Source organism: Acetobacter lovaniensis (assembly GCF_014207635.1).
Classification (GTDB): Bacteria; Pseudomonadota; Alphaproteobacteria; order Acetobacterales; family Acetobacteraceae; genus Acetobacter; species Acetobacter lovaniensis.
The window spans coordinates 1-56,837 of record NZ_JACHIE010000007.1 but is presented as its reverse complement, the minus strand read 5'-3'; the positions used below and the strand labels follow the sequence as shown (position 1 = coordinate 56,837).

The following is a 56,837-nucleotide window of genomic DNA, read 5'->3' as shown; positions in this document are numbered from 1 at the left end:
CATTCGCCCCTACCCGTCGGCTGCCGATATCTGGCGCATGATCACGCGCACGGCTTACGTGCAGCTCAACTTTTCTCCCCTGCTGCTGGTTCTGACCGTTCTGGCCATGCTGGTGGTCTGGGTTGCCCCCATCACGCTGGCTCTTTACGCCCACGGGGCCGCACAATGGATTGGAACCGGGGTGTGGCTTGCCTCCACCCTGTCCTTTTTACCCACGCTCAGGCGTTTTCGGCTTTCTCCCCTCTGGGCGCTGGCTTTGCCCCTGATTGCCGCTTTTTATACCGCCGCCACCCTTGGTTCTGCTCTCAACCACCACCGTGGTCACGGTGTAGTGTGGAAGAACCGGGCCTATACCGGGGTCATTCCCAACAACGGGCGAGCCAGCCCCCCCGAAGCAGGACAGAACATCCAGATCCCGGGCCGGTAGAATTTTGCCGCCACCTGCCCTCCGGCATTAAGGGATAGGCATGGCAGGCGGCCTCATGTAAACACCAAGCTGCCCTTGGGGTCCCTTTTTTTGAACACGGCACGGCATGACTGACGATACACGCATCTGGGGAAAAGCTGACGTTTCATCCGGCAAGGGTGCGTCTGACGAGAATTTTCCTGTCGGTTCCTTCCTTCTCAGCCGCAAACTGCGCCCGCATGTGCATGCCTATTACGACTATGCCCGTGTTATCGATGACATAGCAGACTGCGAAACCCTCCTCCCCGAAGACAAGATCACCCGGCTGAACGCCATGGAGGAGGTGCTCCTTGGCCAGCGCAGTGCCATTAACCGCGCCGATGCGCTCAGCGCCGCACGGCTGCGGGCCTCGCTCATACAGACCAATGTGCCGTTCGAAACCGCAACAGACCTGCTGATCGCCTTCCGCGATGATTCACGCGGCCATGAATACCGCACATGGGATGATCTGCTGCACTACTGCAAATATTCCGCCAACCCGGTCGGGCGCTACCTGATCTGCCTGCACGGGGAAGACACCGCGGCCTTTGACCCGTCGGACGCTCTTTGCACCTCCTTGCAGATTCTGAACCACCTGCAGGATTGCGCCAAGGACCTGAAACGGCTCCAGCGCTGCTACATGCCCACCGAACTGATGCAACGTGCGGGCACCTCCGCCCAGGACCTTCTGGCAGGCCAGACCAGCCCTGCCATGCGCAGGGTGTTCAACACCCTGTTAGACGGAGTGGACGCCCTTAACCGACAGGCCAGCACCCTGCCTGCCCATATCAGGGACCGGCGTTTCCGTATGGAATGCGCGGCCATTGTGGACCTTGCCCACCGCCTGACACAGCGCCTGCGCCGTGAAGACCCGCTGGCCGGACGGGTGGCCCTGCGCCGGACAGACGCCATGCATGCAGCCATTGCGGCCCTGCGGGCGTGGGCATGACCTTCCCGAACGGTGAAAGTTCTGTAAAAAGGGACCGGTTCTCTTCAATCTTGACGAATAACAGGTGAAAAGCGCGTGACAGCCGTAAACATCCAGATGCACGATAAACCGACCCCGCTCGGATGCGATCCGGCTGATCTTGCCTGGGTGGAAAGCACCGTCAAACAGGCAGGCACCTCCTTTGCCGCTGGTATGCGCATCCTTCCGCCCATGCGGCGGTACGGCATGTACGCCATTTACGCCTTCTGCCGCGTTGTGGACGATATTGCAGATGGCACGGCCCCACTGGCCGAACGCACCAAAGGTCTGGAAGACTGGCACCAGCGCATTGCCGAACTTTTTGCGGAACGGGCTGTCCTCCCGACCGAACCGCTGGACCGGGTTCTGCTGGCCACCATCAACTTTTTCTCTCTTCAGCAGGCTGATTTTGATGCCGTGATTGATGGCATGCTGATGGACACGCAGACCGCCATTGTTGCCCCGGACGAAAAAACGCTGGACCTGTATTGCGACCGCGTAGCCTCCGCCGTGGGCCGTCTGTCTGTTCGCATTTTTGGCGACAGTTCAGAAAATGGTGACCTCGTGGCCTTCCATCTCGGCCGGGCCTTGCAGATCACCAACATCCTGCGTGACATTCCCGAAGATGCAATCCGTGGGCGGCTGTACCTGCCTGCTGATCTGCTGGAACGCTTTGATGTACCCAAAGACCCGATCAAGGCCCTGTCCGCTCCGGGGCTGGAACTGGTCGCCCGCATTATGGCCGCCCGTGCGCAGGACCACTTCCGCACGGCCTTTGCCACCATGAAAATCTGCCAGCCCCGCTCCATGCTCCCGGCCCGCATTATGGGGGCAAGCTACGAGTCCATTCTCAAGGCGCTGTGCAAGCGTGGCTGGGGCGCAGACGTGCTGCGCAAACGCCCCCATACCTCCCTTCTTGGCAAAGCCCGGTGGTTTGCCCTTTCCTACACGTCCTGAGATAACGGCAAAACGCGGCATGTCTGGTATTCTGCATATTATTGGCGGTGGTATGGCTGGTCTTGCCGCCGCGGTGGAAGTCGCGGGCACCGGCACGCGTGTGATCGTGCATGAAGCCGGGCGGACATGCGGCGGGCGCGCCCGCTCCTACCATGACCGGCATCTGGACTGCCGCATAGATAATGGCAACCACCTGCTCCTGTCCGCCAATAGCACGATGTTCCGCTACCTTGGCATCACGGGAGCACTGGATACGCTCAGCGGACCGGGCAAACCGGTTTTCCCGTTTGTTGATCTGGCCGAGGATGCCCGCTGGACGCTGGATTTGTCCCGCGGGCGTCTGCCGTTATGGGTTTTCCAGCCCCACCGCCGCGTGCCGGACATGCGCCTGCCCGAGTTGCAGAGCCTCTACCGCCTGATCCGCGCAGACGACCAGACAACCGTAGCCGACTGCCTGCTGCCCGGTGCCTTTACCCGCAGGCTGCTTGAACCTTTTTCCATTTCCGCCCTGAATACCCTGAGCGATACAGGTAGCGCGGCACTGCTTGGCGCTGTGGTGCGGGAATCGCTCTCGCTCGGGGGGCATGCCTGCGTGCCGTGGTTTGCGCGTGACGGTCTTTCCGAGTCTCTCGTGGACCCTGCCGTTGCCTATCTGGAGTCCATGAACGCCGAGATCCGCACACAAACCCGCATCACGGGGATGGATGTCGCCAAAGGCCGGGTCACTACGCTCCATACCGCGCAGGACAGCATTACCCTGTCCGGGCATGATAAGGTGATTGTCGCCACCACCGCACCGGTCGCCGAAGGGCTGCTGAGCCAGCACATGGCCGGGCTGATAACACCCAATGCGTTTGAGAGTATTCTTAACCTGCATTTCCGTCTGGCAGAGGCCCCGCGCCCAGTTGGTTCTTTTGCCCAATGCGGATTTATGGGGGTTATTGGCGGCGTGACGGAATGGGTGTTCCTGCGTGGGAATATCCTGTCTGTGACCGTCAGTGCGGCCAACCGCTACGCCAAGCATGACCACGAGGAACTGGCCCGTATCATCTGGTCCGAACTCCGCAGCGCCTGTGATGCGGTCTTGGAGCAACCCCTCCCCCCCGCACCGGATGCCCAGCGTATTGTATGGGAAAAGCGCGCAACCTTTGCCGCCACCCCGGAACAGAACCGTCGCAGACCAGGTTCGGCCACTCCTCTGATCAATCTGGCACTGGCAGGGGACTGGACCAATACCGGCCTGCCCGCGACTCTGGAAGGCGCTATGCGCTCGGGCCTACGCGCAGTCCATGCACTGGGCCTTAAGACGCCATCCTGAACGCACACGGGCTGCGGCCGTTAGTCTGCCCCCACGGCCCGTTACGAAATTGCGGGGGAAAGTATCACCTTGATCCGTATACCCTGTGGTTAAGCGCAGGCCAGTCGCCAGACTGTTTGAGGCGGCTACACGTGCCATCTGTACTGGCTCAAAAACCTACCCGCTGGCTGGAGCCCATCACACTGCTCCTCCGATTGTCTTTTCGTGTCCATCAAGGCTTAGGTTCTGATCCATGACACAACCAACTCCTCCGCACCACGCCCCGACACACCCTGGCATTCTGGTCGGGCTTAAGGCGGAAGCACAGCTTATCCGGAAAGTCTTCCCCCGTGCGGCCATTGCCGCAAGTGGCGCTACAAGTGCTGGTGCGCAGCACGAGGCCAACCGGCTCGCTGCGTGTGGAACAGACTGCCTGTTATCCTTTGGGCTTGCAGCGGGACTGGACCCGGCCCTGCCCCCTGGAACCATTGTTATTCCCGGCGCCGTTCAGGCATGGGGCAATGTCTGGCCCAGTGACCCGACCTTGCGCCATATTCTGGGTGGGGAGCAAACAGGGGTTATCAGTGGACCTCTCCTCCACAGCGATCAGGTCGTGTTGCAGTCCCAGCACAAGGCCGAACTGTTTGCCAGCACACAATGTGCCGCACTGGATATGGAAAGTGGCTTTTTGGCCCGTGCGGCCCATGAAGCAGGTCTGCCCTTTGCCGTGCTGCGTGTTGTGTGTGACCCGGCGACACGCTCCCTCCCCCCCATTACGGCCTGTGTTCTGTCCCCCGATGGTGGGTTGCAAATCGGCCTGCTGCTGCGCTCCCTGCTCCGCCACCCTTCCCAGATTGGTGGATTGATCTCTCTGGGGCGGGATGCCGGGCTGGCGCGCAAAGCCATGCTGCGCTTTCTGCACGGGCAGACCACCCGCCCCGCATTCCAGCAGCTTGCCGCCCGCACCACGCAAGGTTGACGCAACCAACAGGCCCAGGCACATCCGGGCCCGCAACTCTACGCAGCACCCTGCCCTTGCATGCAGGATACAGGGGTCGGGGCTAAGCATCGCGCCCCGATGCTTAGCCCCGACCCACAACAAAAAACCGCCCGGCAAATAACCGGGCGGTTTTTTTAAGCATACGAACCAGAGTGCGTTACTGCGAGAAAGCTCTTGCCAGAATATTCTGCGTTTCAAGCGACACTGGCAGGGTAGAGTTGGTAAGGGCCACACCCTTCCACCCCGCACCAAGGGCAGTGTAAAGGTTCACCGCATCGCGCAGGCGTTCAAGGCGGGCCAGAGCTTCCATGTTCTGCGCGTTCAGTGTGGTACGTTCGGTTGTCAGCACTTCCAGAAAGCCAACCAACCCTGCGCCGTACAGTTTACGGGCACGGTCACTCGCAGTTGCGCTATCTTCCGCCGCTTTGTGCAATTGCTCGGCATATTCAATATCATCATGCCAGGCCGCCATGGAGTCTTCGACCTCCTTGAAGGCCGTCAGAACTGTCTGCCGGTATGTCAGGCGTGCTGCCTCGGCTGAAGCCTGCGTTGCGCGGACTTCTGCCGTCATCTTCCCACCATGCATCAGCGGCAGGCTGGCCATAAGCAGGAACTGCCAGCTCATCGCATTGACCTGAAACGCCTGATACATGGCAGACGCGTTGGGGTTGAAGGTCAGTGGCACCACAAAGTGTGGGTACAGATTGGCGACTGCAACGCCAATCTGGGCCGTAGCGACTGCGTAACGTCGCTCCGCCATGCGCACATCCGGGCGGTTGGCAATGACAACAGAAGGCAGAACCGCCGGGAACTCCGGTACAACAGGAAGCGGGCGCTGCTGCTTCAGTTCGTCTTCCAGTTCACCCGGCATTTTACCCAGCAGCACCGCAATGGCATGCGTAACCTGAGAAACACGGGTTTTAAGCGGTTCACGTGCTGCGATCTGGGCATCCAGTTCCGCCTGAGCCTGCGCGATCTGCAAGGTATTCCCCACCCCTTCCAGATACAGCTTGTTGGTCAGGTCCACGGCATCCTTGGCAACGCGGATGTTGTCCGTGGCAATCTGGATCTGCAACTGCGTTACGCGCAGCAGCATGTAATCCGACGCCAGTTCGGACAAAAGCCCCATGAGCACCGCACGGCGAGCCTCAATCGTGGCTTCAACCGCGTGTTCACGGGCCTGCACATCACGCCGGATACGCCCGAACATGTCCAGCTCCCACGATGCGGTAGCACCATAGGTCAGCATGGAGGCTTCCGGCCTGTTCATTGGATTACCCGGGCGGATTGGCCAGTTATCAATGTTCAGGGAGTAGCGGACATCCCCGCCCCCCATGTTGGCATCCATCTGCGGGTACCACTGCGCGGCGGAACGGTCACGCATGGCGCGTTCGGCCAGAATACGCTGCCCCGCAATCTGGAGGTCATAGTTCCCCTTTATGGCGTCTTCCACAAGGCGGGAGAGCAGGGGGTCCTTGAACAGGGCCCACCATTCGACCATTTCCTTGTTTGTGCGCTCAATCTCTTCAGGAGTGGCAACATGTTCCTCCGCTGCCTCCTTGAACTGGGCAGGCAGCTTCATACGGTCAGGCTGATAATTGGGCCCAACGGTACAGGCGGAGAGAAACATGCCTGTTGCGGCACATAACCCAAAGCGACGGCGAGCCTTCATGCGCTTCATCCTTGGCCCACGCTCAGAGATGATCTTGCAGCCAGGTGGTCAACGTACCCCTGCGCCCGGTTGGCTCCGGCCCCACACTGACCGTGGCTGTCATACCTGCTGCGAGGGTGACGCTATCAGGCACATGGTCAAGATGGATACGCACCGGAATACGCTGGGCCAGACGCACCCATGTAAAGATCGGGTTCACATCCTGCAGGCCCAGCTTGTCCGGCGTGCCGTTGGTATCGTTAATACCACGCGCAATGCTGACAACATGCCCGGCGAGGATTGGCTTGTACCCCATGAGCTTGACGCGGGCGACATCACCCACATGCACGCCCCACATCTTGGTTTCTTCAAAATACCCGTAAACCCAGTAGGAGTCGGCGTCGATCACCGCCATACGCGCCTGACTGGCGGCTGCGTAATCGCCCACCCGCAGGTTCAGGTTGGTCACATAACCATTGACGGGGGAATACAGAACCGAGCGCTGCAGGTTCAGTTTGGCCACGTCCAGCGCGGCGCGGGCGGCATCAACCGCGGCAATCTGGGTTGCCACGTTGGAGTTGAACACTTCCTGCTCTTCGGCCGACACAATGCCACCCAGGCCCATACGGCGCTTGGCGTCATTGCGTTTGAGCTTCAGGTCTTCCAATGCGCCATCCAGCCGGGCCTGCGCCTCGCGGATAGCCAGACGGAAGCGGACCGGATCAAGCACAAAGAGCGGATCGCCCTTGTGGACAAACTGGTTATCCACCACCGGAATCTGCACCACGGTGCCAGAGACTTCGGGAGCCACATCGACCACGTAAACACGCACGCGCCCGTCACGGGTCCAGGGGGCGATCATGTAGACGTTCCAGAGAGTGATCCCCAGAACAATCGCAAGAGAGACGACCGCCAGGGTCAGAACAACTCGTATCAGGGTGCGCAGAAGGGGCATTGCAGAGACTCAAAAGCCTTTTCAGGTCAGACGTAGAGGATCAGCAGACAGAGAATGCAGACGTAAAGCGAAACTTCAAACAGTGCGATGTGCCAGAACCAGCCTAAAAGGCCACTCCACCACAACGCAAACCGGATACACATGGTCAGTGGGAGTGCTGCCAGCGCATACACAACAATAGGCGCCATGAAGACGCCAAAGAGATTAAATTCCGTCAGCATGACACCGTCCTGGACACCAGCATTACCGTGCGTCCCTTTTTTCAGCATCGGCACTCTCTTTATGGGCCTGAGCCGCCTGCTCTACCCGGTCCAGAATGCCACAGCACTGTTCCAGCTCCGGGTCGGACACACCCGCCATAAGCCGGGCGGTAACCTGATCCGCCACACGACTGACCAGAGCCGCCACCTGCCTGCCCTCGGACGTAATGCTGACAAGCTTGGAACGTCTGTCTTCCTCATCCGTCTCACGCACGACGTAGCCACGTTTTTCCAGCACATCCAGAAGCCGCACCAGTGAAGGGGCCTCAAGTGACAGGGAACGGGCCAGATCGGTCTGACGCATGGATGAGGATGAAAAATTGAGATAATAAATGGGCCGCCACGTGGCGTCTGTCAGGCCGAATACCCGCAGATCGGCATCAATTTCCCGCCGCCACATGGACGCAAGTCGAGCCAGCCGGTAACCAAAGGACCGGCGGGTCTCGTTGTCCACAACAGGATTATGCTCAAGTTCCATTCACTGCTCACACTAGCGAGTATGCAAAAAATTTGCACACTCACAAAAGACTGACGCCATCATTTACAGAAACAATCCAGCGCGCCAATGCAAATTTGGAATGGAACCTATGGCTTAACCTAGACTGGACAGATTCAGTCCTTTTTACCGCGCACAATATCCCACACCTTGCGGGTGCCACCGCGGCCAACGGCGGTGGCAACGGTGGCCGTAACCGCAGCCATGGTTACGGAGTCGCGCATCTGGGTCATGCAGCGGTCACGCATGATCCGGGCTTCCACTTCCTCCGTTGTCAGGTAGGAGCGGCGGCCAAACAGAACGCACACAAGGGCGGCCAGCACATCCAGCCCGAAAACGGTAAAGGATGCGCCAACCGGCCCGAAGTGGCCAACAAACACAAGAAGAATCCAGAGCAGACCATGCCCCGTGATCAGGGCAAAAAGGCCAAACACCGCAGCCATGATCAAAAAAGCGGCCTGACGACCGTAACGGATGGCCATCTGCTGCATCAGGGAAGACTGGGCAGATAGGGCGGATTTACCAAGATCAAAGATGCGCATGGGCTCTGGAGCTACCTTCGTTCAGATGACGCGCAAAACGTCAGCGAGACATGCGCCCGATGATAAACCCTACCACGCCGGAAATGGCAATGGACAACCAGGACGAACGACTGCCTGTACGCTTTGCAAGATCGTTCCGCGTATGATCCGCCAGTTCGCGGGCATTGGCAACTGCCTGTTCTGTCAGATCACCCGCTTTGCCGCCTGCGCGACCCAGTGCGGGAACAATATGTTGTGTAACCAGACGCTCGATATGGGCTTTAACGGCCTCCAGTTCTTCACGCGCGGTTTCGGCTGCGGCCTCGCCAGCCAGCTTAACGTCTTTGATTTTATCTGATGACATGAAACAAACCTCGTTGACTTTACCGTTTTAAATTACAACACCTTATATAACCCATAAAAAAGGACATAGTTGCATGCCGCCAGCGCATGGCTCACTCCCGGCTTTGGCGCTTACGGATTTTACTGTCCTGCCCAAAGCCTCCCCCTTTGCCTTACGCCTGAGTTCCGGCTGCTGCATGGCCCTGCTGGGAATCGGCTCCGCCACAGATGACCTGAACGCACTGACCGAGGCTCTGGCGGGACGTCGCCCGGCATCGGGGCAGGTATGTCTACACGGGGTGGATGTCAGCCATCGGTCGCAAGGACACCGTGGGATCGCTACGGTAGGGGGGCATGCACCTCTGTTTGACCATCTGAGTGTGAGCGACAACATCCTGTTTCCCCTCCGCGCCACGGGCCTGCTCTCCCCCGCCGAGATCAGCCGCAGGCGTGACGAGGTTCTGGCCCTGACAGGGCTGGATGCAGTGCGCTCGTGCTTTCCCCCTGCACTTTCCACCGAGCAGGTTTTTCGCGTGGCACTGGCGCGCGCGCTGATTACCTCTCCCGATCTGCTCGTACTCAACCAGCCTTTGAAGGGTATGCCCGCGCAGGCCGCAAAACGCTCTCTGGCGTTTCTGGAACGACTCCGCCAGGCCATTGGCCTGACATCCCTGTTCCTCACCTCGGACCGGACCGAGGCCTTCATGGCCGCCAACACCATTGGTGTGCTTGACCAGGGGCATTTGCTACAGGTGGCGGATGCGCCCACCCTGCTCAACCGCCCTGCCACGCCTGCCGTGGCGCTGGCATTGGGAGACGCCAACATCCTGACCGGCAAGGTTTTGCGCCTTGAAGATGATGTGGCCGAGCTCCGGCTACCATCAGGCGAAACAGTCGAGGCAATGGCCGATGGGGATCTGGCAGAGCATGATCTGGCGAGCATCTGTATTCTACCCGACCGGCTTTCCGTTCTCTTTCCACGACAGATGGAGGCTGATAACAGTGCCGAAGCAGGCGACCTGCCCTGCACTCTTGTCTCCGCCCACCATCTTGGCCACACCATTATCCTGCGCATGCGCCTGCGGGACGGAACGGAAATAACCGTTAACCGCCCCCCCGTGCATACACCGCGCGAGCTAAGCGCAGGCCGCCCCGCCCTGCTGGCCTGGCAAACACGGAACGCAACAGCCTTTCCGATGGATAAAAAAACCAGCTAGATTTAGGCTGCCAAAACTGGCCAACACTAACGACGCATGAGGTTTACCCTGTTCTCTCTCCCTTTCCTGAACACATCCGACAGGCAGGCAGTCTCCTCCCAGGAACAGGGGCAGGTTCCTTCTCCTAGCGTCTTATCGCGCCGTCGCGCATTGCTGGCCGGGCTGGGCTGTCTGGCTCCGCTAGTCCCCGCCTCTGCCATGACCCGACGCCCCACCGCACCGACCAGCGCCGCAAAACACCTGCATATTCTGACCTTTTCAGGAAAAATTGCCGGGATACAGAGCAAAATCCTCTTCAAACCTTACGAGCAGCTCACCCACCAGACCATTATCCCGCACGGATGGAATGGACAGATCAACGATCTGGAACACGTTATAAAACAGACACACCACCCTCTGGCAGCGGCCATGATGGAAAGCAGCAGCCTGCGCATCGGCTGCAACCTCAAGCTTCTGTCACGCCACCAGACGGATAGTTCCCTGAGTAATTGTGGCCAGCCTTCCGCCGCCATAGATTACGCCATGGCATGGGACCGCGCCCGGTTTGACACAGAACCCGGCTGGCCCGATTTGTGGGATGTTGCGCGCCACCCCGGTCGCCGCAGCCTCCGCCGTGACCCACGCCTGACGCTGGAAATCGCCCTGCTGGCCGATGGCGTACCGGCCAATGCGCTCTACACTGTTCTGGCCACACCCAAAGGGGTTGACCGCGCTTTTCTCAAACTTGAACAGGTTAGGCCCTATATTGCCTGGTGGTCCACACCAGAAGAGGCCGGACATATCCTGACTTCGGGAGGCGCTCTTATGGGATGCGTTCCCACAGGGGAAATTCTAGGTTCATCCGAGCCAGATCGCCAGCGTTTTGGCCTGCACTGGCAACAGCGCTTTCTGGTCCAATATGGCTGGGGTGTGCTGACATCAGCAGCACGCAACCCCGCTGCTCTGGCTTTTGTATCCTGGCTGGAACAGGCGGCACAACAACAGGCATTTGCCAATGCCTGGCCCTCCCTCCCCTCCCTAACGGAACTGAACGCCCTTGCCCCACACCTTGAGCATATTCCACCCGCCATTACGGTAGATGACACCTTCTGGGAAGCCAATCTGGGGGCACTGGATGAGCGCTTCCAGCAATGGATGCACCACGCATGATTCCATATTACTGGGGTCTTGCTGATGTACACGCAGCATGCTTCCACGGCGTGCTGATCGTAATAACAGGTCTGGTGGTTACAGCCCTGCTCTTGGGGCTGAGTATTGTCCTGCGTATTGAGCAATGGCTTTATGCCACCACGCTTTTTCTCCTGCTTCCTTGTGTCGGCCTGTCCGTAATGCTGCCCTTTTTGCTATCCGCACAAACCACACCATTCTTGCAGGGGATTTGTCTTCTTCCCCTGCTTTTGTTTCCGTTATCCCTGCCCATCAGAACCCTGCAGAGGGACTGGTCTGCAACAGCACGGGAACTCGGCGCAGACAGGCAAGCAAGGCTCCGTCTTTTCTGGTGGCCACTCCTGAAAAATTCTGCCTGTGCTAGTCTTTTTCTCTCAATTTTCTTTAGCATCGTACAATGACATCCTCACCCTCTGCCCCCTTCTGGAAAACGACTCCCCTTGTGGACATGACAACCGAACAATGGGAGTCTCTATGCGATGGCTGTGGTCGGTGCTGCCTGCACAAACTTCGTGATGATGACACGGAAGAACTTCATTATACATCTGTCGCCTGCAGACTTCTGGACGTAAAAACATGCCAGTGCACGGACTATCCCAACCGCCACCGTAAAGTGCAGGATTGCGTGACCTTAACCCCCGCCATGATCCCTGATCTGGACTGGCTCCCTCCAGACTGTGCTTACAAGCGACTGTCTGACGGACACGACCTGCCCGCATGGCACCCACTGATCACAGGCGACCCCAGCACGGTTATCACCTCCGGCGCATCCGCCGCCGGACGCTGCATTAGCGAAAGACGCGCAGGAGCACTGGAGGATTACATTGTTGACTGGCCAGCAGAGCCTGCAGCAACTCCCGACGGAAATTAACATTTCTGCTCAGGAGCCTTTACAGGTCATCTGGAAACACTCCTTACGGGCAAGGCACCTAACCCTGCGCATTGCGCCGCACGAGCAACAGCTTGTTGTGACCATCCCGCAAGGCTGCACCTCCGCCCAGGCACTTTCATTTGTCCAGAAAAATCATGCATGGATTAGTGAGCGTTTAAAGAAACTGGAAAAAGCACCGTTCTTTTCAGCCAATAACATAATTCTGATTGAAGGAAAGCCATACCGGATTGTCCACTCCCCAGAACAACTGGGGGGCGCATGGCTGGAAAACGACCACCTTATGGTCAGTGGAGATGTAGCGTTCATTAACAGGCGCGTGACCGATTTTCTCCGCAGCCATGCCGCGACCGTATTGAAAAGAGAAGTGCAGGCAATGGCCCATTACACAGGCCTGCGCCCGACCCGGGTGGACATCCGAGACACATCCAGCCGCTGGGGAAGTTGCTCATCAACAGGGCGGATCATGCTATCCTGGCGCGTAATCATGGCCCCGGAACTGGTACGGCACTACCTGATTGCCCATGAACTGAGCCACCTCCTGCACATGAACCACGGTCCACTCTTCTGGCAATGCGTGAACAGAATCACACCACATAAAACACAAGCTGAAACATGGCTCCGACAGAAAGGACCACTCCTTTTGCAAGCTAGATAAACCGAAGATTTGCGCAATAGCTGAAGCATGCTAAAGAACAGCCGCATAGGCCATACAAAGCATATGCGAACTTGGCGGAATGGTAGACGCAGGAGACTTAAAATCTCCAGCCCGTATGGGCGTGCGGGTTCGAGTCCCGCAGTTCGCACCACTAACCTATTGAAAATATTGAATAAAGTACCTGCTTGGCAGGACAAAAGGACCGTGTCCCGTTCACCTTCCCATAATGGGAACCGACATGCTCCGTCTGCTTGGCTCACACTACCACTTCCGCCGTGCCATTCCCCACACCCTTCGCCCCCTGCTGGGCCGCACAGAAATCTCGCTCTCTCTCCAGACCAACAGCAAACGGGTTGCACGCGAACGCGCAGCCGGGCTTTATGCCAGAACAGGACTGTTCTTTAGTAAAGCCAAAGCCATGTACGAAGACGCCTCTCCAGAAGAACTGAGAAAGCTTCTTGCCCACTATGAGGACCTCATACGCGATACAGACCGTATGATTGCTATTGAAGAAAAGAAAGTGAGACTCGAACGCACTTATGAAAAGGCAAGGTTCTACCTCGACAAGGCGCACAGCCTGAAGCAACTGCAAGAGTTTATTAAGATATCCAATGACGGCATAGACAGGCTGATGGCAGGCTTCAAAAAACTGCACGCCACGGCCTCCAAGGACTATCTACGCAACGCCACAGAAAAAACCATGCTGCGCGAGCAGATTGCCAACCTGAGCAGCATCGTGGTGTCTATCAAAAACTCAGCGCAGGAAACGGAGGCCGCCTTCATGCCTGTGCAGGCGGAGCCCTCCGCCCGCACAGCTCCCAACAAAGCCACACCCAACGCTAAGAAGACGACAGCGCCGACCATCACGGAAATGGCTGAGCAGTTCATTTACCGTGATAAAACCAAAAGCCCCGGCATTATTCGCGATACCGGCAAGACCATCGGTCTTTTTGTAGAAGCCTTTGGCGACAAGCCTGTTGACCAGATTACCGGCGGGGTGGCTGGGGAGTTCCGGGATATGCTCTTCGCCCTGCCCTCTACGCATGGCAAACATAAGAACTCTCCTGGCATTCATGACGCAATTGTGCGCGCCAAGGAGCAAGAGCTGGAAACCCTCAGCGGTAAGACGGTCAAAAACCATTTCTCACGCCTCTCCGCCCTCTGGGGGCACCTGGTACAACGCGAAATCGTGACCCGTAATCCCTGGGCCGGGTGGAGCTATGATGTCACCCAGAAGATTGACCGTCGGGACTGGACAGACCTCGAACTGGCCCAGCTTTCCACAGCACGCTGGACAAGCACCACAACATCCTTACGCAGTTATGTCGGGATGATTACCATCGCCCTGTATACCGGCATGCGCCTTGGGGAACTCTGCAACCTGCGCACGCAGGATATTGTGACCGTCAATGGCATTCGCTGCTTCCATGTCCGCCCTCACCCGGAGGATAACTGGTCACCCAAAACAGTAGCTGGAACACGGCTTATCCCTATCCATAGCCATCTTTTGCAATGGGGTGTGCTCGACCTTGTGCAGGAGGGAGAACATTACCTGTTCCCAGACCTGAACTCCTCCGCCCGAGGCCGCGGAACGGACTTTGCCCAAGCCTTTTCAAAATTCAAGAAACGCCTTGGCCTGCCAGAAAGTGTCACCTTCCATTCTTTCCGGCATACAGTTTCGACCAAACTGCGAAACCAAGGTGGCAATATCAGAGAACTCTGGATTGATACCTTGCTGGGCCATGAAGCCAGCCATCGGTCTCAGGGTACCACAACCTACACAAGCGGCATTGCTGTACAGAACCTGCAACAGGTCGTAGAGGCTCTGAACTATCCCACCTTTCATATTCCGCTGCCTGAATAAGCTTAACCCAGCCACAAAGAGCAACATGAAGGAATTGCCCCCTCAAACCGCACCAAAGGAAGTGGAGCGGAAAAAATCTGTTGACGACACCCGTTTATGAGAGCATCTACACCACATGAAAGACAATGGTGTGAAAAAACTACCCCTCTCAGCGCAGGTAACAATCATAGCAGGCCACCCCTTTAGAGGGCGGATTGAGCCTGTTGCGGGTGCTGAGACACTAGTTGTGCAAATGCGCGATACTGCGCCCGATGGGGTCAACTGGGCCTCTTGCGTGCGCACTACCGTGCCGGGGCGGCGTGAACCAGACTGGTTGCAAACGGGGGATGTTCTCTTTCCGGCCCGTGGCAACGTGTCTCGTGCTGTTTTAATTGATGAGCAGATTGGCACCCTTAAGGCCGTTGCTGCCCCCCATTTCTTTCTGCTGCGCACCAAGAAAGCCAGCCTGTTGCCCGCTTATTTGGCATGGTGGCTGAACCAAGACCCCGTACAGCGCCACCTAGAGCAAAATGCCCAGAGTTCTACCCTTGTGCGTAACATTGCCCGCACAGTGCTGGAAACAACGCCCCTTGCGTTACCCCCCCTTGCCGAACAGCAGAAGCTTGCGGGCGTGGCGTTAGCCATGCACCAAGAAGAAACCCTTCTGATGCGCCTTCGCCAAAGCAATCAACACATTATGACCGGACTAGCCAGAGACCTTCTGGCACGCTGATTTGAAAGCAGGACAACAGTGATGACCGAAAAAATTTCACAAGATACCGTTAACAGAACCCTATGGAGCGCGTGCGATACCTTTCGTGGCACCGTCAGCCCTGACACCTACCGCGATTACGTGCTGACCCTGCTGTTCCTGAAATACATCTCCGATGTGTGGCAGGACCATTATGATGCTTACAAAAAGGAATATGGGGACAATCCGGACCTGATTGAAGCCATGCTTCAGCAGGAACGCTTTGTTCTGCCAAAAGGTGCTGATTTCTATACCCTCTATAAAGAACGCAATGCCCCCGGCAATGGCGAGCGGATTGACAAGGCGCTGCACGCCATTGAAGAGGCCAATGGCACCAAGCTGAAGGACGCAGGCAAGAGCGTCTTCCAGGACATCAGCTTCAATTCTGACAAGCTGGGTGATGAAAAGCAGAAAAACACCATTCTGCGGCATCTGCTGGAAGATTTTGCCAAGCCTGACCTGAACCTGCGCCCCTCACGCGTTGGCAATCTGGATGTGATTGGCAACGGCTATGAATTCCTGATCAAGAACTTTGCCGCCAGTGGCGGACAGAAGGCGGGCGAGTTCTACACCCCGCCGGAAGTGAGTGAACTGCTGGCCCGTATTCTAAGCCCTCAGCCGGGTGAGAGCATTTGTGACCCGGCCTGTGGTTCGGCCTCCCTGCTCATGAAGTGCGGCAAGCAGGTGACGCAAAACCATAACGGCAGCAAGGACTACGCCCTGTATGGGCAGGAAGCCATTGGCTCCACATGGTCGTTTGCCAAGATGAACATGTTCCTGCATGGTGAGGACAATCATCGCATTGAATGGGGCGACACCATCCGCAACCCCAAGCTGCTGGATGACAAGAACCACCTGATGCGCTTTGATGTGGTGACAGCCAACCCGCCCTTCAGCCTCGACAAATGGGGGCATGACGAGGCTGAGCAGGACGTGCATCACCGCTTTGCCCGGGGCGTGCCGCCCAAGACCAAGGGTGATTACGCCTTTATCCTGCACATGATTGCCACGCTGAAGGATCGCACGGGCCGCATGGGTGTTGTGGTGCCGCATGGCGTGCTGTTCCGGGGCAGTTCGGAAGGCAAAATCCGCCAGAAGCTGATTGAGGAAAACCTGCTGGATGCGGTGATCGGCCTGCCGGAAAAGCTGTTCTTTGGCACGGGCATTCCGGCCGCCATCCTGATCTTCCGCAAGGACCGCAAGACGAAGGACGTGCTGTTCATTGACGCCAGCCGCGAGTTCAAGGCGGGCAAGAACCAGAACGTACTGACCGAAGAGAACATCACGAAGATTGTGGACACCTACCGCGCCCGCAAGGACGTGGACAAATACGCCCACCTCGCCACGCCGGACGAGATCAGGGAGAACAACTACAACCTGAACATTCCGCGTTATGTCGATACATTTGAGGAAGAAGAGGAGATTGACCTGAACGCCGTGCGCAAGGAACGGGCGGAGATCAAGGCGGAACTGTCAAAGCTGGAAGCCCAGATGGACGCTTATCTGAAGGAGCTGGGTTATGCTTCCTGAGGGGTGGAAAGAAGAAAGACTTGGTGATCTATGCGAGAAGATCAGCGATGGTATACATACAACACCTAATTACGATGAAAATTCTGACGTTTTCTTTGTAAACGGCAATAATATACAAACTGATGGCCTGAACTTTTTTGAAAATACAAAAAAGGTTTCTCAGCGTGATTATGAAAAATACAAAAAAGACATTGGATCAAATACCATTCTTATGTCTATAAACGGCACAATTGGAAATACATGTTTATATAACAATGAGCGTGTTGTTCTTGGTAAAAGCGCCTGCTACCTTAATATAAAGAAGAGCATAGATCTTATTTTTATTCTTCACTCCCTAAGATCGTCACATCTACAAAACTACTTTCTGTCAGAGTTAACAGGCACAACAATACGAAATTTATCTTTAAAAACCATCAAAAGTTCAAACATCCTCCTTCCCCCTCTCCCCGAACAGAAGAAGATCGCGGCGATCCTCTCGACGTGGGATCGTGCGATTGAGGGGACGGAGGAGCTTCTGGCCAACAGCCAGCAGCAGAAAAAAGCCCTCATGCAGCAACTCCTCACAGGCAAAAAGCGCCTCCCGGGGTTCACGGGGGAGTGGGAGACGTTACCTTTCAAGAAAACTGCGCAACTCACCAAAGGTTCACAGCTCAATCGTCTTGACTGTGTGAGTGATGGAACATTTCCAGTAATTAACGGCGGGATTACTCCATCAGGATATACGAATGAGGCCAATCGCCCAGCAGGTACGATCACTATCAGCGAAGGAGGAAATTCGTGTGGATATGTTGATTACCAAAAAGAAAAATTTTGGTGCGGCGGACATTGTTATTCTGTAGAACAACCCAAGATATTCATCGAATTTCTTTATCAAACTCTAAAATTTTCACAGCCCACAATCATGAGACTTAGGGTTGGATCAGGACTTCCCAATATTCAAAAAAAATCTCTGGAATCACTTCTGATACATCATCCAATAGATACGAATGAACAGAAAGCCATAGCTGCTGTCCTGAGCTCAGCAGACGAAGAAATCACCGCCCTTGAATCCGACCTTTTGCGCCTGCGTCAGGAGAAGAAAGCCCTGATGCAGCAACTTCTCACGGGCAAGCGCCGCGTGACGGTCGATTAAGGTATTTCAGAAACAGGATATTTGAAAACATGGTTTCCGTCCCGAAGTTTCAGGAAGAATACAGCGCCAAACTACCAGCATTGGCCCTGCTCAGCACCCTCGGCTGGCGGTTTCTGCCGCCATCCGAGGCGCTGGCGTTGCGGGGCGGCAAACAGGACGCCGTGGTGCTGGACTCTCTCCTGCGGGCGGAACTGAAAAAACGCCGCTTTACGTTTGAAGGACAGGAACACGCCCTGTCCGATCAGGGCATTGATGCGCTGGTCTCCCACGTCACGCATCCGGATTTCGTCTCCGGCCTGCGCGATGCCAATGACAAGATGACCACGCATCTGCTGTTCGGCATTGCCATTACCGAGTTCATTAACGGCCGCAAGGCCAACCCGACCATCGCCCTCATCGACTGGCAGAACCCGGAAAATAACAGCTTTACCTTTACCGAAGAATTCAGCGTCCTCCGCACGGATCTGACACAGACGCGCAGGCCGGATATCGTGTGTTTCGTCAACGGCATACCGCTGGCGGTGATCGAGGCCAAGCGTCCTGATGGCCAGCCGGGCAAAGGCCCGACCGTGGACGCCGGAATTTCCCAGAGCATCCGCAATCAGAACAAAGATGAAATCCCCCAGCTTTTTGCCTACAGCCAGCTGCTGCTGTCCATCACCGGGCATGACGGGCGCTATGGCACCTGCGGCACACCCAAAAAATTCTGGGCAAGCTGGAAGGAAGAGGACATTCCTGAAAGCCGGATGGAGACGCTCAAGAACACGCCGCTTTCGGGTGCGCAAAAAGACGCGCTGTTTGCCGATCGAAAGCCCCCGGCCCGGATATGGTTCGAGGACTGGGCCTCCCGCCCGCTGCATGTCACGGATCAGGACCGGCTGCTGATCGGCCTGCTCTCGCCCGATCGCCTGCTGGACATGGCGCGGTTCTTCACGCTGGTCGACCGCAAGGCAGGCAAGATCGTCGCCCGCTATCAGCAGGTCTTTGGCATCAAGCGCCTGCTGGAACGCATCAAGTCCCGCCGCAGCGATGGCGGGCGTGAGGGCGGCGTGGTCTGGCACACCACGGGGTCGGGCAAGTCCTTCACCATGGTGTTCCTCAGCCGCGCCCTCATTCTGGATGATGATCTCAAGCAATGTCGCATTATTGTCGTGACAGACCGCAAGGATCTGGAACGCCAGTTGAGCACCACCTTCTCCACAGGAGGTGAACTGGCGGACAAGAAGGACAAGGAAGAGGCGCTGGCCACCTCAGGCCGCCGTCTGGCGCAGCAGATCGGGCACGGCCAGGAACGCATCATCTTCTCGCTCATCAACAAATTCCACACCGCCACCACCCTGCCCGAATGCCATAACGACAGCGCGGACATTATCGTGCTGGTAGATGAAGGCCATCGCAGTCAGGGCGGTGAAAACCATGCCCGCATGAAGCACGCCCTGCCCAACGCCGCCTTCATCGCCTTTACCGGCACACCGCTGCTCAAAGGGAGTGAGACCACCAACCGTTTTGGCAAGATCATCCACTCCTACACCATGCAGCAGGCCGTCGCGGACGGGACGGTGACGCCCCTGCTCTATGAAGAGCGCAAGCCCGATCTGGACGTGAATGACCGGGCCATTGATGCGTGGTTCGAGCGTATCACACAGGGGCTGACCGAGGAGCAGGTCACGGACCTCAAGAAGCGCTTCGCCCGCGCCAATCAGGTTTACAAGGCGGATGACCGCATCCGGCTGATCGCCATGGATCTGGCAACGCATTTCGACAGCAACATCGACAGCGGCCTCAAGGGCATGCTGGCCTGTGACAGCAAGCTCTCCGCCATCCGCTACAAGCAGTATCTGGACGAGGTCGGGCTGTTCGAAAGCGCCATCGTCATGAGCCCGCCCGATACGCGCGAAGGCCATACGGAAGTGGATGAACGCAGGCAGCCCGAGATCCAGGCCTGGTGGAAGGAGAATGTCGGCAGCCAGAGCGAGGATGACTACACGCGCGGCGTCATCGAGCGCTTCGAGAATGACCCGGATCTCAGGCTGATCATCGTGGTCGACAAGCTGCTGACCGGGTTTGATGAGCCGAAGAACGCGGTGCTGTATATCGACAAGCCGCTCAAGCAGCACAATCTGCTTCAGGCCATTGCGCGGGTGAACCGGCTACATGACCAGAAGAAGCACGGGCTGCTGATCGACTATCGCGGCATTCTGGCGGAACTGGACACCACACTGGCCAAATACGACGAACTGGCGGCCGAGAATGTCGGCGGGTATGACCCGAAGGACATTGCCGGGCTGTATAGCCAGATGAGCACGGAATACCGCGAACTCCCCGCCCTGCACAAAGCGCTCTGGGCCATTTTTGAGGGCGTGAAGAACAGGAGTGACCTCCAGCAGCTGCGTGCCGTGCTCATGCCCCGCATGGTGGAGGAACACGGCCAGATGGTGGACGTGAACCTCAAGCGCCGGGATGATTTCTATGAGGCGCTGACGAAGTTTGCCGCCTGCCTGAAAGTGGCGCTGCAATCCGTGGCGTTTTTTGAAGACACCAGCTTTACGGAAAAGGACCGCGCCACCTACAAGGAGACGCTGAAGCAACTCACCAGCCTGCGCCAGATGGTGCTGCAAGATACAGGTGAGACCGTAGACTTTGACCACTATGCCGAACAGGTTAAAAAACTGCTCGACCGGCATGTGGCAGGCGTAAAAGTGCATGAGTCTGGCGGCCTGTATGCTGTTGGCAAAATGGGCCAAAAACTAGAAGACGAAAAACCAGAAAACTGGACAGAAGAAAAAACCCGTAACGAGACAGACCTTATTCGCACCCGCATTACAAAGGTTATTGACCATGAGATGCAGGATGACCCCTATGCCAAAGAGGCCTTCTCCGCCCTGCTGCGCAAGGTTATTGAAGAAGCAGAAAGCCTGTTTGACCACCCTTTAAAGCAACTCATGCTGTTTAAGGAGTTTGAGGAACAGGTTACAGAACGCAAACTCGATACTATTCCGGCAATTTTTGAAGGCCACCGCCATGCACAGGCTTACTATGGGGTGTTCCTCAAAACCTTTGCAGCAATTTTTAACCATAAACAAACAGAAGAAGAGCAGCAAAGCTGGATTGATCTGGCCTTTCAAATTGACAGCATTGTCAGCAAAGCCGTGCGGGAAAACTCTCTGAGCCGTCCGGACATGGAAAAAACTGTTACACTGGCGCTCATCTCCCTTCTTTTTCCTGTTGGGCAAAAAATAGGATTTGGTCTGGATAAAATTACCGAAATTACCACACAGGTTATTCAGATTATGCGGGCAGGCCCTGCTGATACCTTACGCGGCTGAGCATGGCAGAGCGCATTTTAACCTATGGGGGAGACACTATCCGTGTGGAGTTGTTGCCACGCCCCCGCCTTGGCTCAACACTACGCCTTAAAGTCTACCCAGACCTGAGCGTGCAGGCTTTTGTACCTGAGGGAACCTCTGACACTGCTCTAGAGCAGGCGTTACACCAGAAAACCCGCTGGATATGGCAAAAACTGCGTGACTTCCGTGCTGTGCAGGAACAGGCCACACCACGCGCTTATGTGAGTGGCGAGAGCCATTTCTATCTCGGGCGGCGGCATCTACTTAAAGTGCACCATCAGCCTAACACCCCAGAAACCGTGCGTATGCTGCGTGGGCGGCTAGACGTTTGCGTACAGGAGCGCCACCCCTTACGTATTCAAAAGCTATTAGAGCTTTGGTATTTTAAGCGGGCACAACAGGTGTTTCAGGCACGGCTGCAAGCCTTACTGCCCTCCACATTGTGGGTTACACAGGCCCCGGCCCTCAAGCTTCAGATTATGCAAACCCAATGGGGTAATTGTTCACCGGGCGGCACCATTACACTCAACCCCCATCTGGTCAAAGCGCCAAGAGACTGCATTGACTATGTGCTTTTGCATGAACTGTGCCACCTCAAAGAACGCAACCATAGCCCTGCCTTCTGGGCACTCCTTGAACGCGTTATGCCCGACTGGGAGCGACATAAGGTACGGCTAGACAATATGGCAGAACTGCTCCTCACACGCTGATGCGGCAGATATGGGGGGGGGAAACAGACAGTCGGCTATCGGGATGGAGTTACCGAAAACAGCCTTTCGCAGTGTTCACATTCATGGCAGGGAGTAGAGCTATTCAGGTGATTTCGCCTACTTCACGACAAGTATCACGTCGGCGGCTAAATATTTTCTATAGTTCAAATGCAAGTTCCTTCCATTGGAAGGAACTTGCGGGAAAAATAGGGTATCAGCGAGCAAGCGGATAATCCGTATAGCCTTCTGCACCCTGCGAGTACCAGGTGCGGATATCGTCCTTGTTCTGGGGCAGATTGTCTTCCAGACGACGCACGAGGTCCGGATTGGCGAGGAAAGGCCGACCAAACGAAATGGCGTCCGCAACACCGGTAGCGACTGTCTCGATCGCTTCTTCCCGTGTGTAGTCCTGATTCAGAACCAGCGGCTTCCTGAAGACTTCGCGGATCGGACCATGCAGCTTGGGCTGGTCGGTCTTGCCGAACGTGCCGTTCGGTCCGGGCTCGCGCAGTTCAAGGAAAGCGATATCGAGGTCATTCAGCAGCTTTGCGGCCGGCACAAAAACCTGCTCTGGATGACTGTCGATGCAGCCCACCGTATCGCCATTGGGGGACAGCCTTACTGACGTTTTGTGCGCGCCAATCGTTGCGATCACGCGTTCGGTGACTTCACGCAGGAAGCGGATGCGGTTTTCCGGCGAACCGCCATATTCGTCGGAACGATGATTGGTGCCGTCCCGCAGAAATTCGTCGATCAGATAACCGTTGGCGGCATGAATCTGCACACCGTCAAAGCCTGCCTGAAGGGCATTGCGAGCAGCATTTTCGTAGTCGTTCAGGATGCGGGCAATGTCCTCCTTGGTGAGAGGGCGGGCGACTTCGGGAGCCTGCTTGCCATCGTAAGTATGGAGGGCTTCAGGCGCTTTTGTCGCCGAGCAGGACACAGGTTGCTGGCCCGTCACGCTGGAATGAACCATCCGACCCATATGCCAGAGCTGGGCCACAATCTTTCCGCCCTTGGCGTGAACTGCGGCGGTGATGGGCTTCCAGGCTTCCACCTGTTCCTGCGACCACAGGCCCGGCGCATACGGCCAGCCAAGACCTTCGCGGCTGATCCCGGTCGCTTCTGAGATGATCAGACCGGCTCCGGCCCGTTGCGCGTAATATTCGGCCATGATGGGGGTGGGCACATGATCACGGGTGCTCCGACCGCGTGTCAGCGGCGCCATGAGAATTCTGTTTTTGGCGTAAATGCTTCCCAGTTCAATCGGCTCAAACAGGCTGGTCATGACAGATCCTTCTTAAAAGACGCAGTTCCTATGAATTTGGGAAGCCTCACGAGGAATACAACAGAAGACTTACCACCTCGTCTGACTTGAGGTGAGCACTGCCTGTCTGCTTAATTGGTGAAGCCGACAGGCAGATTTGAGGGGACAGCGGAACATCTGTTGTACAACGGAAGCCGAAAAAAGCTGACGTTGTTGGCAATCCAGCATCACGATGCTGCCCAATCATGAAAATCAGATAGGTTCCCGATCGCAATCACTGACTGAGTGAGGAACCCCGCGGCAGCATGCGTCCAAGCACTTTGTCTTTCAGGACAAACTGATGAAAAAGCGCCGCCGCGCCATGGCCTGTCGCAAGACCCATAATCAACCAGGCGTTCCAGTAATGTAGCGTCTGAAACCACGTCACGGTTTCCGCCGGGAACCGCGCGAACGGGGATGGAATCAGGAGGCCGAAAAAACTCATCGTCTGCCCGGCACCCCATCGCCAGAGATAGCCCAGCAAGATTTCCGCCAGAAGCAGCACATAGAGCGTGTACTCTGCTCCAAGGGCGAATACCCGGTCCACAGGCACGAGAAGGTCCGACAGATGCCGGCCTTTCGTCAGACGCCAGACAATGCGGAACACCATAATTGCGGTCAGCAGGATGCCGGCTGTCAGATGCGCGACCACCATCAGATGATGGACGGATTTTGTTGGCCAATTCCAGGTTTCGCCAAGAGCAAACTGAAGCAGCACCAGAAAGGCCGTCATCCAGTGAAGGATGATCGTCGGCCTGTCGTAACGCAGCAGGCTATCTGTGATGTCCGGCGTTGAATAAGGCATATACGTCTCGGCAAAAAAGAACCCTGAATCCACTTCCGTATCATGCTTACCTGACAGGATTCTGAACAGAACAGATTTTCCTAAAACATAAATAATATTGAAAATAACTCGCAATATCAGAATGAAATATCTGTTGTCGCGGCAAATGATGCATCTTAACCTTTATTTGTATTCACCAGAAGCAGCAGGTCATCTTATGTCGCGTCTCCATCCTTTGGCCGAACGTCATGCCGTCGAGAAACTGGGATGGCTGCGTGCGGCTGTTCTCGGCGCCAATGACGGAACGCTGTCGACCGGCAGCCTCATCGTCGGCGTTGCCAGTTCTCATGCGACACGCGGCAGCATTCTCGTCGCGGGACTGTCCGCGCTTGTCGCGGGCGCCCTGTCCATGGCGGCGGGCGAGTATGTCTCGGTCAGTTCCCAGGCCGATTCCGAACACGCTGACATCGCCCGCGAAAAACAGGAGCTGGCCACGGACTGGGAGGGGGAGGTCGCCGAACTGGCCGGGATCTATCAGAAAAGAGGACTGGATGGAGACCTCTCACACGAGGTCGCCGTCGCCCTTATGAAACATGATGCGCTCGGTGCTCATGCCAGGGATGAACTGGGTCTGTCCGAAGCCACGGCGGCACGACCCATACAGGCGGCATTCGCCTCGGCAACCGCCTTTTCGTCCGGAGCCTTGCTGCCCGTACTGGCAGCTGTTCTGACCCCTGTCGCGTGGGTATCCTGGGGCGTGTCCCTGACCTCGGTCGTGGTTCTCGCCATTTTGGGCGTCGTCGGCGCGCTTGCCGGCGGCGCGGCGCCTCTGCGGCCAGCACTGCGTGTGACGTTCTGGGGTATTGTTGCGATGATCGTCACGGGCGGAATCGGCCGCCTGTTCGGCGTGTGACACCGTATTCCAGGTTTTGAACGAGGCATGTCCTCGGTAGTGTTGACTTCATCTAATATATCCGTGATCGTCGATTTATGGATACAGAATCTGCCCTCGCTGCCCTGAGCGCTCTGTCGCAGTCCACGCGAATGGAGATCTTCCGCCTGCTGGTGCGCCACGAACCGGACGGACTACCCGCTGGAGACGTCGCGCGGCATCTCGATGTCTCGCAGAACACGATCTCGGCCCATCTTGCCACCCTGACCCGTGCCGGCCTGCTGACCTCGCAGCGCTACAGCCGGCTGATCGTCTATCGTGCGCGCCTTCCGCGCTTGCGCGACCTGATGCTCTTCCTCGTAAGAGACTGCTGTGCGGGCAGCCCCGAACTCTGCGCGCCCCTGGTCGCGAACCTGTCCTCCTGCTGCCCATCCCGGGAATCCTGCCCATGACCATCACGATCTACCACAACCCGGCCTGCGGCACGTCGCGCAACGTGCTGGCACTGATCCGCAACAGCGGCGAGGAGCCCCGGATCATCGAATATCTGAAAACGCCGCCGAGCCGGGCCGAACTGGTCGATCTGATCGCCCGTATGGGGCTTCCGGTGCGCTCGGTCCTGCGGGAAAAGGGCACGCCCTTTCACGAGCTCGGCCTCGATAATCCGACCCTGACGGACGATACGCTGATCGACGCCATGATCGCACACCCGATCCTGATGAACCGGCCGATCGTCGTCACCCCCCTCGGTGTTGCGCTCTGCCGTCCGTCCGAGGCGGCTCTGGAAATCCTGCCCAACCCGCAGCGGGGCGCTTTCGTCAAAGAGGACGGCGAGAAGATCGTCGATGAATCCGGAAAGCGGATCTCCTGATGCTGGCTCTTCTGCTTTTCGTTGTCACGCTGGTTTTTGTCATCTGGCAGCCTCGGGGGCTGGGCATCGGCTGGAGCGCAATGGCAGGTGCCGCCGTGGCCCTGGCGTCTGGAGTGATCCACTGGCACGACATTCCTGTCGTCTGGCACATCGTCTGGGACGCGACCTTCACCTTTATCGCGCTGATCGTCATCTCGCTATTGCTGGATGAGGCCGGGTTCTTCCATTGGGCCGCCCTGCACGTCGTGCGCTGGGGCAAAGGACGAGGCCGGACGCTATTCCCGCTGATCGTGGTGCTGGGAGCGGCCATTGCAGCGGTTTTCGCCAATGACGGCGCGGCCCTGCTGCTCACGCCCATTGTCATCGCCATCCTCACTCAACTCCGCCTGAGCCATACCGCAGCCCTAGCTTTCATCATTGCGACTGGCTTCGTCGCAGATACTACCAGTCTACCGCTAGTCATCTCCAATCTGGTGAACATCGTCAGTGCCAATTTCTTTGGCATTGCGTTCGATCGCTATGCCGCAATCATGATCCCTGTCGATCTGGTAGCACTTGGTGCAACGCTAACCGTCCTGTGGCTGTGGTACCGGCGGCAAGTGCCTGCAACCTATCCCGTCACCAAACTACCAGAACCTGCCCTGGCCATTCGCGACCATCATGTATTTCGGGCGGCATTTCCGCTGCTGGCCCTGGTTCTGGCGGCCTATTTCCTGACCGCGCCGTTTCATATCCCGGTCTGTGTCGTAGCCTGCCTGGCCGCCGGAATCCTCTTGCTCGTCGCCGGATATGGCCGGGTCATCCCTGTTCGCAAGGTGCTGCGGGGTGCCCCATGGCAGATCGTGATCTTCTCGCTGGGCATGTATCTGGTGGTCTATGGCCTGCGCAATTCCGGGCTGACCGACTACCTCGCAACCGCACTGGTATGGCTGGGCCATCAAGGGACATTCACGGCCACCATCGGCACCGGCTTTCTGGCGGCTGCTCTGTCCTCCATCATGAACAATATGCCGAGTGTGCTGGTCGGGGCACTGGCGATCCAGCAGGCTCACGACATCACGCCGCTGACACGCGACCTGATGATCTATGCCAACGTCATCGGCTGCGACCTCGGGCCAAAATTTACGCCGATTGGCAGTCTTGCCACACTGCTGTGGCTGCATGTGCTGGCATCCAAGAACCATCGGGTCACATGGGGGCAGTACATGAAAGTCGGACTGGCAATCACTCCGCCCGTTCTGCTGGCGACACTCGGGGCGCTGGCTCTGTGGCTGCCTTGGATCAGCCGCCCATAATGCACGAATGGACCATAATGACCGAATCTGACTTGCCAGCCCTCCACCCCGAATATCTTGAACAGGTCGATCTCGCGCGGCTGGAACCGCAACCGCGTGTGGACCATCCGCCGCGTATCCTACTGCTCTATGGCTCTTTACGTTCCCGATCCTTCAGCCATCTGTTGGTTCTTGAGGCGGAACGCATCCTGAAGGTGCTGGGGGCCGAGACACGGGTGTTTGACCCGACCGACCTGCCGGTAGCGGATTCTGTGTCCGCGACCCATCCGAAAGTGCAGGAACTACGGGAACTCTCGATCTGGTCGGAAGGTCAAGTCTGGTGCAGCCCCGAACGGCACGGGAACATTACCGCCGTGTTCAAGAACCAGATCGACTGGCTGCCATTGTCCGAAGGATCGATCCGTCCGACTCAAGGCCGCACGCTGGCGGTCATGCAGGTTTCGGGCGGATCGCAGAGCTTCAATTCCGTCAATGCCCTACGGGTGCTGGGCCGGTGGATGCGGATGTTCACCGTCCCCAATCAGTCCAGCGTGCCGATGGCCTATACCCAGTTCGGTGACGATGACCGGATGAAGCCATCCCCCCTCTATGACCGGATGGTAGATGTCATGGAGGAGCTGATGAAGTTCACATGGCTGCTGCGCGACCGGGCCGACTACCTCGTTGATCGCTACAGCGAACGCAAGGCGGAATTCCGTCTCCCGGAAAGTCTGTGAGCCGGGCAATGGCGGAACAGTTCGATGTTGTGATCGTGGGAGGCGGTCAGGCGGCCCTCGCCGCGTCGTATTTTCTACGACGGACCGGACTGCGTTACGTCATTCTTGATAACGGGACGCAGGCGGGTGGTGCATGGGTGCATGGCTGGGACTCCCTGCATCTGTTTTCACCCGCGTCCTACAGTTCGCTGCCCGGCTGGCCGATGCCAGACATGCCGGATGGCGGCTATCCGACCCGTGACGAGGTGTTGGACTATCTGCACCGCTACGAGGCGCGCTATGCGCCGCCGATCCGCCGTCCGGTCATGGTCGAGTGTGTGGAGCGCGCGAACGGAAAACTTCTGACTGTCAGAACCAGCGCGGGTGATCTTCTTGGCCGTGCGGTTATCGGGGCGACCGGTACGTGGTCAGCCCCCTTTGTTCCCGATGTCGCGGGGCGTGACCTCTTCGGCGGGACGCAGATCCATTCCGCGCACTATCAGATCCCCGCACCTTTTGCCGGTCGGCGCGTGCTCGTGGTCGGTGGCGGTAACTCCGGGGCGCAGATCCTGGCGGAAGTGTCACTGCTCGCGAACGCAACGTGGGTGACGCTGCAGGATCCGGTATTCCTGCCCGACGATGTGGATGGACGGGTTCTGTTCGAACGGGCGACCGCACGAGTCCTGGGCAACGCCGGCGCCATGCCGACAGGAGGCTTTGGCGATATCGTCATGGTGCCGCCCGTACGGGCCGCCCGGGAGCGCGGTGTCTTCCACGCGGTGCGCCCGTTCGTGCGCATGACGGCTACGGGCGTCGTCTGGCCCGGCGGACAGGAAGAAGCCATTGACGCGATCATCTGGTGTACAGGCTTCCGTCCCGCGCTCTCTGCATTTGCACCACTCGACGTGATCGAGCCGGACGGGCTGATCCACGTGAACGGGCAGCAGGCCGTCAGGGAGCCACGCCTGTGGCTGCTGGGGTATGGCTTCTGGTGCGGTCCCGCATCCGCAACCCTCCTGGGAGCGGGCCGTGTCGCGCGATCCATGGTCCGGCAACTCACGGACTGGCTTGCATCACCGACACAGGATGTCCGCTTACCAAAACCTTGAGCGACTCTCTTTACGACCGAGAAGAGGCGTTAGCCGACCATAACCATGAAGATGTTTGACAGCAAAACCAGTTCATGCCCCCGAAAGGCCAGAGAGCCTACAGACCACCTAAATACGAGACCGTCTTCTGCTGCTGCATTTTTAGCACAGCGTGAACTGGCACACGCGGCTCGCCTCTTAGACTCATCATTGCCTCCGTCCACGCACCCTCCTGCATCGCCTGCCGCGTTACCGGATTGGCTGACACCAGGCACTGCTTTAAAAGCCTGCGTTCTTTCAAGGCTGCCTGCACTTCTGGTGATGCAAAATGCTCCTGCACGTCCTGCTGCCGTAAAGAGGCTACCTCCGCGCACGCCTTTGAAATCCGCCCTCTCGCTTCGACTGCTGTTATGGGAGGCACCTCTATGGACAACCCAAAGAGTGCCCTCAGCATTCGGGCAATAAGGGCTGCCAGCAGCCGCTCCAGCATCTCTCCCAACGTGCTGTTTTCCAGTCGTCGCACCATGTTTTGGTAGGGTAAGGCAATTAATTCCGCCCGACACTCAGACCGTTTCCACCTTGGCCGAATACGTTTTATTAACGCTTCAAGCCTCTGTGCGTATTCAGGAGGCACAACCACGGGCCGAGGCTTGACTGCCTTCATCTCCCGTACCGTCAAACGCGGTGGAGATAAGGAAACAGACCTATTGGCATCCGACAATAAGGCGACGAGCTCTTTTTTCTTCAGCCCTAGCACACGATGCAAAGCAAGATGAGCGCCTCCATTTTGACCAATCAACCAGACGTCAGGCTTCTCTCCCTCTCGCAGAAGATACCCCTCTTCAGCTACCCGTTCGATAAAAGAAAGTAAGACCCTTCCCTCTTCCTGCCAACGTTTGCGCAAGTGCGTTCGCAGGACTGGTAACACTGATTTCCCAGCTTTGCGCTTCGTGACCTGATGGGCCTTGTCCGTAAATGTTGACTGTGGCGTATGGCCTTCTCCCCAGAAAGCCTGCTTGAGGTCTGTGGCAGCCCGCTGCATATGGGGATTAGAAGAGGCTTCCAGCGCCCTGATGACTGCATCATTATGCTTGCCTGATGTCAGAGGGTGACCAAAGGCCAGTTCCGTAAATCGGGCCACCTTTTCGTTCCTGATACGGATAAAGCGAGAGTCCAGACTGCGCCCGTTAGCGAGGGTTTCAGCAAACACCACATGCCAGTGCCTGTCATAGCTTAGACCATCAGCCCGCTTTTTCTGGTGCTCTACAATCATCAGAGGTGGGTCAGCCCCAAATTCACTTTGGTAGAGTGTCACTATCTTCTGGAATGTCTCAGGAGATGTCGCCTGTTCCGGGCTGAGAATAACGTGACGCAAGCCATACCGCCGTTTAGCGTGGCGTGCATCTTTGACCGCCTCGGCAAGGGCAAACTCTCTACCCTGCACTATTCGGACCTCTTCATTCTCGTCCGTCCGCATGAGGTGGCGGAACAGATGCCGGTGCGTGCTTTCTGCCGTGATACGGGAGGCCTTGATAATCACGCCCGTATCTCCCGCAAAAGAGCACGAGTATGAGCGGTAGCGTCATCGACGGCCAGGAGGGTTTGTCCAACATCGGCACTCCGGCCCCCGTTTAAAACATGAGCTATCTGATTCAGGTTATTGCCAATGGCCGAGAGCTGATGCGCCACCTCCTGCAAGGCAACAACAAGGGCGTCATGTCGCCCTCTGGTTGCAATAGCAGCCAGCATCACAGACCGCAGCCATGACGAACAGGTGACACCAGCGGCACATGCCGCACGCTTTAAAACAGCATGTTCCGCATCGGACAGGCGGATACGCATATCATGGCACCGGCCATGGGTTTTTGGGGATTGTCTGACAGACATGGCAAGGCACTCCTTCACCACAGAAAAGGGGGTTCACGGGGGAAAGCAACGCTTCCCCCTGACCAGATTGCAAACCATCGCGACACAACGTGTCCGCTGGTTTGCACGGCTGGCTTTAAGGTAACCAACTTTTCTGCAAGTGACCGGGCTGGGAATGTGATGCCCTCACTGTGTGGCAGGCTCTAGTGCTGGAAAAGGCCTTTTAGCTCTTGATGAGTTCTCAACAGCTCACCTTTAAAAGGTATTTTCAGAAGACTGTTAAACGAGGGACGTCAGAGAAAAGGAACCCTCAGTGAACGCGTCTTTAGCAAATATTTTCTAAGGGTATTTGAATAACAATATGGTCTTTCTGAATCAGGTCACGAAAAACGTCATCGGTTATTGCCCAGTCCAGCACATCGACTTTCCAAGGCAGCAGAGATGAAGAAAAAGCCTCTTCCAAACCGACGCGCACCAGTAAAGGCAGTGGCTCTTCGCCAATAATCACAAGGTCCAAATCTGAATATGGCTTGGCAGTTCCTTTTGCTCTGGAACCAAACACCCAAACCTCTTTATCTGGCACAAACTCTTTGAGAAGAGTTGTGACTGTGAGTTTCTCTTTTGAGGAAAGAGCCAAAGCAGATGTCATGCGGTGCGTTCTTTTAAGACCTGCAACAAGAATGCAGCCTCTTCTATAAAATCAGGAATACCCGCCACAACCTGCCGTGCCGTTATCTCGTTATAGGTATGGCTCGTTAAATTGCGCATCTTCCGATACACACTCCATTCAGCCCAAGACCCTTTTAGGAGACCAGCTTCATTGGCGGAGCGAATAAGGTCTGGAAATCCCATCCGGTCATATTCTTCTGGTGAGGCGGAATTCTGTTCCAAAAACCGTTTCAGGGTTTTGTGGCTAAGTTCATAGGTAAACTCAAAGCGTTGTATCAGGCCATCGCGTAACTGCTCATCCGTTGGTTCAGCCTCATGCCGCACCCAACCTTCTTTCAAACGGTCAAGAGCCCTTTCCAATGGCGTGAGATACAACATGCTGCTCTTTACCTTCTGCTACGCTTCATACCTTCATGTAGTCATACCGTATTCCCACACTACGCAACACCGCGAATGCGGCCCCTTGCCCGGCTTGACCTTCCCATAATGTTCAACCAAAATGCCTACCAGAAATTCAACCCCGAAGGTGACGACAGAGCACTTTGTTCGTCTTTTCAAGAGGTTAACTGCGGGACTGTGCAGGACTATGAAGGTTCGAGTCCCGCAGTTCGCACCACAAGCTGTTGAAAAACAGAGGTATTTTGTCCGAGAGGGAATTTTCCCATAATGGGAAAACTTCATGCTCCGCGCCATCCCGTCCCGACGCACAGGACAGCCTCGTTATCACTTCCGCCGCATCGTCCCGGCACTGCTCCGTCCCCTGTTGGGCAAGACCGAGATTTCCCTTGTCCTCCATACCTCTGATAAACTGGTCGCCCGTGAACGTGCAGCCGCCCTGTATGCCAGGACGGGACAGCTTTTCAGAGCAGGCAAGATGCAACACCCCACCAAAGACGACCTTCTGGCCCTCTATCGCGACCTGATCCAAAGCTACGAGGCCGCTCTGAAGGCTCAGGAAGAGAGTGCCGAGAAAGTGCTCGAAGCCGAGCGCGCCCAGCATCTCATTGAAAAAGCCGATCTGGTCACCAAGCAGTCCACCTTCCTCAATACGGTCCTGCCTCACATGGAAGGCCTTCTGAAGGGACTGGGACAACTCAGGCACACCCTCGAAAAACGAGAAATCTGGTCTGTCACCGAAAAACAGGGCTTACAAAACCAGATCACCACGTTCTGTAACTTGATCCAGACCCACCTGCCTCACAATGAAGACAAAACCGATGGGCAGAAATCCTCGTCCAAACAACCGCGCAGCATGAAACTGTCGACGGCGGCGGACAAATTTGTCTTCTCAGTGCCATCCAAAAGTGCTGGCACTATCAAGGGAACTGGCAAGACCGTAGCCCTCTTCACCGAAGCCTTCGGGGATATCCCGGTTCATCAGATCACAGGCGACATTGTTGGAGAATTTTACGACCTGCTGTCTGGCCTGCCGACCACCCATGGTAAAGGAAAGATCACCCTCCCCCTTCGAGACGCTGTCAGAGAGGCGGAGGAAGATGGAGCGGAACTCGTCTCCGGCAAGACCGTCAAAAATCATTTCTCGCGCATGTCCCCAATATGGAATGCATTAGTTTTACGAGACCTCGCCCCCAAAAACCCTTGGGCCAACTGGTCTTTCGATTTAACACAAAAGACCAATCGCCGGGCCTGGTCAGAAGACGAACTGAGAACACTCCTGACGTCAAAATGGCTGGGACGTGTTTTCCCCGAACGCACCTATCGGGGCATTGTGCGCATTGCTCTTTATACCGGCATGCGTCTGGGCGAGATCTGCAATCTGAGGAATGAGGATATCGAAGTCCTGAACGGTATTCCCTGTTTCCACATCCGGCCCCATACGGTTGAGATCGACGGCAAAATTCGGGAATGGTCTCCCAAGACATCGGCTGGCACCCGTATCGTGCCCATTCACAGCAAACTTCTGGAAAAAGGGATCCTTGAGGAATTCAGAAACGCCGGCCCCTATTTCTTCAGCGAACTGCCTATCTCCAATTTCGGGGTGCGGGGCGCCAATTTTGAACTGATCTTTTCCAAACATAAACGGCGCCTGAACCTGCCAACGCAGGTCACCTTTCACTCCTTCCGCCATCTGGTTTCAACCGTGCTCAGAAATCAGGACAATCACATTCGAGAGCTTTGGATTGATGACCTGTTAGGCCATGAAGCCACTCATAAAAGTCAGGGCACGACCCAATACACATCGGCTATTTATCTGCAAAATCTCCAGCGGGTTGTGGAGGCCATTACCTATCCCGATGACATTGCAAACTGGTGAACACCTAGCCGGCCTGCGCTGGCTTTAGGGACCGGATGAAGGACACTGGTGCTGTTTCTTATCACCAGCCCTTTCTCGCCATGCGACCATTGGTCGCTTTGAAAGGAAACCTAGGCGACCAACGGTCGCATCACCCTCCCTTCATCAACGACCATTGGTCGCATGGTCAAACCCTCAAGTGCGACCATTGGTCGCTTTGGAAGGAAACCCAGGCGACCAACGGTCGCACCATCCTCCCTTCATCAACGACCCTTGGTCGCATGGCCAAACCCTCAAATGCGACCATTGGTCGCTTTGAGAGGAAACCTAGGCGACCAATGGTCGCATAAAACGCCCCTCACAGTGTCCGCAAAAAGATGCGCTGTTGCCCAACCGGACACCTCTTCCCAATCAATTTATGACGTTAAATCAGTCCCTTAATTCAAAGCCCAACAGCGTGAAGTCGGCACGTTCTGATCTGTCTGGAGATTGGGTGCGGTTAACACACACAACACAGTTTGCTTACGCCCCTCTACTGTTAAAAGAACCCCTTGCCCAGAATAATCCGTCGCGCTGATGACCTTGAAACCCTTGTTCAATAACTCGGTCAAAGACAACGCAAGTGGTTTCAACGTCGTGGGAACCGCCAACGGACTATAGGGGGATTTCACACCCGACTGCGGCAGCCAGTCCCCCGATGACTGGGCAAAACCACAAACCGGCCCTAAAAGACCAAGGGCTATCATCAACATAAAACCGGCTTTGCGCATGAGACTTCCTCCTTCTAATGCTGTCACAGCCTGTAACGGATTGCCCCCTGTTTATCACACCAGGCGTTAAGGGAGCGCTTCTGTGCAACACACCTCGCTGGAAGATCAGGCACGCACCTTGGAAGCCACAGGTGCTTACCGGGTTTTACGTCGTATCGCGCCCCTTCCGCTTGAGACGCACGTACCGCGCGACCAGACCCGTGTGGGCCTTTTTCTGGATCTTGAAACCACCGGCCTCGACCCGGCCTGTCATGAAATCATCGAATTCGGGATGGTGCCCTTTGTCTATACGCTGGATGGGCGCGTTCTCGGCACCTTACCGCCCTTCAATCGTCTGAGAGAGCCTTCCCACCCCATCCCTTCCGACATTACAGCCCTTACCGGCATCACACAGGAGATGGTTGCAGGTAAAACCATCGCCCCTGAAGAGGTCGCCCAGTTCGCGGCCCAGGCAGCCCTCATCGTCGCCCATAACGCCCGCTTTGACAGGCTATTTGCCGAACGCTTCTGGGAGGGATTTTCAACACTGCCCTGGGCCTGTTCCATGGAAGATGTGCCCTGGCAGGCAGAAGGCTATGAAGGGCGCAGCCTTGGTTATCTCGTCATGCAGGCCGGGTGGTTTTTTGAGGGACACCGGACCGCTGATGATTGTCTGGCTGGTGTTACCTTACTCAGCACATGTCTGCCTAAAACACAGACCCCAGCCCTCTCCGTCCTGCTTCAGGAAGCGCGGCAACCCCGCTGGCAGATCTGGGCGGAGAATGCCCCCTTTGACCTTAAAGATAAGCTCAAGGCGCGTGGCTACCGCTGGAATGACGGCACAGATGGTCGCCCCAAAGCGTGGTTTACCGAAGTGCCGCAGGCGCAAAAAGAAGACGAACAGCATTTCCTGAAAACAGAAATCTATCTTCGTGAGGTCGCCCTGCTCACCCGTGAAATTACCGCATGGGATCGTTTCTCAGCCCGTGCCTGAAACACGCCCCTTTCCTTTCCCCACTTCCCTTATTCCTCGGCATGGCAACAGCAGACAGGCGGCAATCGCCCTCTCTATCGACATTTTAAGGCCTACATAAGTTTTCGGAGAGCAGACGTCGTTCTTCCAACGTTTCTTCTCTAAGCCGCAGTATTTCAGATCCACGATATAGGGAGAGTCGGGATTACAGTGTTATTTTCATTTTCGCCTCTTGAAGACTCTGAAGGGAAATCCAGATACAGATTGCTGGCTGCCGAAAGGGGTCGGCGTGCAGTCAGAAGCTGCATTAATCTTGTGTCCATGTTGCTCAAAGGAGAATATGGCTATGAGAGCCACTGTTGACTTTGCACCCCTGTTCCGTTCAAGCATCGGCTTTGACAGAATGCTGAACGCTCTTGATCTCGCCAACCGGATTCCGACGGTCGATAATTGGCCGCCTTACGACATCCTCAAGACCGGTGAGGATGATTACCGGATCGACATGGCAGTTGCCGGTCTTGCCGAGAATGACCTTACGATCACGCAGGAGCGTAATACTCTGGTCGTGACAGGGCGAAAGGCGCCCGAGCCTCAAGACGCGATCGAGTATCTCCATCGCGGCATTGCAGGCAGAGAGTTCGAATGTCGCTTCGCTCTGGCCGAGCATATGAAAGTCACCGACGCCCGCTTCGAGAACGGGCTCCTGTCCATCACCCTGAGGCGTGAGATACCGGAAGCGCTGAAACCGCGCCGTATCGCAATCACGTCGTCCACGACGCCTGCAGGGCAAGTTGTGCCTCAGATTGAGGCGCAGAAAGAGGCTGCCTGATGGCGTGACAAAAACTCTTCCCCGGTCGGCTGAACGACCAGGGGAAGTCTCGAAAGATCATGAGCATGAAAAGAATGAGAGGAGTTTTGTCGTGCCTGGCCCTGATTGCGCCTCTGCTGTGCCAATCGGGTGCATATGCTGATGGTGTTACCCGGAAGACCCAGACATCATTCGATGCAAGAACGGCACCGTCGACTTCTGCAACGCAAAAAAGCGAGCCGCGCACTCGTTATGTGGACGGCACAGGCGATATGCTGATTGACCGGCTGAATGAAAGCCAGTTGGATCAGAACTATAATGGGCCGGTTTATTATCCCGGACAGCCCATCCCGCCCTTCCGGGCGATCGACACAGAGCATCTGAGCCGATCAGGCCAGGAGACAACAAAGAATACGCCTTCGTCGCACGTCATGTAATATGAACCTTAGGAGAAGGTGGCACTTTCTCGTGCCGCCTTCTCCTTGACAGTTCAGGCCGAGGGATATTTAGCCTTGCGGCAGGACAGGGCAGTGTCTTCGAGACGTGCCTGTTCCCGGGCATCTCGCGCGACGCGTGCATCCTGATCGCGAACCAACCAGTAGACGATACCCAGAGCCAGAACAGCGGCTGAAAGAGCGAACAATTCTGCGGCGGTTAACTCATGCAGATCCAGCAGGATGAATTTGCGGGCAATCGCTAACAGGGCGATCAGAACTATGGTCCGCACCCGGATGACGTTCTCATGTTGGGCAAGAACGACCAACAAGGAATGCTTGAATTCAAGGGCGATGATGACAGTAAAGATCGCACCGAAAATCGTCTGAAAAACTGTCTGGTTGATAGGATCGACCCCGACGTCGACAACCAGATGCCAGACCGCCCGGATCAGATGCATCGTCGCAACGGCGCTGACCAGCATAATGAGCGCGATCAGGGTCAAGATGATCGCCTGTTCAAAGCGCTCATAGAATGTCAGGCCGCTGAACAGTCTGATGAGGCGGGACCAGTCCCTGCTGTGCCAGGAACGTTTCAGAGAAATATCATCCATAACCGTTTTCCCATCCAATAACTGAATTATACTGTTTCACGCCTTCTGTTGGGCTTTCCCACAACGGAGCGTATCGCCATGCAGGACACGACACAGATCAAAAGCGTTCACCGTCCGTTTGAACAGCATCGCTTCGTTCCTGCGGGAAGGGACTGCTTTTTACAGGACACTCCCGGCATGCTCGTTCACGGAACCTACCTTCCGCGTATCCACGGCGGGGGTCAAGGTCATGGCCTCAGGCTTTTGACTCTCGGGCTTTCCAACGGTCAGTGATGATACAAGCGTCGAGCAGGCCTTGCCTCCGGTGCTCGACACATAAACGATCGGCGCCGACTGACCGTTCGAGGTCATCATAATTGTCTGCGTACAGGATGCGCTGGGCCCACCGATACTGACAGCTTCGACACGCTGCTCGGACATGACCTGCTTCGGCAGCCCGTGCTCAATAGCCGGAACGGCGCGTAACGTGCTGACCAGTCGTGCTGTCAGTTCCCGGTCGGCAGCCTCCATGACAGCGATATCGTGTGTCATCATGCGATCAAGGGCGTCAAACATCGCGATATCGGATATCGAGGGGGTGGCGGGAATATTCTGGACTGGCACCAGAATGCCAACCTGATGCCCTTGCGCATCAATGACGTGCAAATTACCCTGTGCTTGCGCTGGCATGGCAGCCACCCCGAAAGCCAATGTGGCGACAACAGCGCCAGCGTGAATCATCCGCGAAAAATGCATTTTGGAATCCTCCGTATCTGATAAGCAGTGTCGGACGATGCAAGGAATATGGCGCGCAAAAAGCCCGTTAGCAAGACGGGAATGATGGTGAAAAACGCGCACATGAATGTCGACTGAGTCAGTATTTCACCTTACAGACGACGTTCCATTCAGCCCCACAACTACCTATCGTCTTAATGGAAACATAGCGGACAGACTGCAGTCGCCTCATCCCCGTCATCCGCTCGGTCATAGCCCGTTCCGCAAAGCAGACCTGGCCATGACGAGCAGCGAGAGAGTGGAAATGATCTGATCAGGCGGGAAGAACTACGCTTTTCCCACCATCGGCCATTGTGATTGCCCCGACCATGAAGCTGGCCTCGTCAGATGCGAGAAAGGCTATTACCCTTGCGATCTCCTCTGGCTGAGCCGCACGTCCGATGGGGGCGTGTTTGCCATAGTCTGCAAGGGCTGCTTGGCCGTCTGCATGAATATGGTTGAGAATATTGGTCACGGTATCTCCAGCGCCCACGGCATTCACCCGGATCCCATGACCGATTGCTTCCACTGCAAGGGTCCGGGTGAACTGTGCGAGAGCCCCTTTTGATGCGGCATAAGCTGCGATCGATGGAAATGTCTGAAAGCAGGCATAGGAGCCGACATTGACGATAGCTCCGCTACCGTTCGGGATCATCGCACGCATCGCCTCACGTGAGTGCAGGAATACGCCCCTGATATTGACGGCGAAGATGCGGTCCCAGTCCTCAAGAGTCATGTGCACCACCAGTTTGTTGATGATGATGCCCGCATTATTTACGAGAATATCCAGCTGACCGAACTTCTCGACCGCCGTTGCCACGGCCAGTCGGGCAGCGCCTTCTTCTGTCACGTCCCCGACGAGCGGGACGATGCCAGGCCGGGCCAGAGTGCTGACACTGGGATCGTGGTCTTCCGCAATAACCGATGCCCCACGCGCATGAAGTAGTTCCACAGTTGCGCGACCGATCCCGCTTGCAGCGCCGGTAACAATCGCGACTTTGCCTGCAAAATTTCCTGATGTGTTTTCCGGATCCATACAAACCTCCTGTGATGTCGAGGACATTATCTGGAGTGACCGGGCCATAAGTTTAATACCGGATATTCGGGATGGGTTATACGGCTGGGCAGGTACAATCTGTCACGGCTTCTTTGCACCGCGCACGGCGGCAATAAAGGTCTTCACCGCAGTCGACCGATGACGGTGTGGGGGATAGTAAAGCGCAAAGCCAGGAAAAGCGGCGGAATACTCCGTCAGCAGGGGAACAAGATGGCCGGCCTCAATGAGCGGCTGGACCTCGCTCTCAACCCATAATGCAATGCCCGCACCAGCAACGGCGGCATCAAGTGCGGCCCGCTGATCATTGAAGGTCAGCGGGCCGGATACGGCTACGGAGAACCAGACGCCATTTTCGCAGAATTCCCAGTTGTACAAGGCAGCGTGCCCCGGCCAGCGAAAGCCGATGCAGAGATGATCGCGGAGTTCACGCGGATGGAGTGGTACCCCGTGCTGATTAAGGTAGGACGGGGCGGCAACGGCAATCTGCCGCAAACCGGGCTGAAGCGGAAACGCAATAGCATCCTGATCCAGCATCTCTCCAAGCCGTATGCCTACGTCGAACCGTTCGTGTACGATGTCCAAGCCAGCATCATCAATCTGCACCTCTACGCTGATCCGGGGGAAACGTCGGACAAAGTCAGGCAAGAGCGATTTTAGAAAGAGCTCATAACCAAGACGTTGGGCGTGAACCCTCACGGGTCCCGCGATTTCGCCACCCATCGCACCGGCCTCGCTTATAGCGGCCCCGATTTCTTCGAACGCCACGCCGAACCGCGCCGCCAGACGTTCACCGGCGGGCGTGGGGCTGACACTGCGTGTCGTTCGGTTCAGGAGCTGGACGCCAACAAAGTTTTCCAGTCGGCGGATCGTTTCACTGAGCGTTGAACGCGATACACAAAGTTCTCTCGCAGCGGCGACAAAACTGCCGCGATCGATAATACAGCACAGTGCGCGAAGATCAGAATAGTAGCGGTCAGACATACCTTTCTTTAGCACAAATCGACCAGTTTATGGTGCCAAGGGCGATTGATCGTCCCAACCCAGAGGATCCGTCAGTTGGGAGTGTGGCGGATTGACGGGATACGCCTCATGGCAGACATTCGGGAATCAGAAAGGGATTGCTATGACGGGACATAAAACTGCATAGCCTTCAGATTGTAACGCGCGTGATGAAATCCTGTAAGAAGGGAAGAACACTCTCAGGCATGTCTTCAAGTAGCGTGTGTTTAGCGAAGGGCAGGTTAAGTAACCTGGCACCTTTGACCTGCTCAGTAAGGTCAAAGGCCTGTTGCCGAGACACCAGCATATCATCGTCACCATGCACTACGAGCAGAGGGCACCGGATGTTTTTTACAGACGCGCCGGGATAGGCATCTTCATCGCAGCCGAGCCACATCTGCGTCGCCGCCGTGAATAGCTTGCCGAAATCCGGGTCGGGATTTTCCGCGTTGTAGACCGATATTTGACTCCCGAACATCGCACGCCATTTTTCAAGAGTGATCGTCTGATAAATCTGCCGGGCCGGATCATTTTCCGGCAACACCCAATGCGCGCCGACCGCTATGACGAACTCCGGTTGTACGGCACGCGATGCAGCCAGCCGCAAAGCGACAATGCCACCGTCACTATGTCCAATTATACCGGATTTTTGCAGCCCCATCGTGGTAAGAACCACGGTAAAATCATCCTGAAGCTGTCGATATGTCAGAGGGGCGGTCCCGATACCGGATCGACCATGCCCACGCGTATCAATAGCAATCAGCCTGTAATCTTCTGAGAGATGCTTTGCGAGTGGGATGAAATCGAGACGGCTCTGCAAGCCTCCATGAAGCAGGACTATAACTCTTCCTTTTGGGTTCCCGGCTTCAGAGACGAACAAATTTGTATCGCCAACGGATACAAACTTCCCTGTGTCAAACATTCAGTGGCTTTCCTACGGTTGAATTGCTCTGGATCTTACAGTGAGATTATCAACGGCAACGTTACATTCTCAAGGTTTCACGCTGCCCAAACCAGACGAAGGTTTTCACATCGTTCAACATACAGTTTAGATGAATAAGAACGTCTGCTATTTTACGTTCAAGCGCAGATAGCGGACTTTCGCTTCCCCCCCCATATCTGCCATCAAACGCTTTGATCATGAACATGGGCTGGGCCTGACTTGCCAGCAGCCCATCGATCAGCGCAATGCCCAATGGCTGCGCAGTTCCATCCCATAACCGCCGATATTATTGGCCCACAGAGAGTGATGATTGGAGCACGAGATCACAGAAAGAGAAACATGACTGACCTCTCACCCTCTGTGACCTCATGTTCAAATTGAACGCCCCCTTTCCATCCTGCGCCGAATATTCAGAACCGTTTCTGGCGATACACCGGTAATCCCCCCATAAAAAGAGTGGCTTTTGAATGAGAATTTTCTCAGCGTATGGAATGAGGAGATTCTGATGAAGAGTGATCGCTTTACTGACGCGCAGATCATGGGTGTGGTCCGTCAGGCTGAAGGTGGCGTCCCGGTTCCAGAGCTGTGCCGGGAGCATGGGATCAGCAATGCCACGTTTTACCGGTGGCGCGCGAAATATGGCGGCATGGATGCGTCTATGATCAGTCAGATGAAGGCTCTGGAAGAGGAGAACCGTCGGCTGAAGCGTATGTATGCGGATCTGAGCATGCAGACGGATATCCTGAAGGAAGCCTTTGGAAAAAAATGAAGAGGCCAGTCCAGCGCCGGGAACTGGCCGTAGAGGCTGTGGCGCATCACGGGGTCAGCATTGCGCTGGCCTGTCGGATTTTTGGGATATCGGAAACCTGCTTTCGCTATCGTCCGCGACTGGCAGCGGAGAACGACCGGATTGCCGCTCTTCTGGTGGGACTGACCCAGGCTCACAGGAGATGGGGATTTGGCCTGTGTTTCCTGTATCTACGTAATGTGCAGGGACAGCCCTGGAACCATAAGCGGGTTTATCGGATCTATCGGGAGCTGGAACTTAACCTGCGGATTAAACCCCGCAGACGTCTGGTTCGCGAAAAGCCTGAAAAACTTTCGGTTCCGACCCTTCCCAACACGGTCTGGTCCATGGATTTTATGGCAGACAGGCTTTTGGATGGACGCGCTTTTCGTCTCCTGAACATTCTGGATGACTTTAATCGTGAAGGACTGGCGATTGAGGTTGATTTTTCCTTGCCGGCCTGTCGGGTTGTCCGCTGTCTGGAACAGGTTATGGAGTGGCGCGGCAGGCCAGGGGCTATCAGAATGGATAATGGCCCTGAATATATCAGTCATACGTTGGTTTCATGGGCCGCAAAACAAGGAATTACCTTGATCTATACGCAACCGGGCAATCCGCAACAGAACGCCTATATCGAACGCTACAACAGAACAGTCCGGCAGGAATGGCTGGAGCAGTCTCTGTTTGAAAGCATTCAGGACGTACAGGAGGTCGCAACACAATGGCTCTGGACATATAACCATGACAGACCCAACATGGGGAACGGCGGGTTCACACCCGCTCAGAAACTAAAAGCAATTGCCTGAATTCTCAGTCAGAACCCCACTAAAAGTGGGGGGATTACCCACCGACCAGACTGGCAATCTCACGCAACGTCATTTTCTGACTGTCCGGGGAGGCAAGGATGGCCTCAATCTCCTTCCTGCGCCCTGTGGCCGTATTGTGTCTGGGCTTGGGCGGACATGTCGTTTGCACAGGATCGGGGGGTTCCGGAGCCTCAGTCTCCCTGATGTGCGTTTTCAGTTCTTCAGTCTCACTGATATGGGTCTGCCGAACAGCCGCCAGATCACGCAGGATCGCTTCCAGATTTATCGCCTCCGACATCTGGCGGCCTTTCCTTGTGTCCATCTGAAAACTGACCCGCTTCATCAGATCATCAATCGTGTTGATGGGGAGTTCAAATTGAACAAGGTCAGCGAGAATCACCATACGCTTCAAAACAGCCTCTGGCATGACATCCTCGTCCTGACTGGCTTGTCTGTAGGCACGCCTTACAAACTGGCGATCATCCCGCAGCGTGATCCAGTGGTTCAGTTCCGCAAGAGCGTCATCAATCGTCTTTGAGAGTGGAAGAGCGCTCCGCAACGCCTCCAACGCGCTTGAGGACCAGTCATATCCTGCACGCCACCCTGGCAGAGCGTAGCTTTGCACAGCTTCAACGAGAATATGCTCGTCAGGCATCACATGGAACAGCCTTCCCTCATAACGTCCTGTGATCTCATTCGCCTGATCACGCAAAGCCTGACGGTGCGCCTTAAGTGCCGCCTTTTTGGCTAAAGCCTCCTCTGCCTCCTGCCTCTGGGTTTCTTTTTCACGTTGCTGTCGTTCCCGGACCTCCCGAGCCTTATGCACATTTCCACCGGCCAGAAGGACTGGAATATCCTCCAGCACATAACCATGCCGCCCAGCAATCGCGCATGCTCTGTCCTTTGCCGCAGCGCGCTCCCCAGCTGAACCACCACGCTCGACAAGGGTCCAGATTTTTCGCAGCCGTTCAAGATCAAGCATCATGATATGGACGCCTCGCGTTCAAATTGAACACAAGCAGTTTGGTCAGCCAAAACAAAGTCATGCCTGTGGGGATTTATCAGCATCAAGGGAAGCGCGGAGAGATATAAAGTCCCCAAGCCGAACAGTGTGCGAAACACAGTCACCAGTGATACGCCGCAGAGTATCGGGGTTCTGGAACCCGTTCTGACAGACTTCGTTTTGGAAGAAGAAAGAGTCAAAAACGGTGGTTTTCGGATTGCCGTCAAGCACCCATCTTTGTCAGTCATGATGACATACCCAAAATGCGGCTTTTTGATGAGTCGATTGCTGCTGTCAGGCGCTGGATGGTTGAGACAGACACCCCCATGACCTGAGCAATCTGACCATTGGTCTGACCTGTTGTTGCCAGCATTCTGACATGGGATTTCTGCGCCGCCGTGAGCTTGGGTTTACGCCCAAGCCTCACCCCGGCCTCACGGGCGGCTGCCAGACCAGCAATGGTTCTCTCCCTGATAATCTCGCGCTCAAACTCCGAAAACCCCGCAAGAATGGTCAGAAACAACCGCCCATTAGGCGTATGCGTTTCAACACCAATATTGATAATCCTTAGCTTGATACCGCGCTCATTCAAGATCCGGATCAGACCAATGACATCCACGGTATCCCGACCAAGGCGATCGAGTTTGGCCGCAACCAGACAATCTCCTGACTGAAGAATTTTCAGAAGGCAGGAGAGACCAGGCCGGTGAAGGGCCGGCACACCCCCTGAAATCACATCCTGTGTAATCTGCTCATCAGAAAGACCTTCCTGCCGCAAAACCAAAATCTGCGGATCATTGGTCTGATGCTCTGTCGACACCCTGACATACCCATAACGTCGCATGACCCATAAACCCCCTTTTTGACCCGGAATTTCTTACATCTTCCGCATGACGCGAGAGATGTTCAAAAACCACGGATTCTGCTCACACCATTCAGTGTAGTGTGGCGTGAGAAGGATTTCATATTTCCGGAACACAGCACGCCGTCTCAAAGTGTGTTGGTAAAGGTCTGAAAATAATGTGTCGTGATTTAAAGAAATCTCGTTTTATGCACCTCTCGATTGCAGCCCTGTCCTTTTTGACTATGGGCGGGGTGAGTTTGACTTTGGCATCGGCAGACTCACCGAGAGAAGCCCAGACCCGTTACGGACTGGCCTCTGGAACCGGTCCGCTCAATACCTTGCTGATTAACGGCCAGCCCACAACGCCGAAAATTGCCGGGAATAGTGCGCTTTTCGTCCAGAAAATAGCGGAATCCGGCGACACTGATGTCGTTCTTTTAACATCCGTTGGCGGTCAGGCTTGTGACGCTCAGTATTCAATCCTGCCGGTCACGCCGAACGGAATCAAGACGCCCACACTATTCTTCGGGAATTGCTCAACTGCCAAGCCGTCCATTTTCGGGAGCAAGATCACACTGAAATTTCCGCGCAATATCGGGAAATACGTCACCACGCCGGCCGAAGTCGATGTTTACGACCTTACGACCGGAATCCTGACGAAGAACGGCAAGACCATCCCTGCTGCCTGCAAGCTGGATGATGGCGTTTGCCAAGGGTGATTTCACCTTAGTCTTTAATCTTTTTCTCCACACTTAAATCGAAATCTGCTGAGAGAATCATGAACGCTCGCTCTATACTCACCATCTCCAGAATGGCCGCTCCTGTATGTGGACTTCTCGCACTGTTCCCCTTGGCCGGGTGTGGCGAGAGTGGCCCTTCTCTGGAAGAACTTCAGTCCATAATCTCTCAAAACTATGCGGATGCTGTGGAAGGGAACCGGTCATTCGGAGACATTCTGGGTCACAATCATCCGACACCCCCGGTCGTAAAGGTCACGGAACGGACGTGTGAAGCGCGGGGTTCCTATGAGTTTCACGGTGAAAAACTGCCAATCTTCCGTTGTGATGTGACTTTCAAAGTGGGGGAAGATCAGCAGAAACAGAAGCTCGATTACGTCAAAATCGAAGGGAAATGGAGCCAATACGAAGAATAAGGCGATTTATTATCCGCCAGTGACAAAAAAGGAATTTGATTGATGCTGATCAGAGATGTTGACCTGAAATTCTACACAGCAAAAGGATACCTTGCCGTTGCTGGCGGCTTCGTTGCCATTGTTCTCATGACCTGCCTTCTTGGTGGGCTTTCAAACGGCGGGCCAGTCGGTGTTATTCTCGGCATTTTCTGCGTCGGGGGTGGCGGATGGCTTGCTCGCAAAATTGCCAGAGCGATCAGCGGTGATCCTCTGGTTTCATTTCCAAAGATGTATGGGGAGATTTTTGCTCACCCGCCTATCCAGATTAATTACCGGCTTGATGTGGATGATTACCTCACCGCCATCTGTTACGATGGTGAATTCCTCTACATTATTGAAAAGAACAAGATGGCCTCATTGAAATGGAGTGATGTCCGTCAGTGGGAATGGGCCATTATCACGCCACAAAAGCAGATCACGACCGGAGGCTCCCCAGGTCAGGCATTCCAGGGTTTTGTCAATGACTCCTTTGCCAATCTGGCGCCCACCCTCAAAGCCATGAAAAACAGTGGTATCCGGTTGACCGTCAAGAGTCTCGATCATCCGCAATGGTTCTACAATACAGGCAAGGACAAGAACGCCGAAGTCGTCTGCAGGAAATGGGAAGAAATCTTCCAGCAATTCAATGATGGCACTCTCGCGATTGCACGCTGATCAACGGTAAAGAATAAGGGGACAGTATCATGGGGCCTGAAGAATTAGCGATCATCATGAGTCCCCAGTTCATCAACGCGACATTCCGTGCGGGTGAGGACTGGTATTATGGGATGCTCGAACGCACCCAAGAGGCGAACCGTCTGGCCCAGCATCGCCATTCGTTTGAAGTCGCCAACGCTCGATATGCGGTTGTGAATCACCAGCTTCTCCATGACGCACGCGAGCAAAATGCAAAATGGAAAGCCTTTGCGAACGATCTGGTCAGGAAGCATGATGACTATGCTGTCTTGGCGAGGCGTCTTCTGGATGAAGAAATCGCCGGTCGGAAAGCGGAAACAAACGCGAAGCGCGCGGTAGAACAGCAACTGGCGGATGAGAAGTCCCGTTCGGCCGACAAGGATAACGAAATCGCGCAGCTTAAACAGGATTGGAATTGGTTTAGCAATACTCTGGATACGACACATGCGGCTCTGACCGCTGAACAGCAGAAGGTGGCGGCTCTTCAGGCAGAGAATGAAAAATTGAGGGCAACACTTTCTGCGGCAGAAAGCGATCGTCAGCGTCTTCATGAGGACAACGCGGCGTTCCTGTCTGCCGCTGATCATTTTGAACAAAAATGCAAAGACCTGAAATCTGATCTGACGCGAAGCCAACAGGTTCTACACGAGGAAGAAGCCGAGCATCTGAACCTTTCTCATGATCTTCGAGACGCCTCCCTAGTCAATGAAGCGCTTTCATCCGCTCCCCTGTTGGCCCTCTCGTTAATGGAACAGACACACGCGTTGTGGGCGGCTCAAGGCAAGCCTTCCATGATGGAGCACTCTCTTGGGTCGCATTACCGTGTCGACGGTCACCCTTTAACCGTGCGTGAGTATCTTTGGTTTGCAACGCTGATGCGGGAGATGGCAGCCCATCATGTCCCAGATCACCTCGTCAGCGCACATTGCCCTGTTGCACAGAGAGGCGATTTCCTGACCCGTCCCGTCACGATCCAAGAGAAAAGACCCGATTGATCCTCCTAACACCGGAATAAAATGAAGGAATAACCATGGCACAGACTGATCGTGCGTCCTCTCCGATGAACCTCTATGCCGGGTGGCTGACGGTTGACGGGCAGTGTTATCCCTTTGGCGCCGAAACCAAGCGGCGTTGTCTCCAGATGATTGCGACATTCATCTGCTCCATGGCTGAAATGCATGCTGAAGATCAGCGTAAATATCCTGATACCGCATTGCTCTGCCCTTATTGGTATTCAGGCGTTTATACAAATTCAGAGATACGCATGCTGGCTTCTGACGAAACTCTTGATCCAGACGCGCTCGATGACATGATGCAGCACGCGCTTGATGATTATTTCAGCAATCCGGACATTAAAATAACAGCTCTTGTTTCACCACTCCTCGTCCCAGTCGTTGGTCAGACTGTTGGTGACTCTCTGTTTATTGCGATGCTGGATAAAGACAACGACTTTGCAGGGTATGTCACAACGGACGAGGAAACCGCCGAGCACTGGCTGACAGAGTATGTCGCGCAAGTCTTTGGGCCATCTGTGGGAAAACCCGGCATGAGTGTTGATGCAGCAAAAAAATATCTTAAGGGCTCAGGGCTTATACACATCTGCCCCCTTCCTCTTTCTCCTAACCTCAAGATGGTCCTTTCCTTGGCGGCCCTGACCCCACAGGCCGCCTGAAAACAGCATCCTTATTCTCTTAAATCTGAACTTTCGATTCCGCGCGTCTGCACACGGAAAACGAGAATTTTACGGTCAGAATATCCCAGAAATCCGCCATTTTCTGAAAAATGATTTTCTCTGAACGATTTTTTTGACAGAAAAAATTTGCACGAAAAATGAGATCCAACCGCACATCTCTTAGACTCAAGGAGTGTATAACGTTTTAAGGAAGCCTATATCATGTCTAATACTTACCCAAACTGGAATGGTTACGACTTGCGCCTGTCTGTCACAACACAGCAGACCCTTCAGGCCATGCAGACGCAGGCTGCCGAAAACGCGTTCCTGAATGATCTGCTCTTCATCACCCTTGACGACAGACCTGTCCGCAAGCTTCTGGGCAATCTGGAAGCATTGCGTCCGGATCCAGAAAACACACTGCTGATCCAACCTCTCACAAGTCTCTCAGGTGCCAGTCTGGTCTCCCTCAACCACCCCCACACCGCCCTCGACTTTAAGGATGAGCAGAACATCCTGACCGTCCATGAAACCAAAATCCTCCAATGGGCTTCAAAAACCCTTGATCAGGACGGTGAAAACATCTTCATCGCCATGATCGCCGCCCGCCTGTTCATGGGCGCACGCCCTGGTGCCCTTCATACCTATCGGGCACAGGTTGATGTCGACCGGATCCTCCCGGCCCTTCCTAATACAATGACCCTTATGGCGTTTCTGGGAGAACGACCCGAGGAGGTCCCAAACTGGGAAGATCTGCTGGATGCTTTTGCCCGCGCAACAGACATCGGAGATAACAGGATCGGGCGTTTGTCGTTCCTTTTGGCCAGTATCCTGTTTTCTGTCATGGAAAACCTGCCGGATGCCTATCATGTTGCAGAGCGCTCCAAAGGTTTCCTCGACAGAACAGGGGAGATCGAAAATCGTCTTTTCAGCATTCTGGACACAATTCCCCACTGCTATTTCCAGCCCTTCATGACTCCGCCGACACATTTCACACGCCCCCCTCTGGGAAGCAGTGGCAGAATAACAACCAGCAAAGGACCAGGCCCCAAACAAGTCCGTTCTCGTTCTCCAAGGCCCCGGTGGGGATAACACCGCCCCATATTTACCACTCTGGTTCATGGCGCGGCCCTTGAGGCCGCGTTTCTTTTATCGCTTCCTTCTTCCACACCTCTTCTTGCCTTTGGTCCTGTACAGACACACGATGTGACACTCCATCTGACCTCTGTTTGGCAAAAGACCTAGAAATTTGCGGTAGAAAAGAGGGATCTTGTCTTGGTTGGGCAAATACAGCCTCTGACGCGATCGTCCGCGTCCTGATCTCATGCGCTACGGCCTCTTCAGCCGAACGCGCCTCGGCCCATGCCTGCCGGTTCACCACGAAGTCAGCCGCATTCTGTTTTCCTGAAGACTGCTGTCCTTCCAGAATAATCTGCCTGATGGCCATTTTTGGTGTCAGGGTCTGCGTTTGTTCGTCCTCCTGATCCAGCGCATCAGGCGCCTCCAACCGACCAGCGCCATCAATATCCACAACCACCCCGTCACGCCGGATCTGGTTTTTTTGATAAAGAAGCGCCATGCGCGCCGTATCGGTATAGAGTGTGCAGGCCTGACGATGCCGCGTCATGGCCACATAAAGCAGTTCCCGATCCAACCCCGCACGATTGAGGACAAAGGCCCGATCCACACTGGCCCCTTGGGCAGAATGAAGTGTTACCGCATAGGCATGTTGCACCTTAATCGGACGTTCTTCTTTGTGCCCCTTGGAATGGCGGCCGACAGGGATCAAATCTGTCCAGCGTGTCGTCACCTCAAAACCCCGGTCAAAAACAAGACAGAGAACCGGTTCTCCATCAGGGTCCCGATACGCCGCCTTCACCGTTGCCAGATCATTATTACGCACCAGATGCGCCCCGGCCTTTAGGGTTTCTCCAAAGATGAGCCGATCACCAGCAACCAAAGGCAAGGCTTCGACGACGGGGTTGCGTCCACGCGCTGTTGCCTCAACGCTAATCTCACACGCGCCAGCATGGTCCCTCTTGCTGATCAGCACAGAACGTAACGCCTGATTAAGGGCTTTTACTTCGGCATGGGTACGGGCCAGAACCAGCCGTGTATCATTGGGGTTTTCACTGACATCCTGACAGACCGCATCAACCAATGTCTGCTGCAACGCCTCGCCTTCCCCTACGATGATGCGACCATGGGCGTCATAAGACCTTACCGCCTGTTCGACCTGCCCGGCAGCCAAATCCTGACTGGCCTGTCTTTGCCACATCTCTTTCTGGCGCCTGATGGCTTCCAGTCTTTGTGTCCCCAGTGTCTCCGCCAACAACCGCATGGGAGATCCGGGAGCCACCGGTTTGAGTTGCCGTGTGTCCCCCGCCACAATGACCTTGGCTCCCGCTTTGGACGTCACCTCAAGAAGCTCCGCCATTTCCATGGTACCAACCATGCCGCCCTCATCAAGGATCACCACATCATGGCGCGCTAATGTTATGGCCTGCGCATGATCAGGATCTTTCAGACGATTCAGAAAACTCCGCAGAACAGCAGCCTGTGCCGGGGGTGTTTGCGTATCCTGCGCAATGACAGAGACCGCTTGATGGGAAGGCGCTGTTACCCAGACCCGACAGCCCGCCTCCCGTGCCACGGCTGCCGCTGTTCCCAGACTGTAGGATTTCCCAGTGCCAGCGGATCCTTCAACGACACTCACCCCATCGCGGTTCAGAGCATGGCGCACCAGATCGGCCTGTTCCTCTGAAAGGGTTTCTCTCTTTGCCACAACGCCTTCCAGTCTGTCTCGTGACACAAAGGCCCGTTCATCGCGACGAGTGGTGGCCAGACGCACAAGCGCACGTTCCGCATTGATCACCTCTGGTGTGGCGTAATGCAGGTTTCTGGTCTGGGAGAGAGCGTTCCCCGTTAACTCAATCAGATGCTCCGACCGACGGGCCGCATGGGCTTCTTCCAAGGCCTGTGCCAACGTCAGCCTGCGTCCCTGACAGTGTTCCAAGACGGTGCCGATCAGATAGCGATCTTCAAACACAGCTTCTGTCTGGGTCAGTTCCTCAAGGGCGCAGGCAAATACCGTTTGGGGATCCTGTGATGGAACCTCTTCCAAGCCTGTCGCGGCCAAAGCACACTCCCATAGAGCCTCTGGTGTCCATCCCTCCTCCCGGACTTCCTGTTCCCACCGCGTCCGCAAAACGGCCCGTGACGGCAGGTCTGATTTGGCCCCACGCGTGTTCCGGGAAATATGTTCAGCCGCTTCCCTATGATGGGCTGTCTGTATCCCTCTATGACGCGCTTCCTGTTCAATGGCCGCCCGTCTCTTTGAGAAGCGCTCTTCCACACTGGGCGCCACACCGGCCACACGGAAATTCCGACCATCCTTGAGTGTTGTCAGACCAAGGTCCCGTTCCAGCGCCTCACTCAATGCCAAACGATAGACCGCGCCCATTTCCTGTTGGTGCAAAAGCAGTTCCCGATTATCGAGCGTGCCGGTTGAGCCATCTTTACGGCGACACACATTCATCAACACCGCATGGGTATGGATCTGAGGATCCCCCGCACGACTGGTGGTGTGCAGAAATGTGCCGGCCATTAATTCGGCGGGTGTTTCTTTCTGACTGCCATTGTGACCCCTGCGTGTGACGATCAGGCCGGTTGTAAAGGCATACTCAAGTGCCGCAAAAACGGCCTTTTCTTGCGCGGCCTCAATCCGATTACGTTGGCTCTCTGTTCCCATGGCCCACAAAACCGATACCGATTTGGGGGCCGCAAATTGCAGATCATACCCCACACGACGCTGCCCTTTGCTTTGAACCAGAGCCTGCCCCGTCAGCGGATCGCATCCCCTTGCCAATGCCCTGAAATCAGATGGACTGACCTCTGCCTTTTGCTCAACAAACGGAAGGCTTTGTCCCGGAAGTTTACAAACAGTGGTCCACCAGATGCCGGGCTTTTCGCCGGTGCCATTATCCAGATAATAAGCAGCCCGATCCCGCCCTGACCAATCACCGCGTTTCCGAGGGGCACGTGCAGGGCGTGCCCCCTCCCCTGTCACAACGCTTTGCGCCGTGAGATCCTCATTCACTGCGTCAATATAATATTCGACATCCGATAAGGGCGTGCAGGTAAACATGCTTTTATGTCCTGAGAAGACTACTTGTCTGATCAGGATAGCGTCGCCTGAAGAGGATCACCTCTTCCCCTCAGGCCACATCAGGAAGACCGGCAGAAAGCTCAAAAGAATTCCACATAATGCTCGGAATCCTCCGCAAAACTATCTGAAATACCTGACGATCCTTCACAATGGATTCCGCGAAACAAACGGCTCTTTCCTGCCGGAAAATATGCACCGTCTCTTCCTAAAAGCATCGAAGATGCGTGGTGTGTTGCTAATTTCTAAAGGGAACGGGAACAATACAAAGGAAGGTATGAAACCAGACCATGTCTTCGAAGATGTGAAGGTTGCTGTGAGGGCGGATACACTCTGCGTATCAGGATCCTGTCAGGTCATGGGAAAAGAAGATGCTCTTTTATTCTATGACACCCTGTTCCCTGAAACTCTGTTGCATCACAGGAGGGATACTCATGCCTCGCAAAGACAAAATTTCTTCAGTTACAATGCTCGGCACGATTGAAGATCTGATTGCCGATCTGGAAAATGAACGCAAAGAGCGTGCTGCCAGAAAACCGGCCACAGCCTTTGGTGTCATCACACAGATTTATCCAACCCTTCTCAGGATGAAGGCCGATGGCTGGTCAGATATGGAGATTTGCACAACGCTCAAAACGCGAGGCATCACCCTCAGCCCCGGAACACTCTCTACCTACATGAAGAAAATTGGTCGGGAAAAACGAACCATAAAGCCAAAACCACCGCGCACACCCAAAGTGGATTCCGCGACACCGTCTCCTCCATCGCCCTCCATGCGCGGCTTTATCTCCCAGCCACCGCCACTTCTGGACGCCTGAGGCCATCTCGACCTCCCGGTGCCGTCTCATCACCCCTGTCACGATCTGAGTTTTTCATAAGACGACCCTACACTCTTGATTGGGAAGGCACTGAAGCCCTCCCAATCAAAAGGACATAGGTTATGAAACAGGCTGTCAAACGCCTCGTGCTGATCGTTTCTGGCAAAGGCGGCGTTGGGAAAACAACCTTTGCTCGCCTTCTGGTCGATACTTATCACACCCGAAAAATACAGGCCTCCCTCTTTGACGCTGATGGTCAGGTGGGTGGTCTAGCCCGCACCTATCAGGATCTGGGTGTCCTGTTTTACGACCTGAGGCAGGAGAGAGAACGCGACACGCTTCTCAATTCCATTGATACCGACAAAGCCGTCATTCTGCATGATCTGCCTGGTGGATCACGGTTTGAAATTTCGAAAATCATTGATATCGGCGATGGTAAAAGCGTCGAAGGGTTTCTGACCGCCCTGACGGAAAACCATGTCCGTCTTACCCTTGTGCATCTTCTGGATCATGAGATCGAGAGTGCCCAATCCGTCGGCCAGTATCTGGAAACCTTCGGCACAGATCTGGTCAACCATGTCGCCGTTCTCAATCTCCGGGAAAGCCGCGACCTGCGCAATGACTTCCCATACTGGTATGGTCATGAGGTCTCAGGGCAACGCCGTTACGGTAAAGCGCGAGAGCGCATCCTCTCTGCGGGCGGTGTGGAAATCACTATGCCCGGTCTCCACGCGGCCACCCGCGCCAAGGTCAACGCCCTGAACCTTCGATATGCTCAATGTCTGAAGCACCCGGACCTGACCATTACAGAACGGAGTGCCGTCTCTCGCTTTCTGCGCGACTTTCATAAAAGTCTGACCCCGGCAGCAACCTTTCTTGGTCTGGAATGAGGAGGCAGCCATGACGATTTTTGACGATACGGCCAAGGCCCTGAAGATGTCTCCCAAAGACCGCAAATGTGTCTGGGCCACTCTGGGGGATCTGGGCCTGAGCCCGGATGATCCGGAAGTCGTGCGCCTATTGGTCACAGAATACACTAAAACAACCCTGAACGCGCTCTCTGCCGATCTGGAACAGGCGACGACCAAAGCCCTCCGCGCTTTTGAAACCGCCCAGTCTCAGACAGAGGCAAGCGCTCAGGCCCGTCTTGCCGCCCGACAGGCTGAACTGGCCCAGACCCTGGCACAAACGATTGCCACCCGCCTCGAAGACAGTCTGGAACGACAGACATGCGTGAAAGAGCAACACCTCATGATCACACAGTGGGGCATAGGGCCGGTTTTGGTCGGGCTGGGAGTCTGGTTGGCAAAACTCTGGGAAGGCGGTTCTGCCGGCACGCATGACACACCCTCCATCTGGCTGGCGTCTTACGACCCGTGGGCGCTTTTGGCCGCTGGTCCAATGCTGTTTGTGATCCTGCGTCTTCTCATTGGCTGGACGGTTAGAAACCGCCTGATCAGAGCCCTTCTGGTGCTGCCTCCCCTTGACGAGGTGCGTCGCTGGAGGAAAGACCGCGATTGAGAACCTCACGAAACCAAAGCCCTGAGGGGAGCGCTTTACGCCTCCCCTTTTTTATTGCTCCCTTAGATGCGGCCTGCCCCTCATTCGGGCAGACAAACCTCTCCTGTGCGCAGACCGTATCCGCTTTTCTAAAAGACGAAGCCAGTCGTCCTCCAAAGGGCTGATACCCCTCTGGACGCTGATCAAATGGTATAGACGCGTATAAGACTGGAATAAGACAGAGGCGTTTTCAGATATGACGCCTCGCGTCACTCTGTTTGGCACGCATGGCCACCTCAGCCGCCATGATTTCTCGCCAGAGCGCACCTCCTAAAACCCCGTCATCAACACGATCTGTCCTCAGCCGAGGAGAGTTAGCATACATAAAACACCTCACAACGTCAGGATTATGCTGCGGCGCAAAGAGACGCGCCAAAGCGCCCGATGGCCGCCCAAACCACCCGTTCTTCTGAGCCCATCCCAAGGCCTGCAGGTGATGGCGTCGGAGAAGACCGAGGTTACGCTTTCCCTGTTCTGTTACAGGCGTCAGGGTGAAATTCTTGACCAGCGTATGGGGCTGCCAGATACCGACTGCAGTCGGTGAAGGGCGTTCCCGAGCCACAATCATATTTTCAACCGGCGCTTTTTTCTCACCCGGTCCTACGCTTTCCTTCGGTACGCTTCCCTTCGGAAAGGGAGAGCCATCCGCGCCAGACAGGATGCGCGAAGTCAATTTCTTGGTTCTGACCAACTCATGACCAGGGCTAGGGTTCATGGGCGTTGGAACAGCTTTCTTCCGGACCACCTTCTCACCCTGTGTTTTGAGCCCTTTCCGAAAGGCAGCAAAACCCTCTTTGGGAGTTATGTTCCGCATTCCATTCAGTTCTTCAAGAAACCAGATTGCCGCTTCATCACTCAGGTCAGAAAAGAGAATTTCATCTGGCTTTGTCCGCTCTGCCTTATACAATTTGGCCATGTAATCCATGGTGTCGCTATGAGAGCGGACAGGACCATCAATATAGAAACCAAGCTTAAATTTTTTCCTTACGATCTGACAAAACTCTGTCCAGATATCCTTGGGCATCGGTTTGTTTAGAGTATAGAAAAAATTCACATGTCCATTGACCTTAACGTCTTGATTGGGACAACGGGCAAAAGCAAAGTCATTCATGAGCAAATGAATTTGAAATCCAAATTGCACATAAGCACTTTTTTTATACCAATAGAGCATTCGGCTGATACGAGCGCGTAATTTCTTCATCTCTTTTTTAAGGTCACCGTAAACGCCAATATGCACTTTTGAAGTAAATGTCCCGACGCAAAGCGGTATGACAGGGACAAGACCTCTCAAAGAACTCTTGTCATCCTCGTTTTTTGGAGCACGGCGTTTTTTCGGGAAGGTGAGCGTATGAAAATACAAAAGATCGTCTGCTAACTGCCGCCGGATACCATAGGCCTGCGAAGGAATGAGCAACGTGCGACGTAGGCGAATGCCCGGCAGATGTTCAACCGCCAAGGTCACTTCGCACACACGATCTATCTCCTCTGTCCTCGTATGGGTCGCAAGACCTGCTTCTTTCATAAGACGGAGAGGACGGGCATCCATATTGCGAAGGCGTTCACGCAAGTCATGATCCATACCGGTTTTGCGTCCCGTCCACGGGGCTGCCAATTCCGCAAATGTCGCGCATCGTTTCCGAAAAGAGACCATGATCCACCTCCTGAGAGAGTTCCATTACACAGGCCTGACATATCCAAGACCTTGTGGAAGGATCATAGCGTAGGAAATTGGCGATTTCATGTTTTGTTCTTGGTTGTAATCAAGGCTATCGTCATGGTTCTGAAGACAGAACCGGGTCAAGACAAGTCAAGAATACTCTCCGACAAGTCCTGAATGCTCAGCCTCCAATCATGGACGCACGAAAAAACAGGGAATCACATAATCGTGAGCACTGTTTAACGCCTTCCAAAGCATGAGAAGGCAGTTTTGATCGTCGATCAGATTTTAACAGATGCTTACCCGCCGATACGATGACACTTCATTTGTATAAACGTATGTGATACATATGTTCATACAAACAAGGGAGGTCTTCCAGTAAGCTTCCGGTGTGAGACGCCTTGTTGAGTTTATGGTGTGGTGATGTGCTTTGTTCATGACAGAGCGATCAGAACAGAATGATGCTTGTGTCG

59 protein-coding genes and 1 tRNA gene (1 of these 60 running past the window's edge) are annotated in these 56,837 nt (G+C 55.3%); 37 read left to right on the top strand and 23 right to left on the bottom strand.

Annotation, left to right across the window (positions count from 1 at the left end):
- The 5 genes from HNR55_RS09180 to HNR55_RS09160 all read left to right on the top strand — a co-directional run.
- A protein-coding gene (locus HNR55_RS09180) for a glycosyltransferase (protein WP_166114609.1) crosses the window boundary here: on the top strand, positions 1-427 show its 3' end. The gene continues 791 nt to the left of window position 1, outside the view; the window shows 427 of its 1,218 coding nt (coding positions 792-1,218); its start codon lies off the left edge, out of view; the stop codon is at positions 425-427.
- Between the two features lie 106 nt (positions 428-533).
- Positions 534-1,394 (top strand): squalene synthase HpnC, encoded by an 861-nt coding sequence (gene hpnC / locus HNR55_RS09175; protein ID WP_166114612.1) that lies wholly within the window; start codon positions 534-536, stop codon positions 1,392-1,394.
- Positions 1,395-1,490: 96 nt separating this feature from the next.
- A complete protein-coding gene (gene hpnD, locus HNR55_RS09170) occupies positions 1,491-2,369 on the top strand; it encodes a presqualene diphosphate synthase HpnD (RefSeq protein ID WP_166114784.1) in 879 nt (292 codons plus the stop codon).
- Positions 2,370-2,388: 19 nt separating this feature from the next.
- On the top strand, positions 2,389-3,687 hold the full coding sequence (gene hpnE / locus HNR55_RS09165; protein ID WP_166114615.1) for a hydroxysqualene dehydroxylase HpnE: 1,299 nt from the start codon (positions 2,389-2,391) through the stop codon (positions 3,685-3,687).
- Positions 3,688-3,919: 232 nt separating this feature from the next.
- Positions 3,920-4,645: a phosphorylase family protein gene (locus HNR55_RS09160; protein WP_166114618.1), complete on the top strand. Its 726-nt coding sequence runs from the start codon at positions 3,920-3,922 to the stop codon at positions 4,643-4,645.
- A 178-nt stretch (positions 4,646-4,823) separates the two neighbouring features.
- Here the strand turns inward: HNR55_RS09160 and HNR55_RS09155 are convergent, their stop codons facing one another.
- From HNR55_RS09155 to HNR55_RS09130, 6 genes are all read right to left on the bottom strand, one after another.
- A complete protein-coding gene (locus HNR55_RS09155) occupies positions 4,824-6,338 on the bottom strand; it encodes an efflux transporter outer membrane subunit (protein WP_184382656.1) in 1,515 nt (504 codons plus the stop codon).
- 22 nt (positions 6,339-6,360) lie between these two features.
- Positions 6,361-7,272, bottom strand: a complete 912-nt coding sequence (locus HNR55_RS09150; RefSeq protein ID WP_166114624.1) for an efflux RND transporter periplasmic adaptor subunit — start codon at positions 7,270-7,272, stop codon at positions 6,361-6,363.
- Between the two features lie 26 nt (positions 7,273-7,298).
- A complete protein-coding gene (locus tag HNR55_RS09145) occupies positions 7,299-7,493 on the bottom strand; it encodes a DUF1656 domain-containing protein (protein ID WP_025827705.1) in 195 nt (64 codons plus the stop codon).
- 22 nt (positions 7,494-7,515) lie between these two features.
- A complete protein-coding gene (locus HNR55_RS09140; RefSeq protein ID WP_166114627.1) occupies positions 7,516-8,010 on the bottom strand; it encodes a MarR family winged helix-turn-helix transcriptional regulator in 495 nt (164 codons plus the stop codon).
- A gap of 134 nt (positions 8,011-8,144) precedes the next feature.
- Entirely contained in the window at positions 8,145-8,570 is a 426-nt protein-coding gene (locus HNR55_RS09135) for a phage holin family protein (RefSeq protein ID WP_166114630.1), read from the bottom strand.
- A gap of 40 nt (positions 8,571-8,610) precedes the next feature.
- Complete coding sequence (locus HNR55_RS09130; RefSeq protein WP_166114633.1) at positions 8,611-8,913, bottom strand: hypothetical protein; 303 nt, start codon at positions 8,911-8,913, stop codon at positions 8,611-8,613.
- A gap of 73 nt (positions 8,914-8,986) precedes the next feature.
- Between HNR55_RS09130 and HNR55_RS09125 the strand changes: the two genes are divergently transcribed.
- The 12 genes from HNR55_RS09125 to HNR55_RS09070 all read left to right on the top strand — a co-directional run bounded on the left by HNR55_RS09125 (position 8,987) and on the right by HNR55_RS09070 (position 22,135).
- A complete protein-coding gene (locus HNR55_RS09125) occupies positions 8,987-10,108 on the top strand; it encodes an ABC transporter ATP-binding protein (protein WP_166114635.1) in 1,122 nt (373 codons plus the stop codon).
- 36 nt (positions 10,109-10,144) lie between these two features.
- On the top strand, positions 10,145-11,257 hold the full coding sequence (locus HNR55_RS09120) for an extracellular solute-binding protein (RefSeq protein WP_166114638.1): 1,113 nt from the start codon (positions 10,145-10,147) through the stop codon (positions 11,255-11,257).
- Positions 11,254-11,676 carry a spermidine/putrescine ABC transporter permease gene (locus HNR55_RS09115; protein ID WP_166114641.1) on the top strand — a complete coding sequence of 141 codons (423 nt, stop codon included), beginning with the start codon at positions 11,254-11,256 and terminating at the stop codon, positions 11,674-11,676. The genes HNR55_RS09120 and HNR55_RS09115 overlap by 4 nt, the downstream gene beginning before the upstream one ends.
- Entirely contained in the window at positions 11,673-12,146 is a 474-nt protein-coding gene (locus tag HNR55_RS09110) for a YcgN family cysteine cluster protein (RefSeq protein ID WP_166114644.1), read from the top strand. The genes HNR55_RS09115 and HNR55_RS09110 overlap by 4 nt, the downstream gene beginning before the upstream one ends.
- Positions 12,103-12,822: a M48 family metallopeptidase gene (locus HNR55_RS09105; RefSeq protein ID WP_253545471.1), complete on the top strand. Its 720-nt coding sequence runs from the start codon at positions 12,103-12,105 to the stop codon at positions 12,820-12,822. Before HNR55_RS09110 ends, HNR55_RS09105 begins: the two co-directional genes overlap by 44 nt.
- A gap of 65 nt (positions 12,823-12,887) precedes the next feature.
- A tRNA-Leu gene (locus tag HNR55_RS09100) sits at positions 12,888-12,973 on the top strand.
- A gap of 87 nt (positions 12,974-13,060) precedes the next feature.
- Positions 13,061-14,686 carry a tyrosine-type recombinase/integrase gene (locus HNR55_RS09095; RefSeq protein WP_242005534.1) on the top strand — a complete coding sequence of 542 codons (1,626 nt, stop codon included), beginning with the start codon at positions 13,061-13,063 and terminating at the stop codon, positions 14,684-14,686.
- Positions 14,687-14,801: 115 nt separating this feature from the next.
- Complete coding sequence (locus HNR55_RS09090; RefSeq protein WP_166114650.1) at positions 14,802-15,398, top strand: restriction endonuclease subunit S domain-containing protein; 597 nt, start codon at positions 14,802-14,804, stop codon at positions 15,396-15,398.
- 21 nt (positions 15,399-15,419) lie between these two features.
- Entirely contained in the window at positions 15,420-16,946 is a 1,527-nt protein-coding gene (locus tag HNR55_RS09085) for a type I restriction-modification system subunit M (protein WP_166114652.1), read from the top strand.
- Positions 16,936-18,078 (top strand): restriction endonuclease subunit S, encoded by a 1,143-nt coding sequence (locus HNR55_RS16730; protein ID WP_194300241.1) that lies wholly within the window; start codon positions 16,936-16,938, stop codon positions 18,076-18,078. The genes HNR55_RS09085 and HNR55_RS16730 overlap by 11 nt, the downstream gene beginning before the upstream one ends.
- 29 nt (positions 18,079-18,107) lie before the next feature.
- On the top strand, positions 18,108-21,404 hold the full coding sequence (locus tag HNR55_RS09075; protein ID WP_166114655.1) for a type I restriction endonuclease subunit R: 3,297 nt from the start codon (positions 18,108-18,110) through the stop codon (positions 21,402-21,404).
- A gap of 2 nt (positions 21,405-21,406) precedes the next feature.
- The gene (locus tag HNR55_RS09070) at positions 21,407-22,135 is read left to right on the top strand and encodes a M48 family metallopeptidase (protein ID WP_166114658.1); all 729 of its coding nucleotides are present in this window, start codon (positions 21,407-21,409) and stop codon (positions 22,133-22,135) included.
- A gap of 214 nt (positions 22,136-22,349) precedes the next feature.
- On the opposite strand, the gene HNR55_RS09065 is transcribed toward HNR55_RS09070, so the two are convergent.
- Complete coding sequence (locus HNR55_RS09065) at positions 22,350-23,423, bottom strand: alkene reductase (protein ID WP_035367737.1); 1,074 nt, start codon at positions 23,421-23,423, stop codon at positions 22,350-22,352.
- A 253-nt stretch (positions 23,424-23,676) separates the two neighbouring features.
- Entirely contained in the window at positions 23,677-24,246 is a 570-nt protein-coding gene (locus HNR55_RS09060) for a cytochrome b (RefSeq protein WP_166114790.1), read from the bottom strand.
- A gap of 196 nt (positions 24,247-24,442) precedes the next feature.
- Here HNR55_RS09060 and HNR55_RS09055 point away from each other — a divergent pair, with 196 nt between their 5' ends.
- From HNR55_RS09055 to HNR55_RS09030, 6 genes are all read left to right on the top strand, one after another.
- A complete protein-coding gene (locus tag HNR55_RS09055; RefSeq protein WP_166114794.1) occupies positions 24,443-25,138 on the top strand; it encodes a VIT1/CCC1 transporter family protein in 696 nt (231 codons plus the stop codon).
- A gap of 77 nt (positions 25,139-25,215) precedes the next feature.
- Positions 25,216-25,569: an ArsR/SmtB family transcription factor gene (locus HNR55_RS09050; protein ID WP_166114661.1), complete on the top strand. Its 354-nt coding sequence runs from the start codon at positions 25,216-25,218 to the stop codon at positions 25,567-25,569.
- Positions 25,566-25,988 (top strand): arsenate reductase (glutaredoxin), encoded by a 423-nt coding sequence (gene arsC, locus HNR55_RS09045; protein WP_010510570.1) that lies wholly within the window; start codon positions 25,566-25,568, stop codon positions 25,986-25,988. The genes HNR55_RS09050 and arsC overlap by 4 nt, the downstream gene beginning before the upstream one ends.
- Positions 25,988-27,283 carry an arsenic transporter gene (locus tag HNR55_RS09040; protein WP_166114664.1) on the top strand — a complete coding sequence of 432 codons (1,296 nt, stop codon included), beginning with the start codon at positions 25,988-25,990 and terminating at the stop codon, positions 27,281-27,283. The genes arsC and HNR55_RS09040 overlap by 1 nt, the downstream gene beginning before the upstream one ends.
- Positions 27,284-27,300: 17 nt before the next feature.
- On the top strand, positions 27,301-27,999 hold the full coding sequence (gene arsH, locus HNR55_RS09035) for an arsenical resistance protein ArsH (RefSeq protein ID WP_166114667.1): 699 nt from the start codon (positions 27,301-27,303) through the stop codon (positions 27,997-27,999).
- A gap of 8 nt (positions 28,000-28,007) precedes the next feature.
- Positions 28,008-29,087, top strand: a complete 1,080-nt coding sequence (locus HNR55_RS09030; protein ID WP_166114670.1) for an ArsO family NAD(P)H-dependent flavin-containing monooxygenase — start codon at positions 28,008-28,010, stop codon at positions 29,085-29,087.
- Between the two features lie 97 nt (positions 29,088-29,184).
- Here HNR55_RS09030 and HNR55_RS09025 read toward each other — a convergent pair whose 3' ends face one another.
- From HNR55_RS09025 to HNR55_RS09010, 4 genes are all read right to left on the bottom strand, one after another.
- Complete coding sequence (locus HNR55_RS09025; RefSeq protein WP_166114673.1) at positions 29,185-30,606, bottom strand: hypothetical protein; 1,422 nt, start codon at positions 30,604-30,606, stop codon at positions 29,185-29,187.
- Positions 30,603-30,953 carry a plasmid mobilization protein gene (locus HNR55_RS16960; protein WP_242005535.1) on the bottom strand — a complete coding sequence of 117 codons (351 nt, stop codon included), beginning with the start codon at positions 30,951-30,953 and terminating at the stop codon, positions 30,603-30,605. The genes HNR55_RS09025 and HNR55_RS16960 overlap by 4 nt, the downstream gene beginning before the upstream one ends.
- Before the next feature lie 304 nt (positions 30,954-31,257).
- Entirely contained in the window at positions 31,258-31,581 is a 324-nt protein-coding gene (locus HNR55_RS09015) for a nucleotidyltransferase family protein (protein ID WP_166114676.1), read from the bottom strand.
- On the bottom strand, positions 31,578-31,979 hold the full coding sequence (locus tag HNR55_RS09010; protein WP_166114679.1) for a nucleotidyltransferase substrate binding protein: 402 nt from the start codon (positions 31,977-31,979) through the stop codon (positions 31,578-31,580). Before HNR55_RS09010 ends, HNR55_RS09015 begins: the two co-directional genes overlap by 4 nt.
- Before the next feature lie 301 nt (positions 31,980-32,280).
- Between HNR55_RS09010 and HNR55_RS09005 the strand changes: the two genes are divergently transcribed.
- On the top strand, positions 32,281-33,876 hold the full coding sequence (locus HNR55_RS09005) for a DUF6538 domain-containing protein (RefSeq protein WP_166114682.1): 1,596 nt from the start codon (positions 32,281-32,283) through the stop codon (positions 33,874-33,876).
- Positions 33,877-34,292: 416 nt separating this feature from the next.
- Here HNR55_RS09005 and HNR55_RS09000 read toward each other — a convergent pair whose 3' ends face one another.
- Positions 34,293-34,625 (bottom strand): hypothetical protein, encoded by a 333-nt coding sequence (locus tag HNR55_RS09000; protein ID WP_194300242.1) that lies wholly within the window; start codon positions 34,623-34,625, stop codon positions 34,293-34,295.
- 82 nt (positions 34,626-34,707) lie between these two features.
- On the opposite strand from HNR55_RS09000, the gene HNR55_RS08995 reads away from it, so the two are divergent.
- The 3 genes from HNR55_RS08995 (at position 34,708) to HNR55_RS08985 (ending at position 36,822) form a co-directional block, all read left to right on the top strand.
- Positions 34,708-35,598 (top strand): 3'-5' exonuclease, encoded by an 891-nt coding sequence (locus HNR55_RS08995; RefSeq protein ID WP_166114687.1) that lies wholly within the window; start codon positions 34,708-34,710, stop codon positions 35,596-35,598.
- 325 nt (positions 35,599-35,923) lie between these two features.
- Positions 35,924-36,406, top strand: coding sequence for an Hsp20 family protein (locus HNR55_RS08990; RefSeq protein WP_086898717.1), 483 nt, complete (start codon positions 35,924-35,926; stop codon positions 36,404-36,406).
- A 59-nt stretch (positions 36,407-36,465) separates the two neighbouring features.
- Positions 36,466-36,822 (top strand): hypothetical protein, encoded by a 357-nt coding sequence (locus HNR55_RS08985; RefSeq protein ID WP_166114313.1) that lies wholly within the window; start codon positions 36,466-36,468, stop codon positions 36,820-36,822.
- Between the two features lie 53 nt (positions 36,823-36,875).
- Here the strand turns inward: HNR55_RS08985 and HNR55_RS08980 are convergent, their stop codons facing one another.
- The 6 genes from HNR55_RS08980 to HNR55_RS08955 form a co-directional block, all read right to left on the bottom strand.
- A complete protein-coding gene (locus HNR55_RS08980) occupies positions 36,876-37,433 on the bottom strand; it encodes a phosphate-starvation-inducible PsiE family protein (protein WP_166114689.1) in 558 nt (185 codons plus the stop codon).
- A 159-nt stretch (positions 37,434-37,592) separates the two neighbouring features.
- Entirely contained in the window at positions 37,593-38,168 is a 576-nt protein-coding gene (locus HNR55_RS08975) for a hypothetical protein (protein ID WP_166114691.1), read from the bottom strand.
- A gap of 292 nt (positions 38,169-38,460) precedes the next feature.
- Positions 38,461-39,222 carry an SDR family NAD(P)-dependent oxidoreductase gene (locus HNR55_RS08970; protein WP_198911917.1) on the bottom strand — a complete coding sequence of 254 codons (762 nt, stop codon included), beginning with the start codon at positions 39,220-39,222 and terminating at the stop codon, positions 38,461-38,463.
- Positions 39,223-39,324: 102 nt separating this feature from the next.
- Positions 39,325-40,224, bottom strand: a complete 900-nt coding sequence (locus HNR55_RS08965; protein ID WP_166114694.1) for a LysR family transcriptional regulator — start codon at positions 40,222-40,224, stop codon at positions 39,325-39,327.
- Between the two features lie 169 nt (positions 40,225-40,393).
- A complete protein-coding gene (locus tag HNR55_RS08960; protein WP_166114695.1) occupies positions 40,394-41,164 on the bottom strand; it encodes an alpha/beta fold hydrolase in 771 nt (256 codons plus the stop codon).
- Between the two features lie 61 nt (positions 41,165-41,225).
- On the bottom strand, positions 41,226-41,438 hold the full coding sequence (locus HNR55_RS08955; RefSeq protein WP_166114696.1) for a hypothetical protein: 213 nt from the start codon (positions 41,436-41,438) through the stop codon (positions 41,226-41,228).
- A gap of 252 nt (positions 41,439-41,690) precedes the next feature.
- Here HNR55_RS08955 and HNR55_RS08950 point away from each other — a divergent pair.
- Positions 41,691-42,778, top strand: a protein-coding gene (locus tag HNR55_RS08950; RefSeq protein ID WP_166114697.1) for an IS3 family transposase whose coding sequence is annotated in 2 segments (ribosomal slippage) — positions 41,691-41,952 and positions 41,952-42,778 — 1,089 coding nt in all. Because the reading frame shifts where the segments join, the coding sequence is not laid out codon by codon here.
- A gap of 34 nt (positions 42,779-42,812) precedes the next feature.
- On the opposite strand, the gene HNR55_RS08945 is transcribed toward HNR55_RS08950, so the two are convergent.
- Positions 42,813-43,763, bottom strand: coding sequence for a hypothetical protein (locus tag HNR55_RS08945; RefSeq protein WP_166114703.1), 951 nt, complete (start codon positions 43,761-43,763; stop codon positions 42,813-42,815).
- 262 nt (positions 43,764-44,025) lie between these two features.
- Positions 44,026-44,625 carry a recombinase family protein gene (locus HNR55_RS08940; protein WP_165925595.1) on the bottom strand — a complete coding sequence of 200 codons (600 nt, stop codon included), beginning with the start codon at positions 44,623-44,625 and terminating at the stop codon, positions 44,026-44,028.
- Positions 44,626-44,801: 176 nt separating this feature from the next.
- Here HNR55_RS08940 and HNR55_RS08935 point away from each other — a divergent pair, with 176 nt between their 5' ends.
- From HNR55_RS08935 to HNR55_RS08910, 6 genes are all read left to right on the top strand, one after another.
- Entirely contained in the window at positions 44,802-45,344 is a 543-nt protein-coding gene (locus HNR55_RS08935; protein ID WP_166114706.1) for a hypothetical protein, read from the top strand.
- 59 nt (positions 45,345-45,403) lie between these two features.
- Positions 45,404-45,778, top strand: a complete 375-nt coding sequence (locus tag HNR55_RS08930) for a hypothetical protein (RefSeq protein ID WP_166114709.1) — start codon at positions 45,404-45,406, stop codon at positions 45,776-45,778.
- A gap of 42 nt (positions 45,779-45,820) precedes the next feature.
- On the top strand, positions 45,821-46,471 hold the full coding sequence (locus HNR55_RS08925) for a hypothetical protein (protein WP_166114712.1): 651 nt from the start codon (positions 45,821-45,823) through the stop codon (positions 46,469-46,471).
- 29 nt (positions 46,472-46,500) lie between these two features.
- Positions 46,501-47,487: a hypothetical protein gene (locus tag HNR55_RS08920; RefSeq protein ID WP_166114715.1), complete on the top strand. Its 987-nt coding sequence runs from the start codon at positions 46,501-46,503 to the stop codon at positions 47,485-47,487.
- Between the two features lie 35 nt (positions 47,488-47,522).
- Positions 47,523-48,164: a hypothetical protein gene (locus tag HNR55_RS08915; protein WP_166114718.1), complete on the top strand. Its 642-nt coding sequence runs from the start codon at positions 47,523-47,525 to the stop codon at positions 48,162-48,164.
- Between the two features lie 222 nt (positions 48,165-48,386).
- On the top strand, positions 48,387-49,256 hold the full coding sequence (locus HNR55_RS08910) for a hypothetical protein (protein ID WP_166114721.1): 870 nt from the start codon (positions 48,387-48,389) through the stop codon (positions 49,254-49,256).
- Between the two features lie 13 nt (positions 49,257-49,269).
- On the opposite strand, the gene mobF is transcribed toward HNR55_RS08910, so the two are convergent.
- Positions 49,270-52,311 (bottom strand): MobF family relaxase, encoded by a 3,042-nt coding sequence (gene mobF, locus HNR55_RS08905; protein WP_166114724.1) that lies wholly within the window; start codon positions 52,309-52,311, stop codon positions 49,270-49,272.
- 452 nt (positions 52,312-52,763) lie between these two features.
- On the opposite strand from mobF, the gene HNR55_RS08900 reads away from it, so the two are divergent.
- The 3 genes from HNR55_RS08900 (at position 52,764) to HNR55_RS08890 (ending at position 54,668) form a co-directional block, all read left to right on the top strand.
- Positions 52,764-53,147, top strand: a complete 384-nt coding sequence (locus HNR55_RS08900) for a hypothetical protein (RefSeq protein ID WP_166114726.1) — start codon at positions 52,764-52,766, stop codon at positions 53,145-53,147.
- Between the two features lie 122 nt (positions 53,148-53,269).
- Positions 53,270-54,037, top strand: a complete 768-nt coding sequence (locus HNR55_RS08895; RefSeq protein WP_166114734.1) for a nucleotide-binding protein — start codon at positions 53,270-53,272, stop codon at positions 54,035-54,037.
- A 10-nt stretch (positions 54,038-54,047) separates the two neighbouring features.
- Positions 54,048-54,668: a hypothetical protein gene (locus HNR55_RS08890; RefSeq protein ID WP_166114737.1), complete on the top strand. Its 621-nt coding sequence runs from the start codon at positions 54,048-54,050 to the stop codon at positions 54,666-54,668.
- 229 nt (positions 54,669-54,897) lie between these two features.
- On the opposite strand, the gene HNR55_RS08885 is transcribed toward HNR55_RS08890, so the two are convergent.
- Complete coding sequence (locus tag HNR55_RS08885; protein WP_242005536.1) at positions 54,898-56,358, bottom strand: hypothetical protein; 1,461 nt, start codon at positions 56,356-56,358, stop codon at positions 54,898-54,900.
- Positions 56,359-56,837: the final 479 nt, after the last annotated feature.

Excerpts from the sequence above, each read along its gene's own strand:
- hpnC (WP_166114612.1), top strand. The coding sequence starts at position 534 with ATGACTGACGATACACGCATCTGGGGAAAAGCTGACGTTTCATCCGGC.
- hpnD (WP_166114784.1), top strand. The coding sequence starts at position 1,491 with ATGCACGATAAACCGACCCCGCTCGGATGCGATCCGGCTGATCTTGCC.
- hpnE (WP_166114615.1), top strand. The coding sequence starts at position 2,389 with ATGTCTGGTATTCTGCATATTATTGGCGGTGGTATGGCTGGTCTTGCC.
- HNR55_RS09160 (WP_166114618.1), top strand. The coding sequence starts at position 3,920 with ATGACACAACCAACTCCTCCGCACCACGCCCCGACACACCCTGGCATT.
- HNR55_RS09155 (WP_184382656.1), bottom strand. The coding sequence starts at position 6,338 with ATGAAGGCTCGCCGTCGCTTTGGGTTATGTGCCGCAACAGGCATGTTT.
- HNR55_RS09150 (WP_166114624.1), bottom strand. The coding sequence starts at position 7,272 with ATGCCCCTTCTGCGCACCCTGATACGAGTTGTTCTGACCCTGGCGGTC.
- HNR55_RS09145 (WP_025827705.1), bottom strand. The coding sequence starts at position 7,493 with ATGCTGACGGAATTTAATCTCTTTGGCGTCTTCATGGCGCCTATTGTT.
- HNR55_RS09140 (WP_166114627.1), bottom strand. The coding sequence starts at position 8,010 with ATGGAACTTGAGCATAATCCTGTTGTGGACAACGAGACCCGCCGGTCC.
- HNR55_RS09135 (WP_166114630.1), bottom strand. The coding sequence starts at position 8,570 with ATGCGCATCTTTGATCTTGGTAAATCCGCCCTATCTGCCCAGTCTTCC.
- HNR55_RS09130 (WP_166114633.1), bottom strand. The coding sequence starts at position 8,913 with ATGTCATCAGATAAAATCAAAGACGTTAAGCTGGCTGGCGAGGCCGCA.
- HNR55_RS09125 (WP_166114635.1), top strand. The coding sequence starts at position 8,987 with ATGCCGCCAGCGCATGGCTCACTCCCGGCTTTGGCGCTTACGGATTTT.
- HNR55_RS09120 (WP_166114638.1), top strand. The coding sequence starts at position 10,145 with ATGAGGTTTACCCTGTTCTCTCTCCCTTTCCTGAACACATCCGACAGG.
- HNR55_RS09115 (WP_166114641.1), top strand. The coding sequence starts at position 11,254 with ATGATTCCATATTACTGGGGTCTTGCTGATGTACACGCAGCATGCTTC.
- HNR55_RS09110 (WP_166114644.1), top strand. The coding sequence starts at position 11,673 with ATGACATCCTCACCCTCTGCCCCCTTCTGGAAAACGACTCCCCTTGTG.
- HNR55_RS09095 (WP_242005534.1), top strand. The coding sequence starts at position 13,061 with ATGCTCCGTCTGCTTGGCTCACACTACCACTTCCGCCGTGCCATTCCC.
- HNR55_RS09090 (WP_166114650.1), top strand. The coding sequence starts at position 14,802 with ATGAAAGACAATGGTGTGAAAAAACTACCCCTCTCAGCGCAGGTAACA.
- HNR55_RS09085 (WP_166114652.1), top strand. The coding sequence starts at position 15,420 with ATGACCGAAAAAATTTCACAAGATACCGTTAACAGAACCCTATGGAGC.
- HNR55_RS16730 (WP_194300241.1), top strand. The coding sequence starts at position 16,936 with ATGCTTCCTGAGGGGTGGAAAGAAGAAAGACTTGGTGATCTATGCGAG.
- HNR55_RS09075 (WP_166114655.1), top strand. The coding sequence starts at position 18,108 with ATGGTTTCCGTCCCGAAGTTTCAGGAAGAATACAGCGCCAAACTACCA.
- HNR55_RS09070 (WP_166114658.1), top strand. The coding sequence starts at position 21,407 with ATGGCAGAGCGCATTTTAACCTATGGGGGAGACACTATCCGTGTGGAG.
- HNR55_RS09065 (WP_035367737.1), bottom strand. The coding sequence starts at position 23,423 with ATGACCAGCCTGTTTGAGCCGATTGAACTGGGAAGCATTTACGCCAAA.
- HNR55_RS09060 (WP_166114790.1), bottom strand. The coding sequence starts at position 24,246 with ATGCCTTATTCAACGCCGGACATCACAGATAGCCTGCTGCGTTACGAC.
- HNR55_RS09055 (WP_166114794.1), top strand. The coding sequence starts at position 24,443 with ATGTCGCGTCTCCATCCTTTGGCCGAACGTCATGCCGTCGAGAAACTG.
- HNR55_RS09050 (WP_166114661.1), top strand. The coding sequence starts at position 25,216 with ATGGATACAGAATCTGCCCTCGCTGCCCTGAGCGCTCTGTCGCAGTCC.
- arsC (WP_010510570.1), top strand. The coding sequence starts at position 25,566 with ATGACCATCACGATCTACCACAACCCGGCCTGCGGCACGTCGCGCAAC.
- HNR55_RS09040 (WP_166114664.1), top strand. The coding sequence starts at position 25,988 with ATGCTGGCTCTTCTGCTTTTCGTTGTCACGCTGGTTTTTGTCATCTGG.
- arsH (WP_166114667.1), top strand. The coding sequence starts at position 27,301 with ATGACCGAATCTGACTTGCCAGCCCTCCACCCCGAATATCTTGAACAG.
- HNR55_RS09030 (WP_166114670.1), top strand. The coding sequence starts at position 28,008 with ATGGCGGAACAGTTCGATGTTGTGATCGTGGGAGGCGGTCAGGCGGCC.
- HNR55_RS16960 (WP_242005535.1), bottom strand. The coding sequence starts at position 30,953 with ATGTCTGTCAGACAATCCCCAAAAACCCATGGCCGGTGCCATGATATG.
- HNR55_RS09015 (WP_166114676.1), bottom strand. The coding sequence starts at position 31,581 with ATGACATCTGCTTTGGCTCTTTCCTCAAAAGAGAAACTCACAGTCACA.
- HNR55_RS09010 (WP_166114679.1), bottom strand. The coding sequence starts at position 31,979 with ATGTTGTATCTCACGCCATTGGAAAGGGCTCTTGACCGTTTGAAAGAA.
- HNR55_RS09005 (WP_166114682.1), top strand. The coding sequence starts at position 32,281 with ATGCTCCGCGCCATCCCGTCCCGACGCACAGGACAGCCTCGTTATCAC.
- HNR55_RS09000 (WP_194300242.1), bottom strand. The coding sequence starts at position 34,625 with ATGCGCAAAGCCGGTTTTATGTTGATGATAGCCCTTGGTCTTTTAGGG.
- HNR55_RS08990 (WP_086898717.1), top strand. The coding sequence starts at position 35,924 with ATGAGAGCCACTGTTGACTTTGCACCCCTGTTCCGTTCAAGCATCGGC.
- HNR55_RS08985 (WP_166114313.1), top strand. The coding sequence starts at position 36,466 with ATGAGCATGAAAAGAATGAGAGGAGTTTTGTCGTGCCTGGCCCTGATT.
- HNR55_RS08980 (WP_166114689.1), bottom strand. The coding sequence starts at position 37,433 with ATGGATGATATTTCTCTGAAACGTTCCTGGCACAGCAGGGACTGGTCC.
- HNR55_RS08975 (WP_166114691.1), bottom strand. The coding sequence starts at position 38,168 with ATGCATTTTTCGCGGATGATTCACGCTGGCGCTGTTGTCGCCACATTG.
- HNR55_RS08970 (WP_198911917.1), bottom strand. The coding sequence starts at position 39,222 with ATGGATCCGGAAAACACATCAGGAAATTTTGCAGGCAAAGTCGCGATT.
- HNR55_RS08965 (WP_166114694.1), bottom strand. The coding sequence starts at position 40,224 with ATGTCTGACCGCTACTATTCTGATCTTCGCGCACTGTGCTGTATTATC.
- HNR55_RS08960 (WP_166114695.1), bottom strand. The coding sequence starts at position 41,164 with ATGTTTGACACAGGGAAGTTTGTATCCGTTGGCGATACAAATTTGTTC.
- HNR55_RS08945 (WP_166114703.1), bottom strand. The coding sequence starts at position 43,763 with ATGATGCTTGATCTTGAACGGCTGCGAAAAATCTGGACCCTTGTCGAG.
- HNR55_RS08940 (WP_165925595.1), bottom strand. The coding sequence starts at position 44,625 with ATGCGACGTTATGGGTATGTCAGGGTGTCGACAGAGCATCAGACCAAT.
- HNR55_RS08935 (WP_166114706.1), top strand. The coding sequence starts at position 44,802 with ATGTGTCGTGATTTAAAGAAATCTCGTTTTATGCACCTCTCGATTGCA.
- HNR55_RS08930 (WP_166114709.1), top strand. The coding sequence starts at position 45,404 with ATGAACGCTCGCTCTATACTCACCATCTCCAGAATGGCCGCTCCTGTA.
- HNR55_RS08925 (WP_166114712.1), top strand. The coding sequence starts at position 45,821 with ATGCTGATCAGAGATGTTGACCTGAAATTCTACACAGCAAAAGGATAC.
- HNR55_RS08920 (WP_166114715.1), top strand. The coding sequence starts at position 46,501 with ATGGGGCCTGAAGAATTAGCGATCATCATGAGTCCCCAGTTCATCAAC.
- HNR55_RS08915 (WP_166114718.1), top strand. The coding sequence starts at position 47,523 with ATGGCACAGACTGATCGTGCGTCCTCTCCGATGAACCTCTATGCCGGG.
- HNR55_RS08910 (WP_166114721.1), top strand. The coding sequence starts at position 48,387 with ATGTCTAATACTTACCCAAACTGGAATGGTTACGACTTGCGCCTGTCT.
- mobF (WP_166114724.1), bottom strand. The coding sequence starts at position 52,311 with ATGTTTACCTGCACGCCCTTATCGGATGTCGAATATTATATTGACGCA.
- HNR55_RS08900 (WP_166114726.1), top strand. The coding sequence starts at position 52,764 with ATGCCTCGCAAAGACAAAATTTCTTCAGTTACAATGCTCGGCACGATT.
- HNR55_RS08895 (WP_166114734.1), top strand. The coding sequence starts at position 53,270 with ATGAAACAGGCTGTCAAACGCCTCGTGCTGATCGTTTCTGGCAAAGGC.
- HNR55_RS08890 (WP_166114737.1), top strand. The coding sequence starts at position 54,048 with ATGACGATTTTTGACGATACGGCCAAGGCCCTGAAGATGTCTCCCAAA.
- HNR55_RS08885 (WP_242005536.1), bottom strand. The coding sequence starts at position 56,358 with ATGGTCTCTTTTCGGAAACGATGCGCGACATTTGCGGAATTGGCAGCC.